We start from the raw sequence: 44,238 nt of genomic DNA on the forward strand, positions 1-44,238 counted from the left end.
AACAATTTTTGGGAAAACCCCCGCACCTTCGGTGCGGGGGTTTTCTGCGTTTAGGGTGAACTCATGCGCTATGACCTCGTCATCTTCGACAACGACGGTGTCCTCGTGGACAGTGAGCCCATATCCAACCGGCTCCTGGCCGCCTATCTGACCGAGCTGGGGCACCCCACCTCGTACGAGGACTCCATCCGCGATTACATGGGGTCGGCGATGCACCGGATCCATGACCTGATTCTGGAGCGGACGGGACAGCGGCTGCCGGTGGATTTCGACGAGGTCTTCCACGCGCGGGTGTTCGCCGCGTTCGAGCGGGAGTTGCGGCCCGTGCCCGGGGTGGCCGGCGTACTGGAGAAGCTGGCCGCGGACGGGGTGCCGTACTGCGTGGCCTCCTCGGGAAGTCATGCGCGGATCCGGGTGGGGCATCGGACGACCGGGCTCGACCGGTGGTTCCCGGAAGGGCGCGTCTTCAGCTCGGAGGATGTCGGGCGGGGCAAGCCGGCACCGGATCTGTTCCTGCACGCGGCCGAGCGGATGGGTGTGGCCCCCGAGCGGTGCGTGGTCGTGGAGGACTCCCCGCTGGGCGTACAGGCGGCCGTGGCGGCCGGGATGGATGTGTACGGGTTCACCGCGATGACGCCGGCGGCGAAGCTCGCGGGTGCCGGTCAACTCTTCTCCCGCATGGACCAGTTGCTCGACCTGCTGGTGTGACCCAGGTCGGCCGTGCGGGCTGACAGATGTCATGCGGAGCTCCGGACGAACGTTCCTACCGCCGGACCCGGCCCGGGGACGAAGCTGAGGGCATGACGAAGAACACGGGGAACCAGGGCCGGAAGCCGAGCGTGCTGGACAACTTCAAGCCGCTGCTCATCGATGTGGCGCTGCCGCTCGGCTCGTACTACCTCTTCAAGGACGCCTTCGGGATGAGCACCTTCGCGGCGCTCGCCTGGAGCAGTGTCGTACCGGTGGTGCGGACCGTGGGGGGACTGGTCAGGGAGCGCAGGACCAACGCGCTGGCGGGTCTGATCCTCGTCGTGAACGTCGTGTCGCTGCTCCTGAGTTCCGTCTCGGGTGACCCGCGGCTGATGCTGGCCAAGGACAGCGGGGTCAGCAGCACGGTGGCCATCGGCATCCTGGTGTCCGTCCGGCTCGGCAGGCCGATGATGACCGCGGGCATGAAGCCCTTCGTGGTGAAGGGCGACGCGGCCAGGGAAGCCGCCTGGCAGCGGCTGGTGTCCGGGGCGGCGGCCGAGTCCGTGGCCTTCCGGTCCAGGGAGCGGGCGTTCTCCGTGGTGTGGGGGCTGGTCCTGCTGGCCGAGTGCGTCGTGCGGGTCGTGGGCGCCTACACCGTCCCCGTGGACACCATGGTGTGGCTCGGCTCCGTCGTCCTGGTCGCCGCGATGGTGATCGGTTTCGTGGTCAGCGGCGGGCTGGCGGCGGGGCCGATGGAGCGGATGCTCGCGGCCGAGGTGGCGGCCGGCCGGGTGGAGCGGCCCGAGGTGGCCGTGGCCGCCTGATCGCCGAGCCGAGCCGGGCGGGTCGAAGCCCGGAGCGAAGCTGAGCGGAATTCATCTTTGGCTGGATCTACCCAGCGGTAGCCCGGGGCCCTACTCTCGCCGCCATGACTGATGTGCTGCGGCGCGGTAGGGCCTCGCTGGCGTTCGGCTTCTTCGCCCAGGGCGTCGCCTTCGCCCTGCTGGTGACGCGCATCCCGGCCATCCAGGACCGGTACGGGGTCTCCGACGCGCTGCTGCCGGTCTTCCTGGCCGCCGTGCCCATCCTCGCCGGGGTCGGCAGCGTGGGCACCGAGCACCTGGTGAAGCGGGTACGGCCCAGCCGGCTGCTGCGCTGGTCCCAGCCGGTGGTGCTGCTGGCGCTGCTCGGTGTCGGGACGGGCGGACACGGACGGGTGGCCGTACTGGCCGTGGCGCTGGGCGTGTTCGGCCTGGCGGTGGGCGCGCTGGACGCGTCCATGAACATGCTCGGCGTCAGCCTCCAGCGGTCGTACGGGCGCAGCATCATGCTCGGTTTCCACGCCGTCTACAGCCTGGGCGCGATCCTGGGGGCCTCGCTGGCCTGGGCGGGGGCGCACTGGCACCTGGCGCTGTGGGTGTCGTACCTGCCGGTGGTGGCCGTGCTGCTGCCGGCGGCGCTGGTGGGGAGCCGGTGGTACGTCGACGGGGAGCCCGTGCCGGCTCCGGAGCGGACCGAGGAGCAGGGGGCCGTCGTCTTCAGGCTGCTGCTGCCGCTGTGCCTGGTGATGATGTTCGCCTACATCGGGGACTCGACCGTCTCCAACTGGAGCGCCAAGTATCTGAAGGACGTGCTGGGCAGCTCGGAGCAGCTGGCGACCGTGCCGTACAACGTGTACATGGTGACCACGCTCGTGGGGCGGGCCCTCGGCGACCTCGGGGTACGGCGGTTCGGGGCCGTGGCGGTCGTACGGCTCGGAGCGGTGGTCGCGGCCGGCGGGTTCGCGGTGGTGGCCGCGGCGCCCGGCGCGTGGGCCGGGATGCTCGGGTTCACGCTGCTGGGGCTGGGGTTGTGCGTGCTGGTGCCGCAGGCGTTCGCGGCGGCGGGCCGGTTGTTCCCCGGGGCCTCGGACGCGGCGGTCGCACGGCTGAACATCTTCAACTACGTGGGGTTCCTGGTCGGCGCGCCGCTGGTGGGCGCGCTCGGTGACGCGTGGAGCTACCGGGGGGCCATGCTCGTGCCGATGGTGTTGGTGCTGGTGACACTGGGGTACGCCAGGTCGTTCTCCGCTCAACCGGACCGATACGGTGGCGGGCATGAGCGGCCGCGCACAGCTGATGTGGGACGAGGCAGTAACGGGCTATGACTTCGGTCGGAACCATCCGATGGATCCGGTCCGGCTGGAGCTGACCCGCCGGCTGGTCGGTGCCTTCGGGCTCGACCGGGAGGTGGCGGTCGTCGCGGCGAAGCCGGCCGGCGAGTCCACGCTCCGGCTGGTCCACCGGGAGGACTACATCGACGCCGTGAAGGCCGCGTCGGCCGATCCGGCGGGGGCGGACGGCTCGTACGGGCTGGGGACGATCGACGATCCCGCGTTCGCCGGGATGCACGAGGTGTCCGCGCTGATCGCCGGGCAGTCGGTGGGGGCGGCCGAGGCGGTGTGGCGGGGGGACGCCGACCACGCCGTGAACTTCGCGGGCGGGCTGCACCACGCCATGCCCGGTGGGGCGTCGGGGTTCTGCGTCTACAACGACGCGTCGCTCGCCATCGCGCGGCTGCTGGAGCTGGGGGCCGAGCGGGTCGCCTACGTGGACGTCGACGTGCACCACGGGGACGGGGTGCAGGCCGCGTTCTGGGAGGACCCGCGGGTGCTGACGATCTCGTTGCACGAGCACCCCCGTACGTTGTTCCCGCAGACCGGGTGGCCGCAGGAGACCGGGGCGGGCGCGGGGGAGGGGACCGCGGTGAACGTGGCGCTGCCGGCCGGGACCGGGGACGCCGGGTGGGTACGGGCCTTCCACGCCGTGGTGCCGGAGCTGCTCGCGGAGTTCCGGCCACAGGTCCTCGTCACCCAGCACGGGGCCGACACGCACTTCGAGGATCCGCTCGCACACCTGGCGGTCTCGCTGGACGCGCAGCGGGCGGTGCAGATGGCGTGCCACGACCTGGCGCACGAGTACGCCGGGGGCAAGTGGGTCGCGCTGGGCGGGGGCGGGTACGCGGTGGTGGACGTCGTACCGCGGTCGTGGACGCATCTGGTGGGGATCGCGGCCGGGAAGCCGGTCGCTCCGGAGGCGGTGATCCCCGAGGCATGGCGGCAGGACGTGTTCGCCCGGACGCGGCAGTCGGGGCCGTGGCGGATGACGGACGGGTTGTGGCCGGTGGCGTGGGCGTCCTGGGAGGAGGGGTACGACCCCGCCGACCGGGTCGACCAGGCGGTGCTGGCGACCCGGCGGGCCGTGTTCCCGCTGCGCGGGCTCCTTCCCTGACGACCGCGCCCGCCCGCCCCCCGGTCCGGCATTAGGCCAACCGTGCGGAGTTACGGCGTTTCCGTCCCGCCCGCACCCCCCATGGGCCACCATCGCATCCGTGTTGACCGCCGCCCGTCTTCGCGCGCATCTGGTGGCCGCACGGCTGGCCGGGGTGGTGGCGACGTCGCGGGAGGACAGCCTGCGGAGTTACCGGCTGTTCGCCGCCCGGGATCCACGCGTGTTGATCGGGATCGATCCCGAAGGGGCGTGGGGAGTCCGGGACTTGCTCGGGTTGATGGCGGAGAAGTGCGGGGTTTCGGCCGATCTCCGGTACATTTCCGGACCGGATGTGATCGATCCGGAGCGGACGCTCGCCGCGCTGGACGCCTTCGCCGGGCGGATCCGGGAGGTGGCCCGGAGTGGCGCGCCCGTGCTGCTGGGCACCGGGCACCCGCGTCCGCTGCTCGGCTTCTACGCCGGTCTCGCAGACGCTTTGTCGGCGGCGGGATGTGAGGTCCTCACGCCGGCGCAGGGTCGCTGTGTCGACATATTGACCCGGTTCGGCCTACGTACCCATCGCCTCGACTACGTACGAGGGGTTGCCCTGGTGCGGGAACCGGCGAGCGGGCGCCCGGGTCGTGAGCCGGGTGCCCACAGCCACTCGCCGCTCCCGGTTCGGGTCGCGCTGGACGCCGCGGCGGAGGCCGGCGGGCCGCTGCCGGAGCTGGTCGTGGGGGACCACGGGTGGGTCTGCGGTGCTGGTCAGCTCGGGTTTGAGGCCATCGGTCTGGCCGACACGGATGATCCCGCGCTGTTCGTGGGAGAGGCCGAGGGGCGGGTGTCCGTCGCCGTTCCGGTTGATGACGCAGTGCGGTCTGCTCACTATCGGCCGTTGATCCGCTACGTACTCGATCGAGCGTGTCTGTCACAGTAGGCCGCCGATGGGTGCACCTCTTCCCCACTCGCATCACCCGCCCCTAGTCTGGGGAGTGAGCACGCAACGACGAAGAGTCACCGGAAGGGGAAGCCGGTGGCCGTCGAGTGCGGAAGGTTCAGGTGTGTCATGGCTGCAGCTGGCGAGAGGCCTCTGAACGAGGTTCAGTTCCTTACCGTGGCGGAGGTCGCCTCGGTGATGCGAGTGTCGAAGATGACCGTGTACCGCCTGGTGCACAGCGGTCATCTGCCCGCGATCCGGGTGGGACGGTCGTTCCGCGTCCCGGAACAAGCGGTACACGAGTACCTCCGCGACAGCTATGTGGGGGTGGAGACGGCCTGACGACGACCCCCGGGTGACCCGGGGGAACCCCCTCGATTACGACCTCGGCGCTCGGTTGGGTAGGCTAGCCCCTCGTAGGTCGTGTGGGCCCATGGCGCCCAAACAACCGAGTGATGAGAAGTGAGCGAGGGTAGTCGTGGGCTCTGTTATCAAGAAGCGGCGCAAGCGGATGGCCAAGAAGAAGCACCGCAAGCTGCTCAAGCGCACGCGCGTTCAGCGCCGTAACAAGAAGTAAGCGGCGCCGCGAGAGCGTGGCCCTGTGGCCCCCCACCAGCAGTGGTGGGGGGCCACAGGCATATCCGATGGGGGAATTTCCGTCGCCAGGGGCACCTGGGGTCATCACAGCGCAACATCGACCGGCTAGGTTGGCCGCACACGGGGAACGCGGGATACCGGTTACGCGGGAAGGAAGGCGCTGATCTTGGGACGGATCGTGCTCGTCACCGGAGTCGCCCGGCAGCTCGGCGGCCGGTTCGTGCGGCGGATCCAGCGGGACCCGGAGGTCGAGCGTGTGATCGCCGTGGACGCGGTGCCGCCGGGGCACCACCTGGGCGGCGCCGACTTCATCCAGGCCGACATCCGGCAGCCGACCATCGCCCGGGTGCTCGCCGAGACCGGCGCGGACACCGTCGTCCACCTGGACGTCACGGGCACGGCCCTGGGCGGCGGCAGCCGGGCCACGGTCAAGGAGACCAACGTCATCGGCACCATGCAGCTGCTCGGCGCCTGCCAGAAGTCGCCGACCGTGCGGCGGCTGGTGGTGAAGTCCAGTACGAACGTCTACGGCTCCGCGCCGCGCGACCCGGCCGTGTTCACCGAGACGACCCCGCCCAAGTCGCTGCCCAGCGGCGGCTTCGCGAAGGACGCCGTCGAGGTGGAGGGGTATGTGCGCGGGTTCGCCCGGCGGCGGCCGGACGTCGCCGTGTGCGTGCTGCGGTTCGCCAACATCCTCGGGCCGGCCGCGGACACCCCGCTCGCCTCGTACTTCGCGCTGCCCGTTCTGCCGACCGTGTTCGGCTACGACCCGCGGCTTCAGTTCGCGCACGAGGACGACGTCATCGAGGTGCTGCGGATCGCCTCGCACGAGCCGCGCCGGGGCACCCTGAACAGCGGCACCTTCAACATCGCCGGGGACGGCGCGCTGCTGCTCTCGCAGTGCTCGCGGCGGCTCGGGCGGCCCACCGTGCCGCTGCTGCTGCCCGCGGTCACCTGGGCCGGCTCCCTGGTGCGTACGCTCGGTATGACGGACTTCTCGCCGGAGCAGATCCGGCTGCTCACCCACGGGCGGGTGGTGGACACCGTCGAGATGCGCGAGACGCTGGGCTTCACGCCCCGCTACACGACGGCCGCGACCTTCGCCGACTTCGCGCGCGGCCAGGGCACCGGGCTGCTGCCGCCGGAGAGCCTGGCGGCGGCCGTCGACCGGATCGCCGCGCTGACCACGAGGGCGGGCGGCCACCCCCAGACGCACAGCGCCAACTGAGGAGAGCGGCAACGATGGCGGACGCCAAGGTCATTCCGTTCGACGACGACCGGTCCCGCGGAAGCGCCGCACAGCGCCCGCCGCGGCGGCGGAGCGGGGGGAGCCGGCGCGGTGCGCTCGGGGAGCCGGGGGAGAGGGGCGCGGTCCAGCCGCTGCCGGGGCGGGAGCGGGCGCGGGAGGATGCTCCTGTGAGCCGCGAGGAGGAGCCGGTGGAGGCCGTGGAGGACGACGGGCACGGCGGCGGCCTGGAGCGGCGGGTGGCGGCCGGGCTGGCCTTTCTGCGGCGCCGGCTCACCGGGGACTACGAGGTCGACGACTTCGGCTACGACGAGGAGCTGACCGACCAGGTCCTGATGTCGCTGCTGCGGCCGGTGTACGAGAAGTACTTCCGGGTCGAGGTGAAGGGCGTCGAGAACATCCCGGCCGAGGGCGGGGCGCTGATCGTCGCCAACCACTCCGGGACGCTGCCGCTGGACGGGCTGATGATGCAGGTGGCGGTGCACGACCACCACCCGGCCGGCCGCCATCTCCGCCTGCTCGCCGCCGACCTGGTCTTCGTGCTGCCGGTGGTCAACGAGCTGGCCCGCAAGCTGGGGCACACCCTCGCCTGCGCGGAGGACGCGGAACGGCTGCTGGGGCAGGGCGAGCTGGTCGGGGTGATGCCGGAGGGCTTCAAGGGGATCGGGAAGCCGTTCAGCGAGCGGTACAAGCTCCAGCGGTTCGGCCGGGGCGGCTTCGTCTCCACGGCCCTGCGGCAGGGCGTGCCGATCGTCCCGTGCTCGATCGTCGGGGCGGAGGAGATCTACCCGATGATCGGCAACGCCAAGACGCTGGCGCGGGTGCTGGGTTTCCCGTACTTCCCGTTGACGCCGACGTTCCCCTGGCTCGGGCCGCTGGGTGCGATTCCGCTGCCCACGAAGTGGACGATCCAGTTCGGTGAGCCGATTCCGACGGACGGGTATCCGCCGGAGGCGGCGGAGGATCCGATGCTGATGTTCAACCTGACCGATCAGGTGCGCGAGCAGATCCAGCACACGCTGTACAAGCTGTTGGTGCAGCGGCGCTCGGTGTTCTTCTGAGACGTTCTTCTGAGACGCCGGTGAACGGCGTCGAGGGCGCCCCTGCTCGGAAAAGGGCGCCCTCGATGCCGTGGCCGTGTCGCGTCAGTCCGCGTTCTCCCCGTCGATGCCCAGCCCCGGGAGCAGGTCGGGGATGAGCGGGGGGATCGTGATGTCCGGCTGGCCCGTGGGGGACTTGCCGGCGGACGGGGACGTGGTGTCGGACCCGGTCTTCGGCGGGTCGAGCAGACCGCCCGCGTCGCCGCCGAGGAGCCCGTCGCCGCTGCTGCCGGTGGCCGGGCCGCTCGGCGTGCCGGTGCCGGTGTGCTTGCCGGCGGACGGGGTGTTCCCGGCGCTGGGCGTGGTGGACCGGTGGCTGCCGGAGGATCCGGGCGACGCCGGGCCGGAGCCGCCAGGGTGTCCGCCGTCGCCCGGCTGGGCGGGTGGCTGCGGCAGCAGGGACTGGAGCGGGGCGACCTCTTCGTCTATGGCGTCGAAGACCGAGGACACCTGCTGTTTCACATCGCCCAGTTGCGTGGGCAGCTTGTCGCTGAGCGCGCTCCAGGCCTGGCGGTGGGACCGGGAGAACGTGGACAGCGCCTGGATGGGGCCGAGCGAGTCCGGGTCGGCCTGGTAGGCCGCGTGGAGCAGGCGGTGGCCCTCGGTGACGTCGCGCTGCATCCCGGACAGGGTGCGGCGGATCTCGCCGATGGACTCGTGGTCCAGATGGCCGCCCCGGCCGCGCTCCAGCAGGCGTCGGGCCTCGTTGAGGCGGGTGGAGGCCTGGTCGAGATAGGTCTGGCCGCGCTGGTCGTCGCCGTCGGTCAGGTAGTTGAGCTTGAAGTCCTCGATGCCGCGTTTCAGTCCGTACAGCGAGTCGCCGGGCAGGGCGTCGGAGCTGGCGGCGGCGACCCCGCCGAAGGCCCCGGCGGCCACGCCCACGCTGAGCCCGCCGGCCGCCAGGCCCTTGGTCAGTCTCGTGCGCGGGCGGAGCTTGCCCAGCGGGCTCGCCCGGTGCGCGCCCTTGGCCCGGTGGGATCGCTGCTGCGGTACCGACGCGTCCGCCGCCCCGGTTCCCTCCTGGAGCATGGCCTCCATCGCGGCCACCAACTGGGCCCGCTGGACGACCTTGACCTCGGGGTCGAGCTGCGGTCTGGGCAGCGCGCCGAGACCCGCCGCCAGGGCCAGCAGCCCGCCCTGCTCGGTCCGTTCCTCGGTGGTCGGCGGTGCTCCCGCCTGGCCAACGGACTGCTCGGCCGCCGTGTCCCGGTCGGACTGCTCCTCCAGGGCCTGGGCGAAGGCGTTCGCCCGCCGGTGCGCCGATACGTTCGCGATCACTGGCGGCACCTCCTCTCGTCATGACGGTCGACTCCCCAGGGGGTCCTGAGGGTTGCACGCCCACGGCACTTCCACGCGATCGAGCGATCGGGGTCGGCCAGGACGTGACCACAGGGAGCCTGTATCCCGCACAACGACTGGCGCGGCACTTGGGTTACGGACGGCGGATGACCGGATCGGAAAGGCAACAGACTTTCACCGTGGGTGAGTTGGTCGTCGCCCTGGGTCACGTGGTTCAGCGGGCGTCGTCCGGCAGCAGCCGGGCGAGGGTGCGTACGGCGCGGTACTGGAGGGTCTTGATGGCGCCCTCGTTCTTTCCCATGACCCGGGCGGTCTCGGCGACCGAGAGGCCTTGGAGGAAGCGGAGCGTCACGCACTCCTGCTGCTGGGGGTTGAGCCGCCGTACGGCGTCGAGCAGGGCGGCGTTGGACAGGGACTCCAGGACGGAGTCCTCCGGGGAGCGTTCGACCTCGTTGGCGTCGAGCATCTCGCCGGTGGTGACCTCCAGCCGGAAGCGGCTGGACTTGAAGTGGTCGGCGACCAGGTTCCGGGCGATGGTGACCAGCCAGGCGCCGAAGTCACGGCCCTGCCAGGTGAAGGTGCCGATCCTGCGCAGTGCCCGCAGAAAGGTCTCACTGGTGAGGTCCTCGGCGGTCGCCCGGCCGCCGACGCGGTAGTAGATGTAGCGGTAGACGGTGTCGCTGTACTGGTCGTAGAGCCGCCCGAAGGCCTCGGCCTCCCCCGCCTGGGCGCGTTCGACCAGGTCCATCATCCGGGCGCTGTCGCTGTCGGCGGCCGGTCGGCGGGCGGTGGCCGCGCCGGTGGCCCGCCCCCGTCTGCCGACGGCGGCGCTGCCGTCGGCCAGTGCGTAGCACGGGCCGACGGGCGCGGCGGCGGCGAAGGCGGGGACGGCGTACGCGGTGGGGACGAAGCCGCGCAGCGACTCTTTGACCGTTGCGACTGTTGCGCGCAGCGTAGCCAGGCCCGAGGCGTCAACCCCGACGTGTGGGTACACGGGACTCCCAGAGGCAGAGCTTCCATCACGTGCAGTGCGGGACCTTTCACCCGTCGTAGCGACGGAGGGGTACCGGTTTGCGTCTGAGGAGAATAACGCTTCGTGCAGGGCCTGCTACACCGAGTTGCTCAAATCATCGATTGCGTCGCATCTGTAACCGTTTGATGGTGCGTCAAGTTTCGCAGGATGATCGCTTGTTGACCGGAAAGAGACCGGTTTCGGTGAGGAGCAGCGCGTGTTGAAATGGCCGCGGCATAATTCGTGCGCGCGGGACCCGTCGTGGCGGTTATCGGCGCCGTCGGCTCAGGGCGATCGCCGCCGCCGTGCCACCGGCCACCGCGCCGACCCCGGCCGCCGCCGGGATGCCGACCTTCGCCGCCTTGCGGCCGGTGCGGTAGTCGCGCAGGCGCCAGTCCTTCTCGCGGGCGTGCCTGCGCAGCTTGGCGTCCGGGTTGATGGCGTAGGGATGGCCGACCAGGGACAGCATCGGGATGTCGTTGTGGCTGTCGCTGTAGGCCGCGCAGCGGGACAGGTCCAGTCCCTCCGCGGCGGCGAGCGCGCGGACCGCCTCGGCCTTGGCCGGTCCGTGCAGCGGCTCGCCGACCAGCTTGCCGGTGTAGACGCCGTCGACCGACTCGGCCACCGTGCCGAGGGCGCCCGTGAGGCCGAGGCGGCGGGCGATCACCTGGGCGATCTCCACCGGGGCCGCGGTCACGAGCCACACCTTCTGGCCGGCGTCCAGGTGGGCCTGGGCCAGGGCGCGGGTGCCGGGCCAGATGCGGTCGGCCATGTACTCGTCGTAGATCTCCTCGCCGATCGACTCCAGTTCGGCGACCCGGTGGCCCTTGACGATCGACAGCGCCGAGTCGCGGGCGTCCTGCATGTGCTCGGGGTCCTCGACGCCGGCCAGCCGGAACCAGGCCTGCTGCCAGGCGAACTTGGCCAGGTCGCGGGTCTCGAAGAACTTCCGCTTGTACAGCCCCCGGCCGAAGTGGAACAGCGCGGCGCCCTGCATCACCGTGTTGTCGAGGTCGAAGAAGGCGGCGGCCCGGTCGTCGCCGATCACCGGGAACTGAGGTTCCTCCGGCGTGGCACGCGGGGCTTCCTGCGAGGACTTGCGGGCGGCCTCCGCCGAGGCCTCGCCTGCCAACACGCTCCGCGCCGTGGCGGAGCGCCTACGGGGAGTGAGCCATCCGAGAGCGGCCATGTCGTGAGCATAGCCAGTCCGCCCGGTGGTTCCGGCGACCGGAGGTTGGGAGGTCGTGAACTCTGTGCGGCCGGGTCGTTAAGGGAGCGATCCGGAACGGGCGCCGAGCGCGCGAGAATGGCCCGTATGAGCCCCCTCTTCCGACGCAAGGCCGAGCCACGCGCGCGGCTGGTCACCCTCATCCGCAAGCCGGGCTGCCATCTGTGCGACGACGCGCAGGTGGTGGTCGAGAAGGTGTGCGGCGACCTCGGCGTGCCGTGGGAGCCGAAGGACATCACCGAGGACCGGGAGCTGCACGACCGCTACTGGGAGCAGATCCCGGTCGTACTGGTCGACGGTGAACAGCACACCTTCTGGCGCGTGAACGAGGAGCGTCTGCGCCGGGCACTGACCGACTAGCTGACCGACTAGTCCAAACCGGCCCGAAAGTCGCTTAGGATCGACGGCGGTTTGGTCTCGGGGGCGGGATTCGTGAGGAGTGTGTGCGGTTTTGCCCCCAGTAACGAAGGAGCACCGGTGCGTATGCGCCGGTTCCCGGCCAGGGCGCAAAAGTTGCGTGACCCCGGTCACTTCTGCCGGGCAAATCGGACACCATCTTTGTGCACGCGTTCACAAAGACATAGCCTGCTGTCGACGGGGCGGTCTGGGGACGTATGACCGCCTACAGCCCCGCTCTACCCGCAGGAGCACCGTGGCAACTGGCCGAACACACCGACCGGCGACCCGTAGCCGAGGGATTCCCGAGGCCACCGTCGCCCGGCTTCCGCTGTACCTCCGAGCCCTCACCGCACTGTCGGAGCGCTCGGTCCCCACGGTCTCCTCCGAGGAGCTGGCCGCGGCGGCGGGGGTCAACTCCGCCAAGCTGCGCAAGGACTTCTCGTACCTGGGCTCCTACGGAACGCGCGGTGTCGGCTACGACGTGGAGTATCTCGTCTACCAGATCTCCCGCGAACTCGGCCTCACCCAGGACTGGCCGGTCGTGATCGTCGGTATCGGCAACCTCGGCGCCGCCCTCGCCAACTACGGCGGTTTCGCCTCCCGTGGCTTCCGGGTCGCCGCCCTGATCGACGCCGACCCGGCGATGGCCGGCAAGCCGGTCGCGGGCATCCCCGTGCAGCACACCGACGACCTTGAGAAGATCATCGAGGACAACGGCGTGTCCATCGGTGTGATCGCCACCCCGGCCGGCGCAGCCCAGCAGGTCTGCGACCGGCTCGTGGCCGCCGGCGTGACCTCCATCCTGAACTTCGCGCCGACCGTGCTGTCCGTCCCGGACGGCGTCGACGTGCGCAAGGTCGACCTCTCGATCGAACTCCAGATCCTCGCCTTCCACGAGCAGCGCAAGGCCGGTGAGGAGACCGCCGCGGGCGACGGCGCGCTGCCCACCGCCGCTCCCCGGGGCGCGACCGCCGACGACTCCGCCGACCAGGGGCCCGACGGGGACGTCCCCGCCGTGATGCCGGCATGAGCCTCCTCGTCGTCGGACTGAGCCACCGCAGTGCCCCGGTCAGCGTGCTGGAGCGGGCCGCGCTGAGCGCGGACGCCCAGGTCAAGCTGCTCCAGGACACGGTCTCCGCCGAGCCCGCCGGCGAGGCCGCGGTGCTCGCCACCTGCAACCGCATCGAGCTGTACGCCGACGTGGACAAGTTCCACGCCGGTGTCGCCGAGCTGTCCACGCTGCTCGCCCAGCACAGCGGGGTCGGCCTGGAGGAACTCACCCCGTACCTCTACGTGCACTACGAGGACCGGGCCGTCCACCACCTGTTCTCGGTGGCCTGCGGGCTCGACTCGATGGTCGTCGGCGAGGGGCAGATCCTCGGTCAGATCAAGGACTCGCTGGCCCGCGCCCAGGAGCTGCACACCGCCGGCAAGCTGCTGAACGACCTGTTCCAGCAGGCCCTGCGGGTCGGCAAGCGCGCCCACTCCGAGACCGGCATCGACCGCGCCGGCCAGTCCCTGGTCACCTTCGGCCTGGAGCAGCTGGCCGTCGGGACGCCCGTCCCCGAGTGGGCCGCGGGCAAGAAGGCGCTGATCATCGGCGCCGGGTCGATGTCGTCCCTGGCCGCCGCGACGCTCGCGCGCGCCGGGGTCGCCGAGGTCGTCGTCGCCAACCGCACCTTCGAGCGTGCCGAGCGGCTCGCCGAGATCCTCACCGGGTCCGACGAGAACGAGGTGACCGCCCGCGCGGTGCGCATGGACGCGGTGGCCGCCGAGCTGACACGTGCCGACGTCGTCGTCTCCTGTACCGGGGCGACGGGCCTGGTGCTCACGGCGGAGGCGGTCGCGCACGCGGTCGAGGGCCGTACCGGCGCCCCCGTCGCCGACACCGGTGCCACGGCCGCGCAGCCGGAGGCCGTGCGGCCCGAGGCCCCCGTGCGGTCCACCGGTACGGGCGCCGACGAGAACTGCCCGCTGGACCTGGCCGCCGTACAGCCCGGCTTCTCCGTGATGGGCGAGGCCGCCGTGGCCGGCATGGACGCGGCCACCCTGGAGCAGCACGCGGCCTGGGTCGGTGGGGGTACCTCCCGCATCGAGCGAAGCCGAGAGCGCGGGGGAGGCACCATCGACCGCCGGGAGCGCCGGACGCCCGAGGCGGACGCCGAGCTGATCACCGCGCTCGCCGCGACCGCCGCCACCGTCGGCCGGATCCCCGAACGGCGCAGGCCCGAGCCGGTCGCCGAGCGGCCCGCGCCCCTCTTCTTCCTGCTCGACCTGGCCATGCCCCGCGACATCGACGCGGCCGCGCACCGGCTGGCCGGGGTCCGCCTGGTCGACATCGAGTCGCTGGCGGAAGCCTCCGCCGACGCGCCGATGGCGGCCGACGTGGACCAGGTCCGGCGTATCGTCTCCGACGAGGTCGCGGCCTTCGGCGCGGCACAGCGGGCGGCGCACATCACGCCCACCGTCGTCGCGCTGCGCACCATGGCCGCCGACGTCGTCGCCGGTGAGATCGCCCGCCTCGACGGCCGTCTGCCCGACCTGGACGAACGCCAGCGCGGCGAGATCCGCCAGGCCGTGCACCGGGTCGTCGACAAGCTGCTGCACGCGCCGACCGTACGGGTCAAGCAGCTCGCGGCCGAGCCCGGCGGCGCCGGGTACGCCGACGCGCTGCGCACCCTGTTCGACCTCGATCCCGAGACGGTGGCCGCCGTCTCCCGGGCCGGGGACAGCACAGACACGAAGGACCGACCGGCATGACTGAGAAGGCGTTGCGGCTGGGGACCAGGCGGAGCAAACTCGCCATGGCCCAGTCAGGGCAGGTGGCGCAGGCCGTCCGCCAGGTGACCGGGCGGCCCGTCGAGCTGGTCGAGATCACCACCTACGGCGATGTCTCCCGCGAGGCGCTCGCGCAGATCGGCGGCACCGGCGTGTTCGTCACGGCGCTGCGCGACGCGCTGCTGAGGGGCGAGGTCGACTTCGCGGTCCACTCGCTCAAGGACCTGCCGACCACGCAGCCCGAGGAGCTGGTCCTGGCCGCCGTACCGGTGCGCGAGGACCCGCGGGACGTGATCGTCGCGCGTGACGCGCTGAAGTTCACGGACCTGCCGCGGGGCGCGCGCATCGGCACCGGTTCGCCGCGCCGCATGGCGCAGCTGAACGCGTACGCCCGGACCCACGGCCTGGACATCGAGACCGTCCCGATCCGCGGCAACGTCGACACGCGGATCGGATACGTCCACGCCGGCGAGCTGGACGCGGTCGTGCTGGCCGCCGCCGGACTGAACCGGATCGGCCGGATCGACGAAGTGACCGACTTCCTGTCGGTCGACACCGTTTTGCCCGCCCCCGGCCAGGGGGCCCTGGCGATCGAGTGCAGGGCGGGGAACACCGCCCGAGACGCCGCACTCGTCGCCGCGCTCGGCGAGCTCGACGACCCGTTCACCCGGGCCGCCGTCACCGCCGAGCGGTCACTGCTCGCCGCCCTGGAGGCCGGTTGCAGCGCACCTGTGGGCGCGCTGGCCGACCTTCTGGCCGACGGGCAGACTGTCAAGGAAATGCGCCTGCGCGGCGTCGTCGGTACGACCGACGGCACCCGCACGGTGCAGCTGTCCACCACCGGTCCCGTGCCCCAGACGCACGACCGGGCGACGGCACTCGGTCGCGAACTCGCCACCGAGATGCTCGCCCAGGGCGCGGCCGGTCTGATGGGGGAGCGAGCACATTGAGCCCCACCACCCTTCCCGCCGGTCCGGAACACGGGCACGTCACCTTCCTCGGTGCCGGACCCGGGGATCCGGGACTGCTGACGCTGCGCGCCGTGGAGGCGCTGTCGAACGCGGACGTCCTGGTCGCCGAGCACGAGGTGCTCGACGTCATCCGGACGCACGCGCGGCAGGGCGTCTCCGTCGTACAGACGGACGCGGACTCCGCCGCGGTGCCGCCGCCGGGCACGGGCACGCCCCAGCTGACGGTCGTTGACGGCACGTCAACACCCGTCGCCGTCCCGGCCGCTGCCCGGGATGCCGCTCATCTTGTCATGGAGGCCGCGCGGGGCGGCAGGCGGGTCGTCCGTGCGGTGCCCGGGGACCCGGGACTGGATACGTACGCGGCGGAGGAGATGCTCGCCTGCGCCGCCGCCGGGGTGCCCTTCGAGGTCGTCCCCGGTGTCGCGGCGGCGGTCGGCGTGCCCGCGTACGCCGGTGTGCCGCTGCGGGACGCGCAGGGCGCGGACGTCCGGTTCGTGGACGCCCGGACCGCCTCCGAACGGTGCTGGACGGAGGTGGGCGCGTCGGACGGCACGGTGGTCGTCTCGACGACCCTGGACTCGGTCGCCGCCGCGGCGGGCGAGCTGGTCTCGGCGGGCCGCAAGCCGGACACCCCGCTGACGGTGACGGTCGCCGGTACGACGACCCGGCAGCGGACCTGGACGGCGACGCTCGGCACGATCGCGCAGACGCTGAAGCAGGCGAAGGTGCTGCCGTCGCCGGACGGCGGGCGGCCGGTGATAGCCGTGGTCGGCGAGCGTTCCGCCGTCGCCCGGCGCGACGAGCTGTCGTGGTTCGAGTCCAAGCCGCTGTTCGGCTGGAAGGTGCTCGTGCCGCGCACGAAGGAGCAGGCGGCGTCGCTCTCCGACCAACTGCGGTCCTACGGCGCGGTGCCGCACGAGGTCCCGACGATCGCGGTGGAGCCCCCGCGCACCCCGCAGCAGATGGAGCGGGCGGTCAAGGGCCTGGTGACGGGCCGCTACGAGTGGATCGCGTTCACCTCCGTCAACGCGGTGAAGGCGGTCCGGGAGAAGTTCGAGGAGTACGGCCTCGACGCGCGTGCCTTCGCGGGCATCAAGGTGGCCGCGGTGGGCGAGCAGACCGCCAGGGCGCTGGTCGCCTTCGGCGTGAAGCCGGACCTGGTGCCGAGCGGCGAGCAGTCGGCGGCCGGCCTCCTGGAGGACTGGCCCCCCTACGACCCGGTCTTCGACCCGATCGACCGTGTCTTCCTGCCCCGGGCCGACATCGCGACCGAGACCCTGGTCGCCGGTCTGATCGAGCTGGGCTGGGAGGTCGACGACGTCACGGCCTACCGGACCGTGCGCGCGTCGCCGCCGCCGGCGGAGACCCGGGAGGCGATCAAGGGCGGCGGCTTCGACGCGGTCCTCTTCACGTCCTCGTCCACGGTCCGGAACCTGGTGGGCATCGCGGGCAAGCCGCACAACGTGACGGTGATCGCGTGCATCGGCCCGGCGACGGCCAAGACCGCCGAGGAGCACGGGCTGCGGGTCGACGTCATGGCCCCGGAGCCGTCCGTGCACAAGCTGGCGGAGGCGCTGGCGGACTTCGGCATGAAGCGGCGCGCCGCCGCGCTGGAGGCCGGTGACCCGGTGACCCGCCCGAGCGAGCGCCGCCCGGGCGCCCGCAGGCGCCGCTCGACGACCTGAGGCACCGGGGGGCTCGGCCCCCCGGTGCCCCGGGCCTGCCCGGTCGGCTGGGAGGTGGGCGTGCGGGCGGACTCGCCCCACGCCCTGCTCGCCGCCGGCCTGGTCGAACACCTGGCCGGGGATCGGGAAACGGGCCGGGAGCAACCACGGGCGGGGCCCGCGGCCTTCATGGCGCGGGTCCTCGGCGTCCGAGGGATCCGGGTGCCTCCGCCGCGGGCTTCGAAGGACCGTCCGGCGTCCTTCCCGACCGTGCCCGGGGGCTGCCGCGTCCGACACCGCGTCGGCAAAGGCGCAGGCCCGGCGGGCGTAGCGTAGGGGGCATGACGAAGTACGGATCCTTCCCCGGTACGCGTCCCCGACGGTTGCGCACCACCCCCGTCATGCGCCGCATGGTCGCCGAGACCCGGCTGCACCCCGCCGACCTCATCCTCCCGGCGTTCATCCGGGAGGGCGTCAGCGAGCCGGTGCCGGTCGCGGCGATGCCCGGCGTCGTGCAGCACACCCGGGACAGCCTGAAGAAGGCCGCGCTGGAGGCCGTGGAGGCCGGGGTCTCCGCGATCATGCTGTTCGGCGTGCCGGAGGAGGCCAAGAAGGACGCCCAGGGCACCGTCGGCACCGATCCGGACGGGATCCTCCAGGTCGCCCTGCGGGACGTCCGGGCCGAGGTCGGCGACGACCTGCTCGTCATGTCCGACCTGTGCCTGGACGAGTTCACCGACCACGGGCACTGCGGGGTGCTGGACGCCGAGGGGCGCGTCGACAACGACGCCACCCTGGAGCGGTACGCCGAGATGGCCCAGGTGCAGGCCGACGCAGGCGCCCATGTCGTCGGCCCCAGCGGGATGATGGACGGCCAGATCGGCGTCGTCCGGGACGCGCTGGACCAGATCGGCCGTGAGGACGTCGCGATCCTCGCCTACACCGCCAAGTACTCCTCGGCCTTCTACGGCCCCTTCCGCGAGGCCGTCGCCTCCTCGCTCCAGGGCGACCGCAAGACCTACCAGCAGGATCCGGCCAACTGGCGCGAGTCCCTGCGGGAACTGGAGCTGGACCTCACCGAGGGCGCCGACATGGTGATGGTCAAGCCGGCCGGCCCCTACCTCGACGTCCTCGCCCGGGTCGCGGACGCCGTGGACGTGCCCGTCGCCGCCTACCAGATCTCCGGCGAGTACTCGATGATCGAGGCCGCCGCCGAGAAGGGCTGGATCGACCGGGACCGGGCGATCTTCGAGTCCCTGACCGGCATCAAGCGGGCCGGGGCGCGCAACATCCTCACCTACTGGGCCACCGAGGTGGCCCAGAAGCTGCGCCGTTCCCCGTTCACCAGTTGAGGGCGTCGTCCATCTCCTGCTGCCAGTACGTCACCTTCAGCGAGCTGTCGTAGTAGACGCCCTTGGCCGGGAGGGACGGCGTCGCGGACGGGCCGCCACTGCTGTTCGGGCCGAGGCCCTGGAAGCCCACGGTCAGCTTGCGGGCCGTCGTCCCGCCGGTGCCGCTGCCGTCGGCGGCCGACAGCAGCACACCCGCGTACCCCGACTCGCCGGGCGCCAGGGACACCACGGCCTGCGGCTGGGTGTCCCGGTCCGCCTGCGGTACCCACTGCATCTGGTCGAAGCGGAGTACCGGGTAGTACGGCAGCTCGCAGGTCCTGCCGCCGGTGTTCTTCACGGTGATGAGCATGTGGTTGAGGGGCCGGGCGACCGGCTGCGCGGTGACGGTCGTGTTCGCGCCGTTGCACAGCACCACGGAGGTGCCGGAGCCGCCGGAAGTGCCGGTGCCGCCCTGGGTGCCGCGCGGGGCGGGGGAGGCGCTCGGCCGTGCGTCGGGTGTGTGGGTACGGGCCACGGGCGTGCCGTTCGCCGTACGGCCGCCGGTGCCGGCCTGGGGCGTCTTCGACGCGGCCTTCTCCGACGCGGCCTTCTCCGCCGACGTCGTGGGGGGCGTCGGCAGGGCGGCGCCCTCGTCCTCGGTGCCGGTCCCGTTGCCGCCGCACGCCGTGAGCGCGAGGGCGGCGACGGCGGTGCCGGTGGCGGCGAGCAGACGGATATGGCGCATTCGCATGGCAAGTCCTCTTTCGGGCTGGGCCGGTTGGCGTGCTTGGATGACCTCAGCCTGTGGGCGGGTCCGTCCCGGCGGCCAGCAGCGGCCGGGAATCCGGGACGCTGGAACGCCCACACCGGCTTTGACCTGCGGGAACAGCCCCTCCCTGGAATGCCGGGGTGGGACGAGGGGGACGGAGAAACGGTGTCGGGAGGCACGTCCGAGAGCGGTTTCGCCGAGCTGTTGCGGGAGTTGAAGGACCGCTCCGGGCACAGCTACGGCACGCTCGCCAAGCGGCTGCACATGAGTACGTCGACGCTCCACCGGTACTGCAACGGGGACGCCGTACCGGCGGACTACGCGCCCGTGGAGCGGCTCGCCCGGCTGTGCAAGGCCACGCCCGAGGAACTCGTGGAGCTGCACCGGCGGTGGGTGCTGGCGGACGCCTGGCGGGGCCGGAAGGAGCCGTCGCCGGTGACGGAGCCGGTGGCTGAACCCGAACCCGAGCCGGTGCCCGTGGCCGGACCTGAGCCTGAGCCCGGGGCGGTGCGGGCCCCGTCGGCCGGACCCGAAGCCCAGCCGGTGGCGGCGGTGCCTGCCGGGCGCCGGCGCCGCCGTCCCGCCGCCCTCCTCGCCGCCCTGACCGTCACCGCTCTGCTCGGCACCGTGGCGGTCGTACTGAACCTGCCCCCCGGGCACTCCGGGGACGGAGAGCGGGACGGCCGGGACGCCAAGGGCGCCGCGGCCACCTGGGGAGCCGCCGCCCGGGACAGCGCGTCGCCGGTGCCGACGGCCGGGAGCCCGGCGCCGCACCGGTCCGCCACCCGCTCCGCCTCCCCCTCGCCCGAGGCCCCGGCCGGTCGCAGCGGAACCCCGGCGGGCGGCTCGGCCGCCGCCACGACCGACCGGACGACGGCCGCCCCGCCCCTCACGGTCACCACGCACCCCTTCAGCTGGGAGAGCCCCTGCTCCCAGCACTACCTGATCGACCGGCCGCCCACCGCCGTCGCCCCGCCGCCGCTGGAGCAGGACGCGCCCGCCTGGGTGGACGTGCACAAGGCGGTCTCGGCGGGGGAGCAGTTCGTCACTTTCACCGTGCAGGGCACCGGCGAGGAGACCGTCGTCCTGGAGAAGCTGTCCGTGCGCATGGCGGGCAAGCGGTCCCCGCTCGCCTGGAACGACTACGCCATGGGCTATCCCGGCGTCGGCTGCGGCGGCGGTGTGCCGACCCACTCCTTCACCGTCGCCCTGGACGCGATGCGCCCCGCGCCCGTACCGGAGGCCGGGAGCCGGGACTTCCCGTTCAAGGTGAGCCGGTCCGACCCCGAGGTCTTCTACGTCACCGCGGACGCGTCCGCCTACGACGTCAGCTGGTACCTGGAGCTGTCCTGGTCCAGCGGGAACCGGCACGGCACGCTGGTGGTCGACGACGCCGGCCGGCCGTTCCGCACCAGCGGCAGCAACGGCCGGCCCGCCTACGCCTTCCCCCTCGGCGGCGAGAAGTGGGGACCGGCGTCGGAGGCGAACTGACGCCGCCGGTTCACTCCCACCAGAAGGACCAGCTCGTGGCGCCGACCAGCTCCTTGGCGTACGCCCCCACGCTCCCCGGGCCGCTCTGCACCACGGCGTTCGGGCACAGGGCGTAGTGCTCGGCCGCCAGCACCTCGGCGACGTGGAGGGCGGTGGGCGGCGCCGCGACGGACACCACCAGGGCGTCCGGCCCGAGCGCCACCACCCGGACCCCGAACCGGTCCTCCCACGACCGCAGCACCGCGCAGACCCGGGCCACGTCGCCTTCCTGGTCCAGGGTGCCGGTCCAGCCGATCGCCGCCGGTATGTCGGCGGACCGGCGGGCCGGCACGAGGGCGAGGTGCGGCTCCTCCACCCACTCGGCCCATGTGCTCGGGTCCTGGTGCAGCGCGTCGGCGACCTGCGCGGCCCGGCTCTCCGGATCGGCGGCCAGGAGCCCGGCGGACGCGAGCCCCGGCCACTGGACGCCGAACGGCTCGGTCTCCTCGCCGGCGTACCCGTCGGTCTCCTCCGCCCAGTACTCCGACAGCACCTCCTCGGCCTCGTGGTCCCCCGGGTACGACGCCTCGCCCGGCAACAGCACCCAGTCCTCGACCCCGGCCCGGCAGCCGGCCAGGTCCACCAGCACCGGCAGCAGCCCGGCACGGGACGCCGGCGCACCCAGCGCCTTCCAGGTGCCGGGCGAGGAGGGCTTCTCCGCGTGCCACAGCAGGGGCTCGTGCCAGCGTCCGTCGTCCGTCTCGTCCACCAGCCTGCCGGGCGGCAGCCGGAGGCCGAGGGAACGCCCACTGGGGTCGGTGGCCAGCTTGGGCAGCGGGTTGGGAAGAGTCGCCATACCGGTGACTGTAAAGCCCGCCACTGACAACGCCGTTGAGCTGCGCGGTCGCCCTGGCGGGCCGGGCGTCCGGGCCGGTGTCAGACCAGGGTCGTGATGCAGAACGGGTGCCCCGCCGGGTCCAGCAGGACCCGCCAGCGGTCCGGCTGCGGCTGGGTCTCCGGCTTGGTCGCGCCCAGCTTCAGCAGCCGCTCCTCGGCCGTGTCCAGGTCGTCCACACCCACCTCGATGTGGGCCTGCTTCTCCCGGGCCGGGTCCGGCCAGGTGGGGCGGCGGTAGTCGGCCAGGCGGTTGAAGCCCAGGCCCGGCGCGCCGTCCTTGCCGCCCAGGAAGACGAAGTCGTCGGAGGTGTAGGCGACGGAGAGGCCGAACATCTCGCCGTAGAAACGGGACAGTTCGACCGGGTCGGCGCAGTCGAAGGTGACGGCGGCGTAGCGGAAGACGGGTGCGGAAGCGGTGTCTGTGCTCATGGGGACGACCGTAGGACGTGACCCGGACAGATACGGTCCTGGTCGTGCGGACCCGTGTGGAAAACTTCCGCCCGTGCTCAGCGCCTCCGCCCGCCTGCTCCGCCTGCTCGCGCTGCTCGCCGCCCGGCCCTCCTGGACCTGTGCCGAGCTGGCCGGGCGCATGGCCGTCACCGACCGCACGGTCCGGCGGGACATCGCCAGGCTGCGGGAACTCGGGTACACCGTCGACTCCGACGCCGGTCCCTGGGGCGGTTACCGGCTCCGGGCGGGCTCGCGGGTGCCTCCGCTCATCCTGGACGACGAGGAGGCGCTGGCCGTGGCGGTGGGGCTGCGGGGGACGGCGCTCGGCGGCGCGCTGGGCGGCGACCAGGCGGCCCTGTCCGCGCTGCTGAAGCTGCGGCAGGTGCTGCCGCCCCGGATCGCCGAGCGGTTGGCGGAGTGGGACGACGCCCTCGTACGGCTCGACTGGCCCGAAGAGCCACGCATCCGGCCCGGTATGCTGCTGGAGCTGGCCGCCGCCTGCCGGCGCGGTGAGCGGGCCCGGCTGTCGTACCGCGACGGACAGGACCGGCACACGGTCCGGGACGTCGATCCCTACCGGCTCGTCCACACCGGCCGGCGCTGGTACTTCGTCGCCCGGGACGTGGCCCGGGGCTGGCGGACCTTCCGGGCCGACCGGGTCGAACGGCTCCAGCCCACCGGCCGGCCCGTGGAGATCACCGACCCGCCGGACCCGGCCCACCTCGTCTCCCGCAACACCGCCAACGGCCCCTACCCGATGTCGGCCACCATCCGGCTGCCGCTGCCCATGGCGGACGCGCTGCGGGTCGTACCCCCCACCGTCGGCACCCACCGCGCCGACGGCCCGGACGCCACCGTCGTGGACATCGGCGGCCCGGACCCGGACGGCCTCGCCCGCTACCTGCTGGGCCTCGCCACCCCCCTGCGCGTCCTCGCCCCGGCCGTCGTACGGGAGGCACTGGCGCGGCGGGCGCGGGAGCTCGCCGAGGAGAACGCGGCCCAGGAACCGGCGCGGCCGACGGGCGTCAGCGGGAGCGTTCCGCCAGTGTGAGCAACAGATGGGCGGACTCGGCCCGCTGGAAGTCCGAGTGGGCGCCCGCGGGGGCGAGCCGGGTGAGCCTGCCGCCCCGGTAGAGCCAGCCGGCGTCCACGTTGACGATGCGGTGGTCCAGTGCCTGCTGCGGATACACGGCGTTCGTGGGGAGCAGCCGGGTCGGGAACGGGAGCACCGGAGCGGCACCGGCACCGGAGTGCCCGATGCCGGGGGCTCCCTCCGCGCGCAGGTGCCAGAAGCCCGTGGCCCGGTCCCAGCGGGAATGCGTCAGGACGAGCGGCCCCCGGAGCGGCGCGCCCAGGGTCTCCCCGGAGGGGAACAGCCTGGGGAAGTGGCGGAGGAACGCGTCGCGGGGAGCGGCCATCTGGAAGATCAGCATGCTGTCGACCGTGAAGGGCTGCCGGGGGTCCCGGGGGGTGCTCCAGCCGAGGACAGGGGGGCGCGGCGGTCGTTCGGCCGCCCGCTGCACCGCCTCGCAGAGGAACCGTCCGCCGAAGGAATGTCCCACGAGGTGCAGGTACTGCCCCGCGCGGTTGGCCAGGACCGAGGGGTGGGCCGGATGGGCGCGCCGGTCGTCCAGGTAGCCGAGCAGGTGGGCGAGTACGTAGGGCGCCTGGCCGGCGCCCTGGGCGCTCATCGCGTGCGCCCGGTCCCGGATCCTGCGGTAGCCCCGCAGGGAGGGCAGGCTGGAGGAGGGCCAGCGGACCACCACGCACCAGGGCCGGTAGCCCGCGGTCACGCCCGGATACAGCCCTGGCCGGGCGGACCGCAGGTCCAGCGCGTGCCGCAGCAGCCGCGCCGCGGTCTGGGTCGCCGTGCCGGGCGCGGTCTGCCAGCCGTGGACGTACACGTATATGTCGCTCGCCCAGGCCGGGATCCGCAGATGGCGTTCCAGATGCTCGCGGACCCTCGGGGCCGGTACCGGCACGCGGGTGCCCGGAACCTGGATCCTGCCCTGTTCGTCCAGGTCGATCTCCGCGGGCCGTGGCAAGGGCCTGGGGTCCGCCGGCGCGCGGGTCACGAGGAGAGGTCCAGTCTGCTGTCGAGGCCGCAGTGCAGCGAGTAGGTGAGGGCGAGGGGGTTGCGGAAGCCCTCGGCGAACCGGCGTACCAGTTGCAGGCTGATCTCTCCGGCCGTGTGGTTCCCGCTCAGGTAGAGGTTCAGGAACTCGTACGCGTACTCGCTCGCGAAGTCCTGGGGTATCTCGATCTGCGGTCCCAGCACACCGTCGGCCCCGAACTTGATGAGGGCCTGGCCGAGGTGTTCCAACTGGGGAGCGGCAGCCGGCTGTCCCGCGTGGCAGGCGTTGAGCAGGACGAACGGCTTGAAGCGGGTGCGCGCGGTGTAGTCGATGCGCCTGCGCCTGAGTTCGATGCTGTCGGCGTCGATGTGCTGCTCGTCGGAGAGCCGGAGCACCAGGTGCGGATGGGGCGAACCGTTGTCGACGAAATGACCGTGGCACCAGAAGTACATGAGGTCCTCGTCGAAATGCGCACCGGACAACGCTTCCAGGAGCGGGCCGGCCTCGGTGCGCACGGTCAGCCGGGAGCGTTCCTCCAGCAGTTTGCGCACGTCGGGTGCTCTGCCGACCGAGTCCAGCTGGGTGTCGGTGTTGAGGCTGGTGATCGCCTGGGCCCGGGCGCCCCAGGGGAAGTCGTACTCCGGCCAGGTGCCGCCGGTCTGTTCGATCTGGTGCCGGTGGCCGAGGAAGGAGCCCCACGGCCCGCCGTGGTCCCTCGGGTCCAGGGAGAGCATGGGCCAGGGCAGATAGATGTCCGAGTCGAAGCTGATCCGCAGCGCCCGCTCGCTGCCCAGGATGTCCGTGAAGAGAGCCCGCAGCGAGCGCTCCTCGTGGGTGTCGCCGCCGAGCAGGCAGTCGAGCAGGTAGGCGCCCTCATCGGCCATCTCGCCCGTCAACCGGTCCATCAGACCGGCGTGCGCGGACAGGTCCGCGGACTCGGCGAGCGGGTAGCGGACCTCTCCGTCGATCGTCTCCGTGTGGCAGACCAGGCGGTCCCGCCACATCGTCCGCAGTCTCGCGGCCTTCCGCACCAGGGTCGGGGCCGTGATGGAAAGGGAGGCACGAGGCGACCGGGTGCGCACCCGGGGCACAGCCGATCCCAGGATCAGCAGATCGAGGTCGCCTCCGTGGACCTGGCGCAGCACGACGCTGAGATCCAGCGGCTCACTGCGCGACGGGTTCTTGTCCGAGCCGGTGCGCTGCCGTGGCAGCACCGTGTAGTCGAGCGAGGGATTGCTGCGTATGTCGACGGTCAGGTCCTGGGGCATGGTCGGTCAGTCTCTCCCCGGGGAACTCGGGACAGGGGGTGCGGGGACGTGAACGGTCGCCTCCAGGTCCTGTAGGACGAAGCCGTACTCCTGGTCGTAGACGGTGAAACGGACGCGATGCGCGCCGGGTTCCTTGGCGGTGAAGCCGAAACGGGCCGGCTCGCCCCCGGCCGTGTACTCCTGTGCGGCCGGCTCGATCACCGCTGCCGTGCGCGCTCCCGCCACCAACAGCAGCGACGGCAGTTCCGGCGCCGCCGTGCCCCCGGAGCGTTCCAGCCACACCTCGATGGCCGCTTCGGTTCCGACGCCCGGGTCGTCCAGGAGGGTCATGCGGGGCAGCCAGGCGGGCCGCAGCCGGGCCAGCTGGGCGCGGAGCGCCTCCAGGCGTGGATGGTCCGGCCCGAGCACCCGCTCCCAGCGCGTCAGCAACGCGTCGTGGGACGGCTCCGCGTCGTGCTGTCCCGCCTCCGCGCGGACGAACGCCAGCATGGTCAGGCTGTCCAGCGTCTCCGGAGCGTCGGGGCCGAGGACGTGTTCCCGTCCGGCGTGCACCGCCCGCAGCAGCCGTTCGGCTCCTTCGGCGTCGCCCGCTTCGGCCATCGCGCGGGCCAGGCTCTCCGTCCAGGTGGGACAGCCGTCGTCGGCACGTTCCAGGCACACCATGACGACCGACCTGGCACGGTCGTCGACGCCGCCGTCCGCCGCTCGCCGGTGAGCCTCGGCGATGCCCTCGGGAGTGCTGGGGAACCCCGAGTGTTCCAGCAGCCGGGCCCGGTCGGCGAGCGACGCCCGCTGGACGGCGAGGGCCCCCTCGGGGTCGTCCGCCTGGAGCAGCGCGTAGGCCAGGTGGTCCCGTAACTGGAGCGGGACGCGATGGTGCGGGCCGTACACCCTCGCCGCGTCGTCGACGAGCCGTTCGAACTGGGCCACCGCTCGCCTCGGCGGGCCGAACTCGGTGGCCAGCAGCGCGAGACGGGCGCGGGCGTGCAGGGTCGTGGGGTGGTCCTCCGCCAGGACGGCACGGCAGTCGCGGAGCAACTCCTCCATGACCGCGATCGCCCGCCAGTGATCACCCGCGTCCCGGCACGCGAAGGCCAGGTCCACTCGCCATGCGACGGTACTGGGGTGCAGGGGACTGTGCAGCCGGAAGCCGTCGGCGACCAGCGAGTCCAGTTCGCCCACGGCCTCCTTGTAGGCACCGCGGAGCCGGAGCACCCGGGTGAGCGCGTCGCGTGCGCTGAGCACGCTGGGGTGGTCGGCGTCCCGCACCCGTAAGAGATCGGCCAGCCGTTCCCGCTGGAGCAGGACGGACTGGGCGAAGTGCCCGGCCGCGCGGTGGGCGAACGCGAGCCTGCCCCGTGCCGTGAACGTGAGCGGGTGATCAGGCCCCAGGAAGCGGACGCAGTCGGCGACGAGCCGTTCGGACAGGCGGATGGCCTCCGCGGTCTCGCCCGACCGCTGACGCAGCAGGGCGAGGGAGACCCGGGCGTTGAGCGTGTCGAGGTGGGAGGCCCCCAGGGTGCGCTCCAGGTCCGCCACCACCGCCACGGCATCGCGCAGGGCGCCGGCGAAGTCGTCGGCGTCGAGCCGTGTGCGGGCCAGCCAGTGCCGTGAGGTGAGGACCTGGGGATGGTCGCGTTCCTGGACCTGGAGCCGCCGGGCCAGCCAGTGCTCGCGGACCCGAACGGCCCGTTCGTGTTCGCCCGCGCTCCGGCAGGCGTTGGCGAGGGTCTCCCCGGCGACGATCGTGGCCAGGTGGAGGGGGCCCTGGACGCGTTCGCGGTCCGCCACGAGCGCTTCGGACTCGGCGATGGCCCGGCTGTGTTCCTCTGCAAGTTGGTGCGCGAGGGCCAGCCACCTGCGGGCGAGCAACGTCTTGGGATGGTCCGGGTGCCGCAGCCGCTCCCAGTCGTCGACGATCCGCTGGGACAGAAGCGCCGCCCGCTGGTACTCGCCCGCGTCACGGCAGGCGGCGGCCAGATCGTCGAGGGCGTCGAGGGAGTCGGGGTGATCGGCCCCGTTCAGCCGTGTCCGGGCGGTCCAGATCGCCTCGAACTCGGCGAGCGCGAGCCGGTACTCCTCGGCGTCGCCGTACGACTGGGCGAGGCTTCGACGGGCGTCCAGCGTCTGCGGGTGATCCTCCCCCTTGAGGCGGGTCCACCGGCTGATCACGTCCTCGAACAGGGACCTGGCCTCGCCGTGGCGTTCGGCCGCCGCGTACGCGTGGGCGAGGTTCGCGCAGACCACGAGGGTGTCGGGATGGTCTTCGCCGAACACCCGCCGGTAATCGGCCAGGAGCGAGGTGAACTCGTCGATCGCGCGCTGGTGATGACCCGCGTACTTGTGGCCGAGCGCCACCTCGTTGCGTGCGATCAGGGTGATCCGGCTGTCCGCGCCGTGGAGCCGGACGCGGTCCCTGAGGACGTCCTCGTGGATCTCGATCGCGCGCCGGTATTCGCAGGCGGACCGCAGCGACCAGGCCAGCTGGTGCCTGGCCTCCAGCAGAGAGGGGTGGTCGGCTCCCTGGAGCCGCCGACGGTCCGCGACGAGTGCCTCCCACGCGGAGACCGAACGGTAGTACTCGCCGGCCAGCCGGTACGCCTCGGCCAGCCAGCCCCTGGTGTTGAGGACGTCCTGGTGATCCGCCCCCAGCGCGCGCTCCATCTCTTCGAGGAGCTCCTGGAACAGGCTGATCGCCGCGGCGTGGTCCTCGGCGGCGGAGTGCGCCCCGCCCAGCGCCCGGCGCGTGAGGTACACCTCCCGGTGCCCGGGGCCCAGGACGCGTACCTGGTCCGCCACCAGGGCGCGGAGCTCGGAAACGGCACGCTCCGGGAAACCCGCCAGCTGACGGCAGCGGGCCAGGCTCCACCGCGTGTCGAGGACCCGGGGGTGGTCGTCACCCATGATCCGGGTCCGGTCGCGCAGGACGCGCTCGTACAGGGCGATGGCCTGGTCGTACTCGGAAGCGGCCTGGTACGCGTAGGCGAGGTTCTCGGCGGCGGTCAGTGTGGCGAGGTGGTCCTCCCCCTGGACGCGGGTGCGGTCGTCGAGGAGGTCCTGCAGCTCCACGATCGCCCTGGGGTGGTCCCCGGCCAGCTGCCGGGCGTAGGCGAGGGCGTTGCGCGTGGACAGCGTCTCGGGGTGCTCCGGGCCCCGGACCCTGGCGTAGTCCTCGACCAGGTGCTCGTACTCCGCGAGCGCCTGCGCGTAGTCCGCGAGGGCCCGGTGGGCGTAGGCGATGTCCTCACGGTAGTCGAGCGTGTCGGGATGGTCGGGGCCCTGGCACCGTTCGCTGTCCTCGGCCAGGGACGCGAACTCCGGGAGGGCCGCGGCGGGGCCCTTGGCGTCCATCAGGGCGTACGCCAGGCTCTGGCGTGTCTTCAGCGTTTCCGGATGGTCCTCGCCCTGGATCCGTCCGCGCTGGGCCCGCAGGGCCGTGTACAGGGAGACGGCCTGCTGTCGGTCGCCCGCCGCCTCATGGGCGGAGGCCAGCCATCCCCTGCTCGTCAGGGTGTCGGGATGGTCGGTGCCCAGGACCCGCTCCCGGTCGGCCACCGCCTGCTCGTACAGCCGCAGTGCGAGCTGGTGGTCGCCGGCCCTGAGGTGCGCGTAGGCCAGGTTGTTACGGCTGGTGAGGGTGTCGGGGTGGTCGTCGCCGAGGACGCGCCGGCGGTCCGCGACCACGGCCTCGAACTCCTCCACCGCACGCCGGTAGCGACCTGCCATCTGACGCGCGTAGGCCAGGTCGTTGCGGCTGGTGAGGGTGTCGGGGTGGTTGTCACCGAGGACGCGCCGGCGGTCCGCGACCACGGCCTCGAACTCGCGCACGGCGGCCAGGACGTCGCCGGCCTTCCGGTACGCGTACGCGAGCCTGTGCCTGCCGGCCAGCGTCGATGCCGCGTCCCCGCCCGACAACCGCAAGCGGTCGCGGAATGCCTCCTGGCACAGCCGCACGGCCTTGGCCGGGTCACCTGCCTTCGCGTGCAGCTCGGCCAGACGGTCCTGGTCGGCGAGGGTGGCGCTGTCGTCCGCGCCCAGCAGCCGAAGCTGGTTCTCGACCACGCGCTCGACCAGGGGGATGGCCAGCACATGCTGCTCACGGGCGACGAGTTCGTCGGCCGCGCGCCGGTACATCTCGGTCACTTCGTGGCGGGGGGTGCTCGCAGGCCCGGTCTGCGCCAGCGCCTGCACGTGCGGAAGCCAGCGCTGCCAGACTCCCCGCTCCGCCTCGCCGCCCAGGGCGGACGTGTCGGGGAGCGCCCCGGCCAGGGCCCGTTCGGCACGACCGCGGATGTCGGCCGCCCTGACGGAAGCCGCGGCACGGAGGGTCTTCTGCATCAGCCGGTGCAGCGAGACGGAGTCCCCGGCCACGCTGACCAGGTTGTAGTCGGCCAGCATCTCGACGGCGGTCCGTGCCTCGGCCTCACTGTCCGCCAACGACAGGAGTACCCGCAGCGGGAGCGCCTCGGGCGCGTACCAGGCCAGTGCCATCAACAGGTCCACAGCGACCGGGCAGCGCTCGCCGATCGCTCGCGAACTGGTGAGCCAGATCTGCGTGATGGCCCGGTCCAGACCCTCGGACGGTGCCGCCGTCTCCAGCGCGTCACCCGCGGTCGCGACCAGCTTCGAGCGGTAGGAGGCGAAGGACGTGCCGGTCTCGCGCACGTAGGCCGCGGCCTGTGCCAGGGCCAGGGGGAGATGCCCCAGGTCCGACGCCAGCAGGCCGGCCTGCCTCCGCTCCGCCGCGGTCGGGCGGCGATCGGGGAACGCCACGGTGCACAGCAGGTCGACGGCCAGGTGCGGGGACAGCACATCGAGGCTCACCAGGTGCGTACCAGCCCGCCATCCGGCTCGTCGGCGGCTCGTGACGAGCTGGTGGCCGTGACCGAAGAGCCGGCTGAGGTACGGGTTGACGTGGAGCGGCTCGTTGACGTTGTCGTAGACGACCAGCCAGCCGGGGTGGGCTTGCAGCCACCTCACGGCCCACTCGGTGCGCTCCCTGGCACCGGCGCCCAGCGCCCAGTCCGGGTAGACGCGAACGGCCAGATCGGCGAGAGCCGAAGCGATCTGCTCCTCGCTCTCGGCGGTGATCCACCACACCAGCGAGTAGTCGCCGAGGTGCGCGTGCGCGTAGTGGAGGGCCAGTGTCGTCTTGCCCACACCGCCGAGGCCGTGGACGGCCGCGGCCTGACAGATGACGCCCGCGCCGGACGTCAGCGACTCACGGAGCCCCCGCAGAGCGTCCGTCCGGCCGATCAGACCGTCCTTGGCGGCGGGAAGGTTGTGCAGCCCCGGGGGCGCGGACAACCAGGCAGTGGCCGCCCTCGCCGCGGCGGGGAGCACCACCGCGCGTTCTTCCAGGTGCGGATTGCCGCCCGCGTCGATCGCTTTCGCACGCCACAGGGCGGTCGCCCCATCGGCCTGCCCCAGCAGGTTCTCGGCGGTCAGTGAGCCCTGGGCGGTGATCATCGCGGCCATCGGATCCGATGGCCGTGCAAGACCGACAGGGAGGTCCCGGGACGAACGGAACCTAATTCAGGCGAGATCACCACGACCAACGAGCCCCCCGATGCCACCGCCCCACGCCCGCCAGAGTCTCCCGGCGGGCAACCAACCGTACTGAAACGGCTGCGAGTTGTCACGACCGGCAGCCCCGCGCCCCGGGGATCGCGGGACGCGGGACCGAGCGCGCACGGCGTCAGAGCTTCTCGGGCGTACGGATGCCCAGCAGGGCCATGCCCTGGTGCAGGGTGCGGGCCGTGACGTCGCACAGGAAGAGGCGGTTCTCCACCTGCGCCGGGGTCTCGGCGCGCAGCACCGGACACTTGTCGTAGAACGACGTGTACAGCGACGCCACCTGGTACAGGTACGCCGCCAGCTTGTGCGGGGCGTACTCCGTGGCCGCCTCCCGGACCGTCTCCGCGAAGGAGTCCAGGTGCAGGCCGAGGGCACGCTCGGCGTCCGCCAGGGCCAGCTCCGGGTGGGCCGCCGGGGAGACCTCGCCGGCCTTGCGCAGGATCGACTGGATACGGGCGTACGCGTACTGGAGGTAGACGGACGTGTCGCCGTTCAGCGAGACCATCTGGTCCAGGTCGAACTTGTAGTCCCGGTTCGCCGACGTCGACAGGTCCGCGTACTTCACCGCGCCGATGCCCACCTGGGCGCCCCGCTCGGCGATCTCCTCCTCGGACAGGTCCTGCGCCTTCTCCCGGACCACGGCCGAGGCGCGGTCGATCGCCTCGTCCAGCAGGTCGACCAGGCGGACCGTCTCGCCCTCACGGGTCTTGAACGGCTTGCCGTCCTTGCCGAGGACCGTGCCGAAGGCCAGCTGCACCGCCGTCACGTCGTCGTTCAGCCAGCCGGCCCGGCGGGCGGTCTCGAAGACCATCCGGAAGTGCAGGGCCTGCCGGGCGTCCACCACGTAGAGCAGGGTGTTCGCCTTGAGGTTGAAGACGCGGTCGCGGATCGCGGAGAGGTCGGTGGCCGCGTAGCCGTAGCCGCCGTCGGACTTCTGCACGATCAGCGGGACCGGGTTGCCGTCCGGGCCCTTGATGTCGTCGAAGAAGACGCAGAGCGCGCCTTCGGAGCGGACGGCCACGCCCGACTCCTCCAGCAGGCGGCAGGTCTCGGCCAGCATGTCGTTGTACCCCGACTCGCCGACGATGTCCGCGTCCCGGATCTCCATGTCCAGCTTCTCGAAGACGGAGAAGAAGTAGATCTTCGACTCGTCCACGAACCTCTGCCACACGGCGAGCGTGTGCTCGTCCCCGGCCTGGAGGTCGACCACCCGGCGCCGGGCCCGCGTCTTGAACTCCTCGTCGGAGTCGAACTTCTTCCGCGCGGCCTTGTAGAGGCGGTCGAGGTTCGACATCGCCTCCTCACCCGTCACCCGGGCGTCCTTGTGGTCCAGCTCGTGCGGGTGCTCGTCCAGGTACTGGATGAGCATGCCGAACTGGGTGCCCCAGTCGCCGATGTGGTGCCGGCGGACCACGTTCTCGCCGGTGAACTCCAGCAGCTGCACCACCGAGTCGCCGATCACCGCACTGCGCAGGTGACCGACGTGCATCTCCTTCGCCACGTTCGGCTGCGCGTAGTCGATCACCGTCGTGCCGGGCTGCTCGGCGTACGGCACGCCGAGGCGGCCCGTCTCGTCCGCGTACCGCGCGGCCAGGTTCCCGGTGATCGCCTTGTCCGCGATCGTGATGTTCAGGAAGCCGGGCCCGGAGACCTCGACGTCCTTGATCACGTCACCGGTCACCACCTGGGAGACGATCTGGGTCGCCAGCTCCCGGGGGTTCGCCTTCGCCTTCTTGGCCAGGGCCAGGATGCCGTTGGCCTGGAAGTCGGCCCGGTCGCTTCGTCGCAGCAGCGGGTCCGCGCCGGCGGCCTCGGGCAGGGTGGCCGAGAGGGCGGACGCGAGGTGCTGCTGGACGTTGTCGCTGAGGGACGTGACCGAGGCCATAGGAGTGGGTGCCGTTCTCCTCGTGGGGATGGATAGACCCAGCCAGTATCCCACGGGGGGTAAAGCCGTTTTCCCGGGCGCGATCCGGTCTGTGAGAATGGAGTGTCACCCCGTTCAGAAAGAAGGACGTGCCGATCGTGGCTCAGAGCACCGAGACCACCGACTGGGTCTCCCGTTTCGCGGATGAGGTCATCGAGGAGTCGGAGCGCCGGGCCCCGGGCAAACCGGTCGTCGTCGCGTCCGGACTCTCCCCCTCCGGTCCGATCCACCTCGGCAACCTCCGCGAGGTCATGACCCCGCACCTCGTCGCCGACGAGATCCGCCGCCGTGGCCGCGAGGTCCGGCACCTGATCTCCTGGGACGACTACGACCGGTACCGCAAGGTCCCGGCCGGCGTCGCCGGCATCGACGAGTCCTGGGCCGAGCACATCGGCAAGCCGCTGACCTCCGTCCCCGCGCCGAAGGGCTCGCCGCACCCGAACTGGGCCGAGCACTTCAAGGCCGCGATGATCGAGTCGCTGGCCCAGCTCGGCGTCGAGTTCGACGGCATCAGCCAGACCGAGCAGTACACCTCCGGCGCCTACCGCGAGCAGATCCTGCACGCCATGAAGCACCGGAACGGGATCGACGCGATCCTCGACCAGTACCGCACGAAGAAGGCCCCGAAGAAGCAGCAGCAGAAGCCCCTGGACGAGGCCGAACTGGAGGCCGAGGAGGGCTCCGGCGCCGCGTCCGAGGACGACGGCAGCTCCGGCTCCGCCGGGTACTTCCCGTACAAGCCGTACTGCGGCAACTGCGGCAAGGACCTGACGACGGTCACCTCCTACGACGACGACAGCACCGAGCTGTCGTACACCTGCACCGCCTGCGGCTTCGCCGAGACCGTCCGGCTCAGCGAGTTCAACCGCGGCAAGCTGGTCTGGAAGGTCGACTGGCCGATGCGCTGGGCCTACGAGGGCGTGATCTTCGAGCCCAGCGGGGTCGACCACTCCTCGCCGGGCTCCAGCTTCCAGGTCGGCGGCCAGATCGTCGGCATCTTCGGCGGCGAGCAGCCCATCGGCCCCATGTACGCCTTCGTCGGCATCTCCGGCATGGCGAAGATGTCCTCCTCGCGGGGCGGGGTCCCGACCCCGGCCGACGCGCTGAAGATCATGGAGCCGCAGCTCCTGCGCTGGCTGTACGCCCGCCGCCGGCCCAACCAGTCCTTCAAGATCGCCTTCGACCAGGAGATCCAGCGGCTCTACGACGAGTGGGACAAGCTCGCCGCCAAGGTCACCGAGGACTCCGCCCTGCCCGGCGACGTGGCCGCGTACACCCGCGCCGTCGGCACCGCCGCCGGTGAGCTGCCGAAGACGCCGCGACCGCTGCCGTACCGCACGCTCGCGTCCGTCGCCGACATCACCGCCGGACACGAGGACCAGGCCCTGCGCATCCTCTCCGAGCTCGACCCGGAGCAGCCGCTGGCCTCACTGGACGAGGTACGGCCCCGGTACGACAGGGCCGAGGCCTGGATCAACACGCACGTCCCCGCCGACCAGCGGACCATCGTGCGCGACGAGCCCGACGCCGAGCTGCTGAAGTCCCTCGACGAGGCCTCCCAGCAGTCCGTACGCCTGCTGCTCGACGGACTCGCCGACCACTGGTCGCTCGACGGACTGACCCACCTCGTGTACGGCGTGCCCAAGGTCCAGGCCGGGTTCTCCGCCGACGCCACGCCCAAGGAACTGCCCGCCGAGATCAAGACCGCTCAGCGGACGTTCTTCGCTCTCCTGTACCACCTGCTCGTCGGCCGCGACACCGGGCCCCGGCTGCCCACGCTGCTGCTGGCCGTGGGACAGGACCGGGTGCGGCGCCTGCTCGGCGAGTAAGGCGAGCAAACGGCATGAAGAAGGGGCCCTCCGCCGGCGGAGGGCCCCTTCTTCATGCCGTCACGCGATGTGGTCCTCTTCCAGCTCCGCGTTGAAGCGGTTGGTGAAGCGGTTGACCATGCGGTCGGCGTCACGCGAGGGCAGCGTGATGCCGTACGTCGCCTCCACCGCCTCGCCGAACTGGTGCGGGGTGGGGAAGCTGCCGTCGATCGACTTGCGGAACACCTGGTAGTAGTCCTCCTCCGTCGGGTCCGGCTGGGGGGTGCCCCCGCCCTCACCCAGCTCACGGGTGCGGTTCGGACCCACCGGAATGGGGAAGCTGCCGGTCTCCTCCGGGGACGGCTGCTGGAACTGCTCCCTGGGCTGGTCCTCGTACCAGTCCTCGTACTGCTCCTCGGGGGCGTACTGGGGTTCCTGGAGCATGGGGTCGTAGGTGGGGTCGTAGCCGCCGTGGTACTCCACCTCCCGGGGAGTCTGGAACCAGGGGCTCTGCTCGTCCACCGGAGGCTCGTCGGGCCGCTGCTCGCTCGGCGGCGCGGCCTGCCGGGGGACGGGCACCGCCCCGGCGGGACGAGGGCCCGCGACCGCGGTGCGTGCCGCCGCCTCCAGCTGCGGCTGGGGAGCCGGGGGCAGCAGCACCGGTTCGATGCCCGCCGCCGCCAGACCCGCCGGGGCCGTCTCCGCCAGGGGCACGCCGTACCGTGCCAGCCGCAGCGGCATCAGGGACTCCACCGGGGCCTTGCGGCGCCAGGCACGGCCGAAACGGGACCGCAGGCGGGCCTGGTAGACCAGGCGTTCCTGCTCCAGCTTGATGACCTGGTCGTAGGAGCGCAGCTCCCACAGCTTCATACGGCGCCACAGCAGGAACGTGGGCACCGGAGAGAGGAGCCAGCGGGTGAGGCGGACCCCCTCCATGTGCTTGTCGGCCGTGATGTCCGCGATCCGGCCGATCGCGTGCCGGGCCGCCTCGACCGCCACGACGAACAGCACCGGGATCACCGCGTGCATCCCGACACCCAGCGGGTCCGGCCAGGCGGCGGCGCCGTTGAACGCGATCGTCGCCGCCGTCAGCAGCCACGCCGTCTGGCGCAGCAGCGGGAAGGGGATCCGGATCCAGGTCAGCAGCAGGTCCAGGGCCAGGAGGACACAGATGCCCGCGTCGATGCCCACCGGGAACACATAGGAGAAGTTCCCGAAGCCCTTCTTGACGGCCAGCGCACGGACGGCCGCGTACGAACCGGCGAAGCCGATGCCGGCGATGATCAACGCGCCGGTCACGACCACGCCGATCAGCACGCGGTGCATCCGAGTCAGCTGCAGTGGCGCGGCCACTCGTACTCCCCTCCCATTGCGTGTTGTTGCGCGCAACAGAGTGGCACACGTGTACGGCGAACGTGGTGCCGGTCAGCCGCCACGGCCCTCCGTCAGCCGCCACAGCCCTCCGGTCAGCTGTCCTTCGCGGCCGACGCGGACGCGGACGCGTCGGCCGAGGCCGACTTGGACGGAGACTTCGACGGAGCCCCGGAAGACGACGCCGACTTCGAGGGAGACGCCGACGAAGTAGCGGTACCACCGGCCCCGTTGGCCGACGACACCGACGCCACGGCCTCCTTCAGAGCCTTCTCCGCGGCCTTCGTCAGGTCGTCGGCGTCCGGCGTCTTCTCACCCGCGAGACCGGCACCGTTGTAGTCGACCGTCACGACGACGTTCTCCACCCGGGCCACGACCGTCTGCTGCTTGAACAGACCTTCCTTCTTCTTCAGGTCGTAGCGCACCGCCATCGCCTCCGCGCCCGTGCCGGACAGCGGTGTCGCCTTGGTGTTCTTCGCACCGTCCACCGCCTGCGCGTCCTTCACCTGCCGGGCGTAGTACGCGTGCGCCTGGTCGTCACCGGAGCCGCGCGTGACGTCCGAGTCGAAGCGGAGCAGCGAGACGTTCAGCCAGCGGAACTGGGAGCCCTTGACACCGTTGTTGTCCAGGCTGTTCCACGAGCAGGAGGCACGCGACGACGGCTCGTCCGAACTGCCCTTCTTGCCGGACTTGCCGCTCTTCGGGACCAGATCGCCCAACGTCTTCTTCGACAGCACCGCGCACGCGTCGGGAAGCTTCCCGTACGCCGCCGCCTGCACCGTCGGCGACGCGCTCACCGACGGCTGCGCACTGCTGCTCCCCGCCGACTGCCCGCCGCTCCCGCCACTCGACCCGGCCTTGGAGTCACCCGAGTCGGAGGAGCACGCCGCGGTGATCAGAACCGCGGGAACGGCTGCCGCGCAGACAAGAACGCGGCGCAGGCGCATGGCTCGCTGGTGTCGCTGGGCACGGTCGTCTCGCTGGGCTGCTCGCTGCATGGTTCCTTCACTCGTGACGCTCGGTGTTCGTGCGGGTTCCTGCGGGGCCACGGTACGCGGTGAAGGACCTGTGCGGTTTCCGTTCGCGCGCTTCGCGGGAGCGGGCGGACGGGACCGGCGAGACCGTCAGCCGCCCAGCGCGTCATCCAGCCGAGAGGCCAGATTACGGGCCCTGTCCTGCATTTCCTTGCTGTCGGGGACCGTTCCCATGGCCATCGGCTGCTCCTCGTACTGGATGGTGACGATGACGTTGGACGTGCGGAACACCACAGTCACCGTCCGCTGTTCGGCCGTCGAACCGGACGTACTGAGCCGGTCGTCCAGATACGCCTCGTCACCGAGGTCGGTCAGCACGCGCGGCTGGAGGTCGGAGGACGCCGCACCGGAGGACGCGTCGGAGGACGCGTCGGAGGACTCGGAGGACCCCGAGGAAGCAGGGGAGTTGGCGGAAGAGGGCCGCGTCGAGCCCGGGGAGGCCGCACCACCCGGGGAGCCCTTCGCCGACGAGGACGCGGATGCGGACGCGGTGGGCGTCGGGGACGAGGGTGGCGCCGAGGAGGTCGCCGGCGCCGGGAGGTCGGCGGCCGTCTCCTTGTCCAGGAACAGCCTCTGCGCCTGGTCGTCGTCGCTGACCGTGTTGTCGTACGACACCACGCGCTCGAAGTCGACGGACAGCCGGTCCGTGGCGGCGGCCGACTCGACCTTCCAGTGGCAGCCGACCTTGCGATCGGTGTCGTAGGTGAGCGTGGCGTCGCCCTGGTAGGCCTTGTCCCGCTGTGCCGGGTCGGTGATCTGCTGGATGCCGGGCAGCAGCGCGTCCAGGGTGTCGTGGCCGACCGCGCCGCAGGGCTCGGGGAGCGTGCGGTACCTGCCGGGCTGGGCGGCTGCGGTGGCCGAGCCGGCGTCGCCCGGGTTGGCGTCGTCCGTCGGCCCCTTGTCCCCGGAGCCGCTCGTGCAGCCGGCCAGCAGCGCCGCGAGGAGGGCGGCGGTGCCGGTTACGTACGCCTTCCGCTGCACGGTCGGGCTCCTCTCGACGGTGTGCGATCGCTGGTGCTCCAGTGTCCCCGCTGGTTATTCGCTTGCCGCGGCGGGGCGTCCCCTGGAGACAATGTGTATCGCACGCACTGCCGTGGACGCCGGTCCCTTGTCCCTTTTCATCGACCTTGGCGCCGCTTTTGCGTTTTGCCGCTTCCAAGCCTTTTGTTATCGCTTCCGGGGGAATGAGGAACGTATGTCGTACGTGGAGATGCCGGGCGCCAAGGTCCCGATCCGGATGTGGGCGGACCCGGCGACGGTCGAGGACGTGGCCCTGCGCCAGCTCCAGAACGTGGCGACCCTGCCGTGGATCAAGGGCCTGGCCGTGATGCCGGACGTGCACTACGGCAAGGGCGCCACGGTCGGCTCGGTCATCGCGATGCGGGGCGCGGTGTGCCCGGCGGCGGTCGGGGTGGACATCGGCTGCGGGATGTCGGCGGTGAAGACGTCCCTGACGGCGAACGACCTGCCCGGGGATCTGTCGCGACTGCGGTCGAGGATCGAGCAGGTGATTCCGGTGGGGCGGGGGATGCACCAGGATCCCGTGGAGCCGGGGGACTTCCACGGGCTGGCCACGGCCGGGTGGGAGGACTTCTGGGGGCGGTTCGAGGGGGTCGCGGAGGCGGTGCACTTCCGCAAGGGTCGAGCAATCGGACAAATGGGGACACTCGGGTCCGGGAATCACTTTGCAGAAGTTTGCATCAGTGAAGACAATTCGGTCTGGCTCATGCTCCACTCCGGCTCCCGGAACATCGGCAAGGAACTCGCCGAGCACCACATCGGTGTGGCTCGGAAACTTCCGCACAACCAGGGCCTGGTCGACCGGGACCTCGCCGTCTTCGTCGCGGACACCCCGCAGATGGCGGCCTACCGCAACGATCTGTTCTGGGCGCAGGAGTACGCCAAGTACAACCGCACGCTCATGATGGCACTCCTGAAGGACGTGATCCGCAAGGAGTTCAAGAAGGCCAAGCCGACCTTCGAGCCGGAGATCTCCTGCCACCACAACTACGTGGCGGAGGAGCGGTACGAGGGCATGGACCTGCTGGTGACCCGTAAGGGAGCGATCCGGGCCGGCACCGGTGAGTACGGGATCATCCCGGGCTCGATGGGCACGGGTTCCTACATCGTGAAGGGACTCGGCAACGAACTGGCCTTCAACTCCGCCTCGCACGGAGCCGGTCGGCGGATGAGCCGGAACGCTGCCAAGCGGCGCTTCTCGACCAAGGACCTGGAGGAGCAGACCCGGGGCGTGGAGTGCCGGAAGGACTCCGGTGTCGTGGACGAGATCCCGGGCGCCTACAAGTCGATCGACCAGGTCATCGACCAGCAGCGGGACTTGGTCCAGGTCGTGGCGAAGCTGAAGCAGGTCGTCTGCGTCAAGGGGTGACGCGAGGGGCCCCGACTGGAGCCGGAGGCCCCTCGTCATTCGGTCATTGCTCGCTGGGCATCAGCAACCGGCCGTTGCGGAGTCTCCACAGGCGAAGGCGACAGCTTTGCTCGGTGCGGCCCAGTTCGTGGGCGACCGCAGTGATGTCGTGAGAACGAAGCAGGGTGAGGTCCTCCTGGGCCGTCCAGTTGCGGCGCGAGTGCACGACACGCATGTCGGGCGGTCGCCTCCAGGATGCGATCGCGTCCGCTTTGACCTGCTTGCGCCCGAGCGACATGCAGCCTGGGTAGTACAGGTCGGCTGCCAGGTCCTGAGCAGCCTCCTTCGCGTACAGGATGTTGTAAACCTCGTCGCGTGTGTTCCGGTTGACGGTGCGTTCCACGCCAGTGACCTGCCGGGCATAGGAACACACGTAAGTGCTGATGGCCGTGCTTGACGTGGTCAGTGAGAGAATGGGCCAGCCGCGATCTGCGAAGCCCAGTGAGCCGTCGGCGTCGATGAGTCCGCGAAGGTAGTCGCGCTCTGCGAAACCACCGTTCGGGGGAGCGATCGCCCTGGATTTCCTACCGTACGGCAGGCCCAGCTCGTTGAGCCTGGTCCTGCCTTCCAAAGAACACAGCGTCCAGGTTGCCGAGTGCTGATTCTCGGCGTAGTTCGTGGACCGCTCTCGTTCGGTGACGCTGCTGTTGTACGGCGTCAGGTGCTTGAACCTGTACAGCAGGTCGATGTCCCTGACATTGAGTTCGACCGTCAGGCGGCCTTTCCGTCCTGGCCCTTGGTGCAAGTGCCCATCCGCCTGCAAGAACCCGAACATGTACGCGTACTCGGGGACCGTGAGGTCCATGAACCGGTGGGCGTTAGGCTCGCGGTCAGCCACAGGGAAGCCTCCACTTCCTTGCTGGTCAGGTCCTCGCCCGGGACCGGCATCCCGGGCGAGGGCCGTCGAGTTGATCGTGTGGCGCGAGCCTAGGGCGGATGTTCGTGCGGTGATCGGTGATCGATGAGGTTCGCCCTTGTGGGTTACCCGTCCCGCCCGTCCCCTGGCTCCAGCGAGTCCAGCCAGCGCAGCAGGCCCCGGCGGATTCGCCTCCAACGCCCTCGCCTGGGCCGATGCGGTCCGCGCCGAGCGCGCCGTCTTCGCCCCCTTCGGCGATGTCGCGCTGCCCGTGGTCGACCCGGCGGACATCGCCGCGGTGGCCGCCGCCGCACTGCGCGAGGACCGGCACACCGGCCGGGTGTACGAGCTGACCGGGCCCGAGCCCATCAGCCCGCGTGAGCAGGCCGAGGTCATCGCCGCGGCCCTCGGCGAGGAGGTGGCCTCCGTCGAGCTGTCCCGTGAGGCGGCGCACGCGGGAATGGCGCGGTTCATGCCGGAGCAGGTCGTCGCCGGCGCCCGCGCAGGGCGAGCGCGGACGTGGAGGCGGTCCTGGGGCGTCCGGCCGCGTCCTTCGCCGTGTGGGGCGCGCGGAACCTGCCGGCGTTCGCCCAGGTCCGGCGGGTTACTTCGCGTGCCGTACGGCGTAGATCATGACGAACGCGATGAAGTGGATGCCGAAGAGGAAGTAGGCCAGGAAGTACCAGACCTGGCGTTCGTTCTTCGTCTCCTGTGCCAGGCGCCGCTTCTCGAAGGTGTCCTCCGTCGGGGAGTTCTCGTCCGTCACAGTTCCCGGTGCACCTTCGTGTTGGACGCCTGGGCGCGCGGGCGCAGGATCAGGAGGTCGACGTTGACGTGGCTGGGGCGGGTCACCGCCCAGGTGATCGTCTCGGCCACGTCGTCCGCGGTGAGGGGCTCGGCGACGCCCTCGTACACCTTCTCGGCCCTCTCCGTGTCCCCGCCGAAGCGGGTGAGCGCGAACTCGTCGGTCTTGACCATGCCGGGGGCGATCTCGATGACGCGGACCGGTTGGCCGACGATCTCCAGGCGGAGGGTCTCGGCGAGGACGTGGGCACCGTGCTTGGCGGCCACGTAGCCGGCGCCTCCCTCATAGGTGCCGTGGCCGGCGGTGGAGGAGACGACGACGACCACGCCGTCGCCGCTCGCGACGAGCTTCGGCAGCAGCGCCTGGGTGAGGTTGAGGGTGCCGATGACGTTCGTCTCGTACATCGTGCGCCAGTCCGCCGGGTCGCCGGTGGCCACCGGGTCCGCGCCGAGGGCGCCGCCGGCGTTGTTGACCAGGACGCCGATCGTCTCGAAGGCGGTGGCGAACTCGTCCACGGCGGCGCGGTCGGTGACGTCCAGCTGGTAGGCCACGGCGGAGTGGCCGGCCTTGGTCAGTTCCTCGGCCAGGGCCTCGATGCGGTCCTTGCGGCGGGCGGTGAGGACGACGCGGTAGCCGGCCGCGGCGAGCTGCCGGGCCGTGGCGGCGCCGATGCCGCTGCTCGCGCCGGTGACGACGGCGATGCGGGAGGCGGCGGACGGTGCGGCGGTGGCCATGGCTGCTCCTGGGGGTGCGGCTGGGCGGTCGGTCGAGCGGTCCCGTCCAGCGTAAGTGAGCCTCAGCCGCTGTTTCTCGGCGCCCACATGATGACGGCCATCCCGGCGAGACAGATCAGCGCGCCGGTGATGTCCCAGCGGTCGGGGCGGTAGCCGTCCGCGACGACGCCCCACAGGATCGAGCCGGCCACGAAGATCCCGCCGTAGGCGGCGAGGATGCGGCCGAAGTGGGCGTCCGGCTGGAAGGTGGCGACGAAGCCGTACGCGCCGAGGGCGAGGACGCCTCCGGTGATCCACAGCCAGCCCCGGTGTTCCCGCACGCCCTGCCAGACCAGCCAGGCGCCGCCGATCTCGAACAGCGCGGCGACGACGAACAGGGCGGCGGAGCGGAGGATCGGCATGGGGGCAGCTTCGCACGCCGTTCCCGCGCCACCGGTGGGAGGGCGCGTCACCTGGTGGAGGGCGCCTGGCGGGCGGCTCGCGTGGCAGGCATCCGTACGGCGGCCGGGGAGACGGCGGTGCGGTCGCGAGCGAGGAGGGGTGAGGGCAGGCGGATGCGGGCCTGGGGGGCGACCGGGTGGAGGTGCTGCTGATCCCGCGCCGCAACGGCCCCACCGCCGTCGCGGTCCGGCTGCGGGCGCGGCCGTCGGCTCAGGCGGGGTTCTCGGCGTCGTAGCGTTCGCGGGCCTCGTGGACCTCGTCGAAGTGGGTCTCGGCCCAGGTCTTCACGGCGGTGAGCAGGCCGGCGAGGCCGGTGCCGAGCGGGGTGAGCGCGTAGTCGACGCGGACCGGGACGGACGGGGTGACCGTGCGGCTGATGATGCCGTCCCGCTCCAGCGTGCGCAGGGTCTGGGTGAGCATCTTGGGGCTGACGCCGGCGATCTTGCGGCCGAGGTCGCTGTAGCGCAGGGGGCCGGTGGAGAGGGCGGCGACGACCAGGCTGACCCATTTGTCGCTGAGCCGCCCGAGGAGCTGGTTGGTGGGGCAGTTGCGCAGGAAGGCGTCGTAGTCGGCGCGGGCCTGTTCGCGGCGCTGGGCGGCGGTCATGGTCGCCATGGGCTCTCCTCCGGGTCGGCTACGCACTCTCAGGTAACTACTTACCTGTGGATAGTAGCTCTCCTACGGTGGGTTGTGCGGCCGGAAAGGTGCCGCGGAATCCGTCAACTGCCTTAGGACTGAGGAGAGTTGTCATGCGTGCTGCTGTGGTGAGGGCGTTCGGCGGTCCGGACGCGGTGGAGATCGCCGAGGTTCCGGTGCCGGAGCCGGGGGCCGGGCAGGTGCGGATCAAGGTGGCCGCGGGCGCGCTGAACCCCGTGGACGCCGGGGTGCGCGCCGGGTTCTTCGGCGGGGCCGGCAAGACGCTCGGGCTCGGCTGGGACGCGGCCGGGACGGTGGACGCGGTCGGGGTGGCCGCCGCCTGGCAGGTGGGCGACCCGGTGGTGGCGCTGGTGCCGGGGGTGTCCGACCCGCTGGGCGCGCACGCCGAGTACGTCGTCGTGGCCGCGGACGCGGTGGCGAAGGCGCCGGCCGCGGTGGACGCCGTGCACGCGGGGACGCTGCCGCTGAACGGGCTGACCGCCGTCCAGGCGCTGGATCTGCTGGACCTCGCGCCGGGTGCGTCACTGCTGGTGACCGGGGCGGCGGGTGCGGTCGGCGCCTTCGCCGTGCAGCTCGCCGCGCACCGGGGGATCGAGGTGACCGGGCACGCCCGGGCGGGCGACGAGGAGCTGGTGCGGTCGCTGGGGGCCGCGCACTTCACGGCCGGGCGGGCCGAGGGGGTCGACGGCGTCGAGCCGGGGAGCGTGGACGCGGTGCTGGACGCGGCGGTGCTCGGTGAGCCGGCGCTGGAGTGGGTGCGGGACGGGGGCGCGTACATAGGGGTGCGGCCGGGGGCGTACCCCGCGTCGGTGCGCGGGGTGCGGACGGGGGCCGTGGCGGTGACGGCGGACGGGGTCCGGCTCGCCGAGCTGGTCCGGCTGGTGGACGAGGGGGTGCTGACCCTGCGGGTGGCCGGGACGTTCGCCCTGGAGGACGCGGTCAAGGCGCATGCCCGGCTGGCGGAGGGCGGCGTGCGGGGGCGGGTGGTGCTGGTGCCGTAAGGGCTGGGGAGGGGGTGTGGGAGGGGGCGGTGGAGGGGGCTGGAATATGCGGGACGGGGTGGCCGTTGGAGGGGTATAGTTGAACGCTCAACAACCTGGAAGGTGAGCGACCATGCAGTTCGGGATCTTTTCGGTCGGCGATGTCACGCCGGACCCCACGACGGGGCGGACCC

The 44,238-nt window shown here is 71.8% G+C and carries 38 protein-coding genes and 1 pseudogene; 21 read left to right on the plus strand and 18 right to left on the minus strand.

Annotated elements, in window-relative coordinates; genetic code table 11:
- Positions 1 to 63: 63 nt before the first annotated feature.
- The 9 genes from IE273_RS40330 (at position 64) to IE273_RS40370 (ending at position 7,779) form a co-directional block, all read left to right on the plus strand.
- Positions 64 to 708, plus strand: a complete 645-nt coding sequence (locus IE273_RS40330; protein WP_189820080.1) for an HAD family hydrolase — start codon at positions 64 to 66, stop codon at positions 706 to 708.
- Between the two features lie 92 nt (positions 709 to 800).
- Positions 801 to 1,514 carry a VC0807 family protein gene (locus IE273_RS40335; protein ID WP_189820081.1) on the plus strand — a complete coding sequence of 238 codons (714 nt, stop codon included), beginning with the start codon at positions 801 to 803 and terminating at the stop codon, positions 1,512 to 1,514.
- A gap of 104 nt (positions 1,515 to 1,618) precedes the next feature.
- The gene (locus IE273_RS40340; RefSeq protein WP_189820082.1) at positions 1,619 to 2,836 is read left to right on the plus strand and encodes an MFS transporter; all 1,218 of its coding nucleotides are present in this window, start codon (positions 1,619 to 1,621) and stop codon (positions 2,834 to 2,836) included.
- On the plus strand, positions 2,787 to 3,959 hold the full coding sequence (locus IE273_RS40345) for an acetoin utilization protein AcuC (protein ID WP_189820083.1): 1,173 nt from the start codon (positions 2,787 to 2,789) through the stop codon (positions 3,957 to 3,959). The genes IE273_RS40340 and IE273_RS40345 overlap by 50 nt, the downstream gene beginning before the upstream one ends.
- A gap of 100 nt (positions 3,960 to 4,059) precedes the next feature.
- Entirely contained in the window at positions 4,060 to 4,875 is an 816-nt protein-coding gene (locus IE273_RS40350) for a phosphatase (RefSeq protein ID WP_189820084.1), read from the plus strand.
- A 129-nt stretch (positions 4,876 to 5,004) separates the two neighbouring features.
- Positions 5,005 to 5,217, plus strand: a complete 213-nt coding sequence (locus tag IE273_RS40355; RefSeq protein WP_121791081.1) for a helix-turn-helix domain-containing protein — start codon at positions 5,005 to 5,007, stop codon at positions 5,215 to 5,217.
- A 136-nt stretch (positions 5,218 to 5,353) separates the two neighbouring features.
- On the plus strand, positions 5,354 to 5,452 hold the full coding sequence (locus tag IE273_RS40360) for a 30S ribosomal protein bS22 (protein WP_003948845.1): 99 nt from the start codon (positions 5,354 to 5,356) through the stop codon (positions 5,450 to 5,452).
- Between the two features lie 186 nt (positions 5,453 to 5,638).
- On the plus strand, positions 5,639 to 6,700 hold the full coding sequence (locus IE273_RS40365; protein ID WP_189820085.1) for an NAD-dependent epimerase/dehydratase family protein: 1,062 nt from the start codon (positions 5,639 to 5,641) through the stop codon (positions 6,698 to 6,700).
- Between the two features lie 14 nt (positions 6,701 to 6,714).
- Positions 6,715 to 7,779 carry a lysophospholipid acyltransferase family protein gene (locus tag IE273_RS40370; protein ID WP_189820086.1) on the plus strand — a complete coding sequence of 355 codons (1,065 nt, stop codon included), beginning with the start codon at positions 6,715 to 6,717 and terminating at the stop codon, positions 7,777 to 7,779.
- 84 nt (positions 7,780 to 7,863) lie between these two features.
- On the opposite strand, the gene IE273_RS40375 is transcribed toward IE273_RS40370, so the two are convergent.
- The 3 genes from IE273_RS40375 to IE273_RS40385 all read right to left on the minus strand — a co-directional run bounded on the left by IE273_RS40375 (position 7,864) and on the right by IE273_RS40385 (position 11,318).
- Positions 7,864 to 9,096, minus strand: a complete 1,233-nt coding sequence (locus IE273_RS40375) for a DUF5667 domain-containing protein (protein WP_189820087.1) — start codon at positions 9,094 to 9,096, stop codon at positions 7,864 to 7,866.
- Between the two features lie 235 nt (positions 9,097 to 9,331).
- Positions 9,332 to 10,111, minus strand: coding sequence for an ECF subfamily RNA polymerase sigma factor, BldN family (locus IE273_RS40380; protein ID WP_189820088.1), 780 nt, complete (start codon positions 10,109 to 10,111; stop codon positions 9,332 to 9,334).
- 286 nt (positions 10,112 to 10,397) lie between these two features.
- Complete coding sequence (locus IE273_RS40385; RefSeq protein ID WP_189820089.1) at positions 10,398 to 11,318, minus strand: HAD family hydrolase; 921 nt, start codon at positions 11,316 to 11,318, stop codon at positions 10,398 to 10,400.
- A gap of 117 nt (positions 11,319 to 11,435) precedes the next feature.
- On the opposite strand from IE273_RS40385, the gene IE273_RS40390 reads away from it, so the two are divergent.
- The 6 genes from IE273_RS40390 (at position 11,436) to hemB (ending at position 18,521) form a co-directional block, all read left to right on the plus strand.
- Positions 11,436 to 11,717 (plus strand): glutaredoxin family protein, encoded by a 282-nt coding sequence (locus IE273_RS40390; RefSeq protein ID WP_189820090.1) that lies wholly within the window; start codon positions 11,436 to 11,438, stop codon positions 11,715 to 11,717.
- 292 nt (positions 11,718 to 12,009) lie between these two features.
- Positions 12,010 to 12,786, plus strand: coding sequence for a redox-sensing transcriptional repressor Rex (locus tag IE273_RS40395; RefSeq protein ID WP_189820091.1), 777 nt, complete (start codon positions 12,010 to 12,012; stop codon positions 12,784 to 12,786).
- A complete protein-coding gene (locus IE273_RS40400; protein ID WP_189820092.1) occupies positions 12,783 to 14,516 on the plus strand; it encodes a glutamyl-tRNA reductase in 1,734 nt (577 codons plus the stop codon). Before IE273_RS40395 ends, IE273_RS40400 begins: the two co-directional genes overlap by 4 nt.
- Positions 14,513 to 15,484 carry a hydroxymethylbilane synthase gene (hemC, locus tag IE273_RS40405; protein WP_189820093.1) on the plus strand — a complete coding sequence of 324 codons (972 nt, stop codon included), beginning with the start codon at positions 14,513 to 14,515 and terminating at the stop codon, positions 15,482 to 15,484. The genes IE273_RS40400 and hemC overlap by 4 nt, the downstream gene beginning before the upstream one ends.
- A complete protein-coding gene (locus IE273_RS40410) occupies positions 15,481 to 17,190 on the plus strand; it encodes a bifunctional uroporphyrinogen-III C-methyltransferase/uroporphyrinogen-III synthase (RefSeq protein ID WP_189820094.1) in 1,710 nt (569 codons plus the stop codon). The genes hemC and IE273_RS40410 overlap by 4 nt, the downstream gene beginning before the upstream one ends.
- Positions 17,191 to 17,510: 320 nt before the next feature.
- Complete coding sequence (hemB, locus tag IE273_RS40415; RefSeq protein ID WP_189820095.1) at positions 17,511 to 18,521, plus strand: porphobilinogen synthase; 1,011 nt, start codon at positions 17,511 to 17,513, stop codon at positions 18,519 to 18,521.
- On the opposite strand, the gene IE273_RS40420 is transcribed toward hemB, so the two are convergent.
- A complete protein-coding gene (locus tag IE273_RS40420; protein ID WP_189820114.1) occupies positions 18,511 to 19,245 on the minus strand; it encodes a DUF4232 domain-containing protein in 735 nt (244 codons plus the stop codon). The two genes, hemB and IE273_RS40420, sit on opposite strands and share 11 nt — an antisense overlap.
- Positions 19,246 to 19,434: 189 nt before the next feature.
- Here IE273_RS40420 and IE273_RS40425 point away from each other — a divergent pair, with 189 nt between their 5' ends.
- A complete protein-coding gene (locus IE273_RS40425) occupies positions 19,435 to 20,760 on the plus strand; it encodes a transcriptional regulator (protein ID WP_229888075.1) in 1,326 nt (441 codons plus the stop codon).
- 10 nt (positions 20,761 to 20,770) lie between these two features.
- On the opposite strand, the gene IE273_RS40430 is transcribed toward IE273_RS40425, so the two are convergent.
- Together IE273_RS40430 and IE273_RS40435 are read right to left on the minus strand one after the other, a co-directional pair.
- A complete protein-coding gene (locus IE273_RS40430; protein ID WP_189820097.1) occupies positions 20,771 to 21,595 on the minus strand; it encodes a DUF4253 domain-containing protein in 825 nt (274 codons plus the stop codon).
- An 80-nt stretch (positions 21,596 to 21,675) separates the two neighbouring features.
- A complete protein-coding gene (locus tag IE273_RS40435; RefSeq protein WP_189820098.1) occupies positions 21,676 to 22,065 on the minus strand; it encodes a VOC family protein in 390 nt (129 codons plus the stop codon).
- A 73-nt stretch (positions 22,066 to 22,138) separates the two neighbouring features.
- Between IE273_RS40435 and IE273_RS40440 the strand changes: the two genes are divergently transcribed.
- A complete protein-coding gene (locus IE273_RS40440) occupies positions 22,139 to 23,137 on the plus strand; it encodes a helix-turn-helix transcriptional regulator (RefSeq protein ID WP_189820099.1) in 999 nt (332 codons plus the stop codon).
- On the opposite strand, the gene IE273_RS40445 is transcribed toward IE273_RS40440, so the two are convergent.
- From IE273_RS40445 to argS, 4 genes are all read right to left on the minus strand, one after another.
- A complete protein-coding gene (locus tag IE273_RS40445) occupies positions 23,112 to 24,131 on the minus strand; it encodes an alpha/beta hydrolase (protein WP_189820100.1) in 1,020 nt (339 codons plus the stop codon). The two genes, IE273_RS40440 and IE273_RS40445, sit on opposite strands and share 26 nt — an antisense overlap.
- Before the next feature lie 26 nt (positions 24,132 to 24,157).
- A complete protein-coding gene (locus IE273_RS40450) occupies positions 24,158 to 25,429 on the minus strand; it encodes a CHAT domain-containing protein (protein WP_189820101.1) in 1,272 nt (423 codons plus the stop codon).
- 6 nt (positions 25,430 to 25,435) lie between these two features.
- Positions 25,436 to 30,898 (minus strand): FxSxx-COOH system tetratricopeptide repeat protein, encoded by a 5,463-nt coding sequence (gene fxsT / locus IE273_RS40455; RefSeq protein WP_229888076.1) that lies wholly within the window; start codon positions 30,896 to 30,898, stop codon positions 25,436 to 25,438.
- A gap of 229 nt (positions 30,899 to 31,127) precedes the next feature.
- Positions 31,128 to 32,891 carry an arginine--tRNA ligase gene (gene argS / locus IE273_RS40460; RefSeq protein ID WP_189820103.1) on the minus strand — a complete coding sequence of 588 codons (1,764 nt, stop codon included), beginning with the start codon at positions 32,889 to 32,891 and terminating at the stop codon, positions 31,128 to 31,130.
- A 128-nt stretch (positions 32,892 to 33,019) separates the two neighbouring features.
- Between argS and lysS the strand changes: the two genes are divergently transcribed.
- On the plus strand, positions 33,020 to 34,759 hold the full coding sequence (lysS, locus tag IE273_RS40465) for a lysine--tRNA ligase (RefSeq protein WP_189820104.1): 1,740 nt from the start codon (positions 33,020 to 33,022) through the stop codon (positions 34,757 to 34,759).
- Positions 34,760 to 34,819: 60 nt separating this feature from the next.
- Here lysS and IE273_RS40470 read toward each other — a convergent pair whose 3' ends face one another.
- From IE273_RS40470 to IE273_RS40480, 3 genes are all read right to left on the minus strand, one after another.
- A complete protein-coding gene (locus tag IE273_RS40470; RefSeq protein WP_189820115.1) occupies positions 34,820 to 36,064 on the minus strand; it encodes a DUF2637 domain-containing protein in 1,245 nt (414 codons plus the stop codon).
- Positions 36,065 to 36,204: 140 nt separating this feature from the next.
- Positions 36,205 to 37,107, minus strand: coding sequence for a DUF3558 family protein (locus IE273_RS40475; protein WP_189820105.1), 903 nt, complete (start codon positions 37,105 to 37,107; stop codon positions 36,205 to 36,207).
- A gap of 126 nt (positions 37,108 to 37,233) precedes the next feature.
- Positions 37,234 to 38,124, minus strand: coding sequence for a DUF3558 domain-containing protein (locus IE273_RS40480; protein WP_189820106.1), 891 nt, complete (start codon positions 38,122 to 38,124; stop codon positions 37,234 to 37,236).
- A gap of 214 nt (positions 38,125 to 38,338) precedes the next feature.
- On the opposite strand from IE273_RS40480, the gene IE273_RS40485 reads away from it, so the two are divergent.
- Positions 38,339 to 39,532 carry an RtcB family protein gene (locus tag IE273_RS40485; protein ID WP_189820107.1) on the plus strand — a complete coding sequence of 398 codons (1,194 nt, stop codon included), beginning with the start codon at positions 38,339 to 38,341 and terminating at the stop codon, positions 39,530 to 39,532.
- A 43-nt stretch (positions 39,533 to 39,575) separates the two neighbouring features.
- On the opposite strand, the gene IE273_RS40490 is transcribed toward IE273_RS40485, so the two are convergent.
- Positions 39,576 to 40,409, minus strand: coding sequence for an SANT/Myb-like DNA-binding domain-containing protein (locus IE273_RS40490; protein WP_189820108.1), 834 nt, complete (start codon positions 40,407 to 40,409; stop codon positions 39,576 to 39,578).
- Between the two features lie 196 nt (positions 40,410 to 40,605).
- Between IE273_RS40490 and IE273_RS44405 the strand changes: the two are divergent.
- Positions 40,606 to 41,063, plus strand: a pseudogene (locus IE273_RS44405) (Rossmann-fold NAD(P)-binding domain-containing protein); the annotation flags it as partial.
- On the opposite strand, the gene IE273_RS40495 reads toward IE273_RS44405, so the two are convergent.
- The 4 genes from IE273_RS40495 to IE273_RS40510 all read right to left on the minus strand — a co-directional run bounded on the left by IE273_RS40495 (position 41,032) and on the right by IE273_RS40510 (position 43,022).
- Positions 41,032 to 41,193 (minus strand): hypothetical protein, encoded by a 162-nt coding sequence (locus IE273_RS40495; protein WP_189820109.1) that lies wholly within the window; start codon positions 41,191 to 41,193, stop codon positions 41,032 to 41,034. The pseudogene IE273_RS44405 and the gene IE273_RS40495 sit on opposite strands and share 32 nt — an antisense overlap.
- Positions 41,190 to 41,966, minus strand: coding sequence for an SDR family NAD(P)-dependent oxidoreductase (locus IE273_RS40500; RefSeq protein WP_189820110.1), 777 nt, complete (start codon positions 41,964 to 41,966; stop codon positions 41,190 to 41,192). The genes IE273_RS40495 and IE273_RS40500 overlap by 4 nt, the downstream gene beginning before the upstream one ends.
- Before the next feature lie 62 nt (positions 41,967 to 42,028).
- Positions 42,029 to 42,367: a YnfA family protein gene (locus tag IE273_RS40505; RefSeq protein WP_189820111.1), complete on the minus strand. Its 339-nt coding sequence runs from the start codon at positions 42,365 to 42,367 to the stop codon at positions 42,029 to 42,031.
- A 250-nt stretch (positions 42,368 to 42,617) separates the two neighbouring features.
- Positions 42,618 to 43,022 carry a winged helix-turn-helix transcriptional regulator gene (locus IE273_RS40510; RefSeq protein ID WP_189820112.1) on the minus strand — a complete coding sequence of 135 codons (405 nt, stop codon included), beginning with the start codon at positions 43,020 to 43,022 and terminating at the stop codon, positions 42,618 to 42,620.
- Between the two features lie 134 nt (positions 43,023 to 43,156).
- On the opposite strand from IE273_RS40510, the gene IE273_RS40515 reads away from it, so the two are divergent.
- Positions 43,157 to 44,065: an NADP-dependent oxidoreductase gene (locus IE273_RS40515; RefSeq protein WP_189820113.1), complete on the plus strand. Its 909-nt coding sequence runs from the start codon at positions 43,157 to 43,159 to the stop codon at positions 44,063 to 44,065.
- Positions 44,066 to 44,238: the final 173 nt, after the last annotated feature.

It is taken from the genome of Streptomyces olivaceoviridis (genome assembly GCF_014650115.1).
GTDB lineage: Bacteria > Actinomycetota > Actinomycetes > Streptomycetales > Streptomycetaceae > Streptomyces > Streptomyces olivaceoviridis.

Coding starts and splice junctions, on each gene's coding strand:
- IE273_RS40450 (WP_189820101.1), bottom strand. CDS start 25,429: ATGCCCCAGGACCTGACCGTCGACATACGCAGCAATCCCTCGCTCGAC.
- IE273_RS40510 (WP_189820112.1), bottom strand. CDS start 43,022: ATGGCGACCATGACCGCCGCCCAGCGCCGCGAACAGGCCCGCGCCGAC.
- IE273_RS40435 (WP_189820098.1), bottom strand. CDS start 22,065: ATGAGCACAGACACCGCTTCCGCACCCGTCTTCCGCTACGCCGCCGTC.
- IE273_RS40355 (WP_121791081.1), top strand. CDS start 5,005: ATGGCTGCAGCTGGCGAGAGGCCTCTGAACGAGGTTCAGTTCCTTACC.
- IE273_RS40505 (WP_189820111.1), bottom strand. CDS start 42,367: ATGCCGATCCTCCGCTCCGCCGCCCTGTTCGTCGTCGCCGCGCTGTTC.
- IE273_RS40340 (WP_189820082.1), top strand. CDS start 1,619: ATGACTGATGTGCTGCGGCGCGGTAGGGCCTCGCTGGCGTTCGGCTTC.
- IE273_RS40390 (WP_189820090.1), top strand. CDS start 11,436: ATGGCCCGTATGAGCCCCCTCTTCCGACGCAAGGCCGAGCCACGCGCG.
- IE273_RS40485 (WP_189820107.1), top strand. CDS start 38,339: ATGTCGTACGTGGAGATGCCGGGCGCCAAGGTCCCGATCCGGATGTGG.
- IE273_RS40345 (WP_189820083.1), top strand. CDS start 2,787: ATGAGCGGCCGCGCACAGCTGATGTGGGACGAGGCAGTAACGGGCTAT.
- IE273_RS40335 (WP_189820081.1), top strand. CDS start 801: ATGACGAAGAACACGGGGAACCAGGGCCGGAAGCCGAGCGTGCTGGAC.
- hemC (WP_189820093.1), top strand. CDS start 14,513: ATGACTGAGAAGGCGTTGCGGCTGGGGACCAGGCGGAGCAAACTCGCC.
- IE273_RS40515 (WP_189820113.1), top strand. CDS start 43,157: ATGCGTGCTGCTGTGGTGAGGGCGTTCGGCGGTCCGGACGCGGTGGAG.
- IE273_RS40470 (WP_189820115.1), bottom strand. CDS start 36,064: ATGCACCGCGTGCTGATCGGCGTGGTCGTGACCGGCGCGTTGATCATC.
- IE273_RS40420 (WP_189820114.1), bottom strand. CDS start 19,245: ATGCGCCATATCCGTCTGCTCGCCGCCACCGGCACCGCCGTCGCCGCC.
- hemB (WP_189820095.1), top strand. CDS start 17,511: ATGACGAAGTACGGATCCTTCCCCGGTACGCGTCCCCGACGGTTGCGC.
- IE273_RS40370 (WP_189820086.1), top strand. CDS start 6,715: ATGGCGGACGCCAAGGTCATTCCGTTCGACGACGACCGGTCCCGCGGA.
- IE273_RS40400 (WP_189820092.1), top strand. CDS start 12,783: ATGAGCCTCCTCGTCGTCGGACTGAGCCACCGCAGTGCCCCGGTCAGC.
- IE273_RS40330 (WP_189820080.1), top strand. CDS start 64: ATGCGCTATGACCTCGTCATCTTCGACAACGACGGTGTCCTCGTGGAC.
- fxsT (WP_229888076.1), bottom strand. CDS start 30,898: ATGATCACCGCCCAGGGCTCACTGACCGCCGAGAACCTGCTGGGGCAG.
- IE273_RS40475 (WP_189820105.1), bottom strand. CDS start 37,107: ATGCAGCGAGCAGCCCAGCGAGACGACCGTGCCCAGCGACACCAGCGA.
- IE273_RS40500 (WP_189820110.1), bottom strand. CDS start 41,966: ATGGCCACCGCCGCACCGTCCGCCGCCTCCCGCATCGCCGTCGTCACC.
- IE273_RS40385 (WP_189820089.1), bottom strand. CDS start 11,318: ATGGCCGCTCTCGGATGGCTCACTCCCCGTAGGCGCTCCGCCACGGCG.
- IE273_RS40430 (WP_189820097.1), bottom strand. CDS start 21,595: ATGGCGACTCTTCCCAACCCGCTGCCCAAGCTGGCCACCGACCCCAGT.
- argS (WP_189820103.1), bottom strand. CDS start 32,891: ATGGCCTCGGTCACGTCCCTCAGCGACAACGTCCAGCAGCACCTCGCG.